Source organism: Xanthomonas arboricola (genome assembly GCF_002940665.1).
In the GTDB taxonomy this organism is placed as follows: domain Bacteria; phylum Pseudomonadota; class Gammaproteobacteria; order Xanthomonadales; family Xanthomonadaceae; genus Xanthomonas; species Xanthomonas arboricola_B.
This window is the reverse complement of record NZ_MIGY01000003.1, coordinates 1,246,365-1,300,636: the sequence shown is the minus strand read 5'-3', so window position 1 is coordinate 1,300,636 and position 54,272 is coordinate 1,246,365. Positions and strand designations below refer to the sequence as shown.

Here is a 54,272-nt window from a genome sequence, read left to right as displayed (position 1 = left end):
CGCGATAATCGCAGAGCAGACGGGCGCGCATGTCAGCCGGCGGCCACCGCGCGACGGGCGGCGGTGACGATGCGCTCCACGCTCGGCAGGTACTTCATTTCCAGCCGGAACAGCGGGATATGCGTGTCGTAACCGGTGACGCGTTCGACCGGCGCAAGCAGGTCGTACATCGATTTTTCCGCCAGCTGCGCGGCGATCTCCGCGCCGAAGCCGGCAGTACGCGGGGCTTCCTGCACGATCACGCAGCGGCCGGTCTTGGCCACCGATTCGGCAATGGTGTCGAAGTCCAGCGGGCGCAGCGTGGCCACGTCGATGACCTCGGCGCTGATGCCTTCGCCGGCGAGCTTGTCGGCCGCTTCCAGCGCTTCCTTGACTTGCGCGCCCCAGGTCACCAGGGTGACGTCGGTGCCGTCGCGCAGCACGAAGCACACGTCCAGCGGCAGCGCCTCGCCGTCGTTGGCGACCACTTCCTTGTACTGGCGGTAGATGCGCTTGGGCTCCATGTAGATCACCGGGTCCGGGTCGCGGATCGCGGCCAGCAACAGGCCATAGGCGCGCTGCGGCGAGGACGGCAACACCACGCGCAGGCCGGGCACGTTGGTGAAGATGGCCTCGTTGGCTTCGCTGTGATGTTCCGGCGCGCGGATGCCGCCGCCCCACGGCACGCGCAGCACCATCGGGCAGTGCAGGCGCCCGCGCGTGCGGTTGCGCAGGCGGGCGGCGTGGCAGATCAGGTGATCGACCATCGGGTAGACGAAGCCGTCGAACTGCGCTTCGGCCACCGGCTTCATGCCCTGCGCGGCCAGGCCGACGCTCAGGCCGGCGATGGTGGTTTCGTCCAGCGGCGTGTCCAGCACCCGCTTGCTGCCGAAACGCTGCTGCAGGCCAGCGGTGGCGCGGAACACGCCGCCGTTGACGCCGACATCCTCGCCCAGCACCAGCACCGCGGGGTCGTGTTCCAGCTCCCAGGCCAGCGCCTGGGTGATGGCTTCGATCAGGGTGATGGGCGAACTCATGGCGATCTCTCCGCGCGTGGCTGCGGCGTGGTAAGGGGCACTGGCCTGCTGTGTCGCAGCCAGGTGTGACTGGTTGAGCTCATCCATGACGGGCCTCCTGCGCCATCACCTCGGCGCGCTGGGCCAGCAACTCGGCCGGCGGGTCGCCGTAGAGGTAATCGAACATCGCTTCGACCGGCTGCACCGGCGTGTTGAGATAGGCGTTGACCTCTGCGTCCACGCGCGCGCCGCATTCGGCTTTCCAGGCGGTTTCCTGCGCCTCGTCCCACAGGCCCTGCGCGGTGAGATAGCGGCGCAGACGCAGCAGCGGCTCGCGCGCCCAGCCCTGCTTGACCTCTTCTTCGCCGCGGTAGCGCCGCGCATCGTCGGCGGTGGTGTGATCGGACAGGCGATAGGTCAAAAACTCGATCACCGTGCCGCCGTCGCCGGCCAGTGCACGCGCACGCGCCTGGCGCATCGCTTCGAGCACGGCGATCAGGTCGTTGCCGTCCACCTGCAGGCAATGCAGGCCGCCGGCCAGGCCCTTCTGCGCCAGCGTCTGCGCGCCGGTCTGGGCCGAGCGCGGCACCGAGATCGCCCAGCCGTTGTTGATCACGCACAGGATCAGCGGCAGCTTGTAGGCGCCGGCGGAATTGAGCGCGGCGTAGAAGTCGGTCTTGGAGCTGCCGCCATCGCCGCAGCAGGCCACTGCGACCTGCGGCTTGCCCTGCAGCTTGAACGACAGCGCCGAACCGGCCGCATGCAGGCACTGGGTGGAGATCGGCACGCAGATCGGGAAGTCGATTGCCGCATCGGCATCGCGCGGATAGTCGCTGCCGCGTTCGTCGCCGCCCCAGTACAGCAGCACATCGCGCGGGCGCACGCCGCGTTCGAACATGGTGCCGTACTCGCGATAGCTGGGCGCGAACACATCCCCGCTGCGCATCGATGCGCCGATGCCCACGTGGGTGGCTTCGTGGCCGAGGCAGGCCGCATAAGTGCCCAGCTTGCCGGTGCGCTGCAGCGCGACCGACTTGCTGTCGAAGGTGCGCACGAACAGCATGCGCTTGAACAGCGCGAGCAACTGTTGCGGGTTGGCGGCGTCGGCCGGCAGGTCGTCGCGGACGAACTGGCCGTCCGCGTCCATGTATTGCAGATATTCGATCTCGAACTGCGCGGCTACGCTCATTGCGGCGACACCTTCACCAAGAAGTTTCAAATGATATGAGTTGCGATGTTAAGGACCACGCAGCAAAAAGCTGTCCTGCACCGCAGCACACAATGATGCTGGCTTGCACAAAAAAAAGGGCGCGGACCAGGCCGCGCCCTTTATCGCAGTACAGAACTGCGACATGTTGCACTGCGATTAGCGGCGGCCGGCGCCTGCGCCGATCGGCGTGACGATCAGCGCCGCGTTGTCGGCCGGGTTGGCATCGGGCGAGGTCGAACTGGCACTGGCCTGCACCCGCACCGCGCGCTCGGCCGGGATCGGCTTTGCCGCGACAGTCAGCTGGAACGCGGCCTGCGCGCCCGGCTGCACTGCGGCGGCGGTGCTGCACATGAAGATCGCGCTGCGCAACGATTGCAGTTGCTTGGCGCAACGCCAGCCGCTGGGCGGCACCAGCAGTGACAGCGCCGACACCGTGTTGCCTTCGATCCGCACGCTGGCACCGGTGGCCGCTGCGTTGCCGCGGTTGTCCAGCAACACCCGGTAGGTGGCATTGAAGGCGGTGGTGGGCAGCGTGGCAGGGCCTTCCAGGCGCACTGCCAGGTCGCTGCGCAGCGCTGGCTGCACGCTCACTGCGGCGGTGTCGGTGTTGTTGTCCGGCTGCGGGTCGGGCGTTTGCGAGGCGACCGAGGCGGCCAGGGTCAGGGTGCGTCCTGCCAGTTCCGCGCCAGCGTCGACCTGCACGGCAAAGCGCTGTGCGTTGCCCGATGCCAGCGAGGCGATGGTGCAGGTGACCACCGTCTGGGTCGCTGTTTCCGGCGCTTGGCAGCTCCAGCCCGGTGCCGCGGTGACCCGTGGGCTCACCGCGGCGTCGAAGGCCAGTGCCACCGCTGCAAATGCCGCGCTGTCGGGCCCACGGTTCTCCACATCCACAGTGAAGTCGATGCGCTCGCCTTCGGTGACCTGTGCGCGTGCCGCAGTGACCGTTGCGCCCAGGTCGGCACGCAATGCGGGCGCCATGCGCAACAGCACCACGGTGGGGTCGTGGTCGGACAAGCGCGTGGGCGTATCGGCATCATTGCGCGCGGTGCCGGGGAAGTCGGCATTGATGCGCGCGTGGCCCACCGACAGCGAGGCGATGCCGGGTGCGCGCATCAGCGCCTCGTTGGCCAGGATGTGATCGAGCGACTGCACGTTGCCGTCAAAGGCGTACGAGTAGCTCTGGTCGGGCGTGTTGAACCAGGTCAGATCGGTGTAGTCCGGGGTGACCAGGTCCACGCCATCGCCGCTCACCACGGTCTGCGCATCCGGCGCCGGCCTGCCGGTGACGGTGCCCATCGCATCCACATAGCCGTCGTTGAATTCGAAGGCATTGAAGTCGCCCATCACCAGCACCTGCTCGGCCGGGTCGAGCTGCTGGCGCGTCTGCAGCAGACGCGCCAGGTACTCGGCCTGGGCCTGGCGTTTGGCGCGGATGCGGGTGCCGGCCGCATCGTCGGTCTCGGCGCCGTTGAGCGAGCGCTGATGCACCACGATGGCGGTCAGCGGCAACACGCGGCCATCGGCCTGGTGCACCCTGGCGCTGAGCACCAGCGGCGGGCGATCGTTGAGCAGGCTCACGCCACCCGCCGGCTCGGTCCAGGTGGTGGTCTTGCCTTCCTGGGCGATGGACACCACTTCCACGCGCGGCATGCCGGCCGACACCGTACCGGTCTTGACCAGGAAACCGACGTCGATGCCGCCGACGTCATTGCCTTCCTGCAGGTAGGCCACGTACTGCGGATTGGGCTGGCCGGAGGCGATGGCATCGGCGTTGACGCGCGCAGCCAACGTCTGCAGCACGCTGATGTTTTCCACCTCCACCGTGCCCAGGATGTCGGGCGTGTGCAGGTCGTTGCGGATCGCCAGCGAGGCCTTGTTGAGGCGGGCCTGAAACGCGGCCGGGGTGAGCACCGGCTCGCCGATCGCCGGGTCGTTCTGGTCGTCGAAGAAGCGCTCCATGTTGTAGGTCGCCACCGCCACGTCGTCGGCCTGCGGCAACGGTGCCGGGCGCGGTTGGTCGGCACCGTTGCAGTTCACTTGCGGGGTGCGTTCCGGATACAGCGTGTAGCGGCGGAAGCTGTAGTCCAGCGGGCCGGTGACATCCAGCACGAGGCAGCCGGAGGCCAGATCCAGCCGTTCGGCGCCCACGCCGGCACTGCCGACGGCGATCACTTCCGGGTTGGTGTTCCAGCGCGGCACGCCGGCAGGCGCGCCGGCCGGCAGCGGGTCGGGCAACTGCACGCCGGGCTCGCGAAAGGCGCGCGGCAGGCCGGTGACCACCGCATGGAACACGCCATTGCTGGTGGCGGTGGCATTGACCTCGTTGACGCTGCCGCCGGTGGGCGCGTTGACGGTGAGGCTGGCGGCGGTGACGCGCATGCCTTCCAGCGCCTCGAGCTGATCAAAGGCGCCGTTCGGGTTGGGGAAGTTCGCGCTCAACGCCACCGGCATCGGCAACGGGTTGCCGGTGGAATCCAGCAGCACGGTCAGGCTGCCGCCGATCTCGGTCAGCGGCGGCTGGGTCGGGTCGGCGGTGGGCACGTACTCGAGCACCGTGCCCTGCACGCGCACCCGGTTGCCGATGGCGGCGGCCTCCGGCGGTGCGCTGCCGGTGTAGACGTAGACGCCTTCGGAGGTGGCCGGATCGCCATCGGTTTCGGCATCCGGCGCCTGCAGGAAGAAGCCGGCGCTGCGACGGGCAGTGACGATGCCCGAGGTGGCGGCCATCTGGCCTTCCAGCGGCGAGCGTGCGCCCTTGCCCTGGATGGCGTGAATCGGCAGCAGGCTGAAGTCGTCGTTGAGGATGGTGCCGGTGGCACTCAGCGTGGCCGGCAACGCGCCGGTGAGGCCGCTGATCTGCAGCGCGAAGGTCTCGTCGGGCTCGGGCGTGGTGTCGCCCAGCACCTCCACGGCGATGCTGGCGCTGCGCTCGCCAGCGGCGATCCGGAAACTGGAGGCGGGCAGGGCGACATAGTCGCTGCCGGCCGTGGCGCTGCCATCGGCGGTGGCCGCGGTGAAGCTCACCCCGCCTGCGCCGGCCGGCTGGCTCAGGCTCAGCGTGAAAACGACACTGCGGCTGCCGCTGTTGCCTTCGGCCTGGCTGACATCGGCCAGCGTGGCGATCGGCTGGCCGCCGCCGCTGCACAGGCGTGCGGGGCTGGCGGCGTTGCGCGGGGCCGGCGCGCCGGTGGAAAAATCGGCCGAGTTGTTGTCGGTGTCGGTGCAGCCATCGCCGCCGCGCAGCACTGCCAGCGTATTGCTGGGCGCCGGTGTGGGCGCATTGCCTTCGGCGCAGCTGGCGGTACTGCCATAGCCGACCAGATCGGCATTGCCGGTGGGGCAGGCGCCGCTCAACGCGGAGGCGCTGTTGCTCAGTGCCACTTTGCCGGCGCCGCCGCCCATGGCGATGGTGCCGGTGGCGTCGGGCGTGGGCAGCGCAACGCTGCCGCCGCTGCCATCGGCCTGCTTGACCAGGTAATAGCCGCCGGCCGGCACAGTGCCTGCCAACGGGGTGACCTGCCAGCTGCTGCCGGCGGCCGAGGCGTATTGCACCGACCAGCCGTCTAGGCTGACCGGGGTGCTGCCGATGTTGTGCAGCTCGATGAAATCGCTGCGGAAGGTGGCACCGCTGTTGCCGCCACCGCCGTAGACCTGGCTGATGACGACCTGGGCATCGGCGTGGCCGGCAATCGCCAGCGCACAGAAAAGTAAGGCTGCACGACGCTGCAACACATGCATGAGATGAGAGTCCCCTGATCCATGAGACGTGAAGCGCTCCCCTGGTCCGGCCACGTCCCTGGCCGGCAGCGCCGTTCGATTCTGCATGAATTTGCAGACCTTGGTTGACGATACGGTGACACCGGCGCAGCGGCTGCGACCGCACGGTCGAAAGCGGCCGGATTTTTCAGATGTGAAGTACCGGTCGCGTACGCCACGGCACTGCCAGGCTGCCAAGTAGGCAGGCCACCCAGGCAAACCGGACGCTGCTACGGCAGCGCGACACAGCGCAACGCAGCGACATGCATCAAGGCCGCGCGCTGCAACTCCTGCCTCCCGAATCCCGAATCCCGATTCCCCAATCCCCAATCTCCGCCGCTGAGCTACCCTGACAGGCCCGATCCATCTGCACTGCCATGCCCGTCGACAAGAACCTGCGTGACCTGGAACCCGGCATCCACACCGATCTGGAGGGGCGGCTGACCTACGGCGGCTATCTGCGGCTGGACCAGTTGCTGTCGGCGCAGCAGCCTTTGTCCGAGCCGGCGCACCATGACGAGATGCTGTTCATCATCCAGCACCAGACCGCCGAGCTGTGGCTCAAGCTGCTGGCGCACGAACTGCGCGCGGCGATGGGGCACCTGCAGAACGACCAGGTCTGGCAGTGCCGCAAGGTGCTGGCGCGCAGCAAGCAGGTGCTGCGCCAGCTCACCGAGCAGTGGTCGGTGCTGGAAACGCTGACGCCGAGCGAGTACATGGGGTTTCGCGATGTGCTGGGCCCCTCGTCCGGCTTCCAGTCGCTGCAGTACCGCTATATCGAGTTCCTGCTCGGCAACAAGAACCCGCAGATGCTGCAGGTGTTCGCGTACGACCCGCAGGGGCAGGCGCGGCTGCGCGAGGTGCTGGAAGCGCCCAGCCTGTACGAGGAGTTCCTGCGCTACCTGGCGCGCTTCGGGCATGCGATTCCGCCGCAATACCAGGCGCGCGACTGGACCTGTGCGCACGTGGCCGACGACAGCCTGCACCCGATGTTCGAGCGCATCTACGAAAATACCGACCGCTACTGGCGCGAGTACGCGCTATGCGAGGACCTGGTCGATGTGGAAACCCAGTTGCAGCTCTGGCGCTTCCGCCATATGCGCACGGTGATGCGGGTGATCGGCTTCAAGCGCGGCACCGGCGGGTCCAGCGGCGTGGGCTTTCTGCAGCAGGCGTTGGCGCTGACGTTCTTCCCGGAGCTGTTCGACGTGCGCACCTCGGTGGGCGTGGAGGGTCGTGAGCCGACGGTTGGTGGTCGCGGTGAGCCTGAAAAGGGCTGAGCGGATCGGTGCGGGCTTGATCCCCGCAGACCGGCCGCCATCAGGCCGGCGAATCCTGCGAATTTGACGCGTACATGACGTCTAAGTGATCCTCGCGCGTCTCCCGGGGTACGCTCCGGGCACCCAGCCATTACTGAATACGCAAGGGACATTCCATGAGCGTTGACGCGACCGCGCCGACTTCCGCCTCCACTCCGCCGCCGCCGGCACCGCCAGAGTTCCCCACGCTGCTCGGTCATCCCCGGCCGCTGTGGATGCTGTTCATGACCGAATTCTGGGAACGCTTTGCGTTTTACGGCATTCGTTGGGCGCTGGTGCTGTACATCGTGGCGCAGTTCTTCAACGGCGATGCCACCGGCCAGGCGCCGGCCGGACGCACCTATGGCGCCTATCTGGCGCTGGTGTATGCGGCAGCGATCTTCGGTGGCTACGTGGCCGACCGCGTGCTCGGCTACCAACGCTCGATCCTGGTCGGTGCGGCCGTCATGGCCACCGGCCTGTTCCTGATCGCCATTCCCGACCACACCATGTTCGAGATCGGCCTGGCCACCGTGGTGGTGGGCAACGGACTGTTCAAGCCCAACATCTCCACCATGGTCGGCAAGCTGTACTCGGTAGCCGATCCGCGCCGCGACAGCGGCTTCACCATCTTCTACATGGGCATCAACCTCGGCGCGATGATCTCGCCGGTGCTGACCCAGCTGCTGGCTGAAAAGGTGTTCGGCACCGACGCCATGCCGTCCTACAAGATGGTGTTCGTGGCCTCCGGCGTGGGCATGCTGATCAGCCTGGTGTGGTTTTGGATTGGCCGCGCGCAGCTCAAGGGCATCGGCGTACCGGCACCGAACGCGCAAGGCATCGGCCGCGTGCTGATGGTGCTGGTCGGCTGTGTGCTGGCGATCCCGGTGGTGTACTTCCTGCTCGCCGTCGGTGCGGACGTGCTGCAGATCGTGCTGACCGTGTTGTTCGTCGGCCTGTCGGTGATGCTGCTGGTCGAAGGCATCCGCGAAGGCAAGGTGCAGCGCGACAAGGTGATCGCGATGCTGATCATCTTCGCCTTCAACGTGCTGTTCTGGATGTTCTTCGAACAGGCCGGCAGCTCGTTCACCTTCCTGGCCGACAACATCGTCGACCGTGGTTTCGGCGACTGGACCTTCCCGACCGCCTGGTTCCAGTCGGTGAACTCGATTGCCATCATCACGCTGGCGCCGATCATCGCCTGGATCTGGGTCAAGGCCGGCCGCTTGAACCCGTCGATTCCGCGCAAGTTCGGCCTGGGCCTGCTGTTCAACGGCCTGGCGTTCCTGCTGCTGATGTTTGCACTGTCGAGCCTGGTCAACGATGCTGGCAAGGTGCCGTTCTGGACCTTGTTCATGGTGTACGTGATCCAGTCGGTGGGCGAGCTGTGCCTGTCGCCGATCGGCCTGTCGATGGTGACCAAGCTGGCACCGGTGCGCCTGGTCGGTTTCGGAATGGGCGGCTGGTTCCTGTCCACCGGCATCGGCAACAACCTGTCGGGCATTTTTGCCGGGCATGTCAGCGGAAACGAAGGGATGAGCGTGTCCTCGGCCCTGAGCGGGTATACCTTCGGATTTTGGGCGCTGTTGGGCGCTGGCGCGGTGTTGTTCCTGATCGCGCCGTTGATCAACAAACTGATGCATGGTGTGAAGTGAGGAGAACAGCAATGCCGATCAAACCCACTGTCTGTGGCCTGCTGCTGGCAGGTCTGTTGAGCGCCTGCGGGCAGCCCACCGAGCAACAGGAGGCGCCACGGCCGCTGGATACCTCGATGCAGAAGCCGCCCAGCGCCGATCCCAGCCAGCCGGTGTCCTCGGGCAATACGCCCACTGCGGCGGACATCGCCGCGGCGGCGGCGCTCAATGCGCAGTACGACCCTTCGCGCGATCCGGCCGCCGATCTGGAGACCGCCAAGGTCGAGGCCAAGCGCGGCGGCAAGCGCATCGTGCTCAATGTCGGCAATGCGGCCTGCGAGCCGTGCAAGGCGCTGGACGAGCTGATGGGCGGCGATGCGGAGTTGCGCAGCTTCCGCGATGCGCACTTCGTGGTGGTCAAGGTCAATCGCGACGCGGCCAACGAAAACGCCGCGTTCCTGTCGCAGTTCGCCCAGCTCAACGACTATCCGTCGCTGCTGGTGCTGGACAACGACGGCAAGCTGCTGACCACCCAGGCCGGCCCGGACCTGCGCAAGGGCGAGGGCTTCGACCGCCGGAAGCTGTTCGATTTCCTCAAGCAGTGGGCGCCGCCGCAGGCGTAACCCGTCGTTGCCGCGTCATGCAAAAACCCCCGCACTGCGGGGGTTTTTTTATCAGTCCTTGCCGGCCATGCGCGGCAGCCCGTCCTTGGCCAGCCGGTCGATCAGCTTTTCCAGGATCTGCTGCTCGTCGGCACTGAACACCGACATCAGCCGCTGTTCCATCTCGTTGACCAGCGGGGCGACGGTCTCGTAGACCTGGCGGCCGGCCGGCGACAGTGCCAGCATCGAGCGGCGGCGGTCGTCGCCATGGGTTTCGCGCCGGATGAAGCCGCGCTCCAGCAGACGCGCCACGGCGCGGCTGACGGCAACCTTGTCCATCGCGGTGCGGTCGGAGACCTCGCTGGCCGAGGAACCCGGATACAGCGCCAGGATGGTGATCACCCGCCACTCGGGGATGGCCATGCCGTAACGATCGCCGTAGACCTTGGCGATGTTGCTGCTGATGCGGTTGGACAGCACGCTCAGGCGATACGGCAGAAACTGCTCGAGGTTGAGCAGCACAGGATGTTGCGGCGGGGTAGGGGCGTCGAGATCGCTCATGCTGCACTGTGTCTTGATTTTGGTTTCATTTGCAACTACAAACCTTGGGTGGCCTGCGCATTCTCGCGGGTCTTCTGCCACCCCGCATAGCCCTGCGGACGGCCTAGCGTGGAGAAACGACGATGAGCGCACAACCGAGCAGTACCGCGACCCGCCCGAACCTGGGCATGCAGGTCACCACCTTCGACAATCCGATGGGGATCGACGGGTTCGAATTCGTCGAATTCGCCGCGCCCGCCGACCAGGCGGCGCAGCTGCACGACTACTTTCGCAAGATGGGCTTCAGCGCGGTGCTGCGCCACCGCAGCCGTGCCATTACCGTCTATCGCCAGGGTGGGGTCAACTTCCTGCTCAACGAAGACCCGGATTCGTTTGCCGCCGATTTCGCCGCCGCGCACGGCCCGAGTGCCTGCGGCTTTGCGATCCGCTTCCGCACCCCGGCGCAGACCGTGCTGGAGACCGTGCTGGGCAACGGTGGCGAAGCGGTGCAGGACAAGGCCGACACCCGCGCCGTGCCGGCCCCGGTGGTCAAGGGCATCGGCGACTGCATGCTGTATCTGGTGGACCGCTATGGCGATGCGGGCAGCATCTACGACGCCGACTTCGAGCCGATCGAAGGCGCCGACCAGCATCCGGCCGGCTTCGGGCTGACCTTCATCGACCACCTGACCCACAACCTGTACTTCGGCAACATGCAGCGCTGGTCGGACTATTACGAGCGCCTGTTCAACTTCCGTGAGATCCGCTACTTCGACATCAAGGGCGCCAAGACCGGCCTGGTGTCCAAGGCGATGACCGCCCCGGACGGCATCGTGCGCATTCCGCTCAACGAATCCTCCGACCCCAAGAGCCAGATCAACGAGTATCTGGACGCCTACCACGGCGAAGGCATCCAGCACATCGCCTGCTTCACCGACGACATCTACAGCTCGGTGGAAAAGATGCGCGAGGCCGGCGTGACATTCCTGGACACGCCCGACACCTACTTCGACGTGGTGGACCTGCGCATCCCCGATCACGGCGAGGATGTCGAACGCCTGCGCCGCAACAAGATTCTGATCGACGCCGACGTGGACACCAAGCAGCGCAAGCTGCTGCAGATTTTCACCCAGAACTGCATCGGCCCGATCTTCTTCGAGATCATCCAGCGCAAGGGCAACGAGGGTTTCGGCGAAGGCAATTTCCAGGCGCTGTTCGAGAGCATCGAGCGCGATCAGATGAAGCGTGGGGTGCTTTGAGGGCGGGGATTGGGGATTCGGGATTCGGGATTCGGGGCAACCAAGACGCACGTTGTTAAAGCCCCTCTCCCCACGGGGCGAGAAGGCACACCTTGCGCGCCACTGGCGCGCGTGCCTTGGAGCGCCCGCGCTGCTGGCGCGGACCGGGGCGCGGAGCGGGGGTTGGGGTGAGAGTACGGTGGAGCGATGAAAATCAAACCGCCATTACCCACCGTTGCGCTCACCAACGCGCGTGCGCTACGGACAGGGATGACAGAAGCAGAGCGCGCACTTTGGCGCTGTCTCCGCAGCAATCAGCTACAAGGTTTCAAATTCAGGCGTCAGCATCCGATTCCGCCGTACATCGCAGATTTTTGTTGTATTGATGCGGCGTTGCTTGTTGAACTGGATGGATCGCAGCATCAGACATCCAGCGATCAGGCAAGAACGCGGTGGCTGCAATCGAAGGGCTGGAGAATGCTGCGGTTCTGGAACAACGATGTGTTGCTTTCGCTGGATGCGGTGGTCGAGATGATCTTCAAGGTGGTCGCTACGCCGTACCCTCACCCCAACCCCTCTCCCGCGGGGAGAGGGGCTTAATCCGCCAGGTCTTAGCTCTTCTTCGATAAGAAAGCGGCCTGATTCAACTCAATCCCAACCTTCTGCATCCGGGGAGGGAGGGCCAAGATCCGGACGCATGCCATGCATAACAACCAGCACTACATGACCGGTTTCGGCAACGCGTTCGCGACCGAGGCAGTGGTCGATACCTTGCCGCTCGGGCAGAACTCGCCGCAGCGTGTGGCGCACGGGTTGTATGCCGAGCAGTTGTCCGGCACCGCGTTCACCGCGCCGCGCAGCGAGAACCGGCGCAGCTGGCTCTATCGCATCCGCCCGGCGGCGGTGCATGGCGCGTTCTCGTTGATCGCGCAATCGGCCTTCCACAACGACTTCGGTCGCGGCCCGGTGCCGCCGGATCAATTGCGCTGGAGCCCGTTGCCGCTGCCGCCCACACCAACCGATTTCGTCGATGGTCTCTACACCATGGCCGGCAACGGCGGGCCGGAGGCGATGGCCGGTGTTGCCGTGCATCTGTATGCGGCCAACGCATCGATGCACGATCGCTTCTTCTACGATGCCGACGGCGAGCTGCTGCTGGTGCCGCAACTGGGCCGCCTGCGCATCCATAGCGAGCTCGGCGTGCTGGAGCTGGAGCCGCAGCAGATCGGGGTGATACCGCGCGGTGTACGCTTTCGTGTCGAGCTGCCCGATGGCGATGCGCGCGGCTATGTCTGCGAAAACTTCGGCGCATTGCTGCGGCTGCCCGACCTGGGGCCGATCGGTTCCAACGGGCTGGCCAATGCACGCGATTTCGAAACGCCGCAGGCGGCCTTCGAACAGCGCGAGGGCGCTTTCGAGCTGGTGGCCAAATTCCAGGGCCACCTGTGGCGTGCGGACATCGGCCATTCGCCGCTGGACGTGGTGGCCTGGCATGGCAACTACGCACCGTATCGCTACGATCTGCGCCGCTTCAACACCATCGGCTCGATCAGCTTCGATCATCCGGATCCGAGCATCTTCACCGTGCTGACCTCGCCCAGCGACACGCATGGCACGGCGAACATGGATTTTGCGATCTTCCCGCCGCGCTGGCTGGTGGCGCAGCACACCTTCCGCCCGCCGTGGTTCCATCGCAATGTGGCCAGCGAGTTCATGGGGCTGGTGCACGGAGTCTACGATGCCAAGGCCGACGGCTTCGCGCCGGGCGGTGCCTCGCTGCACAACTGCATGAGCGGGCATGGCCCGGATGCGGCGACCTTCGACAAGGCCTCGCACGCGGACCTGACGCGCCCGGATGTGATCGCCGACACCATGGCCTTCATGTTCGAAACGCGTGCGGTGTTGCGCCCCACCGAACAGGCCTTGCAGGCCGCGCACCGGCAGGGTGACTACCAGCAGTGCTGGACCGGGTTGTGCGCGGCGTTTCAGGCGCCCAGCTCCGATGGTGCGCAGTAGCTCAGGCAGCTAGCCGAATGTGCTGATCAGGCAATACGGCAGTCAGAGGTCGCAGGTGTCGGATTGGGGGTTCCGGTTGTCCGCTCAAGCCGCCTGCAGCGCATCCGGCAGCAATTCGCCGATCCGGGCACGTACGCGCTCGGCGTAGGTTGCCGAGGTGATCTGCGGTAACGCGCGCAGCGTTTCGGCAATGGCGGCGCCGATGGCGTCTTCGGCGCGTGCGGCCTGTAGTTGCCGGTGCAGCGCGGCGGCCACCGGGCCACGTTGCAGTTGCAGGATGTCGAGCAGGTACAGCCGTGCGTTGGTGGCCGCGCGACGACGCTGGCGCTGCAGGTCTTCTTCGCTCGGTGGTGCCGCTGGCTGCGTCACGTGGGTACCGGGCACGCCTGCCGGTGAGGAATCAGACGCCGGGGCAGTGCGTGTCGCACTCCCTGCCTGCGTGCCGGACTCCAGATAGCCCATCGCGCAGAGCGCATGCACCAATGCGGCGCCGTCGCCGCCCAGCAGCACGGCCAACGTTGCCAGATCGCGCTGGCCGTCGGCCAGGATCAGCGCGCGTCGCTGCAGCAGGGTGAGTGGACTGCGGTGCGATTGCAGCGCGGTGAGGGCGAGCTCGGTCTTGCGTGGGGTCATGGCGGCGGTCCTGCGAGGCGCCCAGCTTGCCCGCCGCCAATGAAGCGCCGATGACATCGGCATGAGGCAACGCATCGCGTTCTGCACACCGTCGCGATGTGGGCTGTGTAGGCTGTGGCGGACCCGTAAGGAATGCATGCATGACCACCAGATGGCTCGGTTTGATGGGCGCATTGCTGTTGCTGACCGGCTGCAACCGTGCCGAGGACGCCACCACGGCCGCGCCCGACGCGGCACCTGCGCCGGTGGCAGCCGCCAACGATCAGCCAGCCGGCGAGGTTCCGCCAGCCACTGCGCCGGCCGGCACGTTTCCGCCGCACCTGCGCCAGCAGCCGGCTGCGCTTGCGCGCCTGGATGGATACGGCGATCTGCGCCTGGGCATGGATGCAGCGCAGGCGCGGGCTGCCTGGGGCGGCGACCTGCGCGGCGAACCGGCGAGCGATGGCGGCTGCTATCTGTTACGGCCGCAGTGGGCCGACGATGCGCGCCGCTTCGGTTTCATGTTCGAAGGCGATCGCCTCGTGCGTTATCAGACCACCGAACCCAAGGAACTCGCACCGGGCGGCGGCACGGTCGGCATGACGCTGGCGCAGCTGCGCGCGCTGTATCCGGCAGGTCTGACCGAACAGCCGCACAAGTACGTCCCCGGCGCGTTCACCCTGCGCATGGCCGATGCGGCCACCGGGTCCGCGTTGGTGTTCGAAACCGATGCCGACGGCAAGGTCGCCAGCTGGCGGGTCGGGCAGCCGCCGCAGGTGGATTATGCGGAAGGCTGCGGCTGACCCGTCATGGCTGCCGCGGCGCCGAATCGGCGACACCGGCATCCGACTGCATAGCTCGCGCAATCAGATCCGGCTGGCAGCGTGTGTCGCGTAGCGCAAGGTGTCGAGATCTCCCGGCAGCGGTGTCGAAGCAGCTGCAACACCTCAGTGCGGACCCCCATCGGGCTCGGCGTGTTGCCTGGCGGTTTCGGCGTTTTCGCCCACATCGCCTTGCGTCTGCGGCGTGGGCAGGCCTTCCTTCTTCGTCTCGCCATGATTGGGTACTTCCGGGCGGTTTTCCATCATCAGCGACAGCGCGGCCTTGGCCATCAGATGGGCGCTGATCGGTGCGGTGATGAACAGGAACACGGTGATCAGCAACTCGCGCGGTTGCGGATCCACACCCAGGAACAGGTGATAGCCGACCGATGCCAGCAGCACGCAGCCCACGCCCAGCGTGCTGGCCTTGGTCGGCGCATGCAGGCGCTTGAAAAAGTCCGACAGCTTCACCAGGCCGAACGCACCGATCAGGATGAAGAAGGTGCCGACCAGCAACAGCGCGCTGAGCAGATATTCGGTCAGCGCGATCATTCGACGATGTCCCGACGCAATACGAACTTGCTCAGCACCACGGTGCTGCCGAAGCCCAGCATCGCGATCACCAGCGCGGCCTCGAAGTAGATCGGCGAATCCAGGTACATGCCCAGCAGCATCAGCTCGGCGATGGCGGTGATGGACAGGGTGTCCAGCGCCAGGATGCGATCGGGCACGCTCGGGCCGCGCAGCAGGCGCCACAGCGCCATCAGCATGGCCAGGCCCACCGCGTGCATGCAGAGGACGATGGTCGATTCGATGAACATGTGGCCGGTCATGGAAAGATCTCCATCAGGGGCTTCTCGTAGCGGGTCTTGATCTCGGCGATCAAGGCGTCCGGATCGTCCAGGTGCAGCACGTGCACCAGCAGATATTTGCGGTCGTCCGAGAGCGCCGCCGACACCGTGCCGGGGGTGAGCGTGATCATGCTGGTCAGCGCGGCAATGCCGTGGATGTTGGCGATGTCCAGCGGCACCCAGATGAAGCCGGGGTGGATGCGCGACTCCGGGCCGAGCACCTGGCCAGCCACCTTGATGTTGGAGCGCACGATGTCGCCGGCCGCCACCAGCAACATGCGCGGCACCGAACGCAGCGAACCGATGCGGGCGAACTCGCGGTCCAGGCGCGCCGCAAAGATCGGCACCACCCAGCCCAGCAACAAGCCCAGTACCCATTGTTGCGGCCCGAAGCTGTCGCTGAGCAACAGCCAGAAAATGAAGACCGTCACGCTCAGCGACGGCGAGGGCAGCAGCCGGCTGCGCAGCGGCAAGCGCGTGCTCATGGCTGCCTCCGTTGCGGCGTGGTGGCGCGTACCTGCTCGACGTAGGCGCCGGGATCGCGCAGCTGCACGCCGGCCGCGTCGGTGTAGCGCATCAACGGGCCGGCACCGGCCGTCATCGCCACCAGCCCGCCCAGCAACAGCAGCGTGGCGGCAGTCTCCACCGGGCGCATGCGCGCACGCCGTTGCGGCTGCAGCTCGGGGACGTCCTGCACTGCTTCGGGCACGCGCCAGAACAGGCGCACGCCGGCACGGGTCAGGCCGATCACCACCAGCAGGCTGCTGCCCAGGATGGCGAACCACACCGGCCCGACCAGGCCCTCGGGCACGTGCTGCAGCAACGCGGCCTTGGCCAGGAAGCCGGACAACGGCGGCAGTCCGGCGACCGCCACCGCGGCGACCATGAACATCGCGCCGGGGATCCCACGCCGCGGCAGCGGCGCGACCACTTCCTTGCGGTCGCTGGCGCTGCCGCGGCGACGCCGGATCAGGTCCGACACCATGAACAACGCCGCGGCCACGAAGCTGCTGTGCGGCAGGTAGTACAGCCCCGCACCCAATGCGCCGGCATCGTCCAGCGAAAAGGCGATGAACAACGTCGCCGCCGAGAACACCACCAGATACGACACCATCACCCGCAGCCGCGATGCGGCCATCACCCCGAAGGCGGCCATCAGCAGCGTGGCGATGCCCAGCCACAGCAATGCGTGGCGGCCGAAGCCCTGCAGCGCGCCGGCACCGGCGCCGAACCACAGCGCCGACACCCGCAGCGTCGCGTACAGCCCGACCTTGGTCATGATCGCAAACAACGCCGCCACCGCCGCCGGTGCGCGCGAATAGGTCTCCGGCAACCACAGGTACAGCGGCAGCAACGCGGCCTTGCTGCAGAACACCAGCAGCAACAGGCCCAGGCTGGCCTTGGCCAGCGGCAGGTCCTGCGCCGGCAGCGCGGCGATACGTTGCGACAGCTCGGCCATGTTCAAGGTGCCGAACACGCCGAACAGCAGGCCCAGCGCGATCAGGAACAGGGTCGACGCGCATACGTTGAACACCACGTAATGCAGGCCCACACGCATCTGCAGCCCGCGCCCGCCGCTGAGCAGCAGGCCATAGGAGGCGATCAGCATCACTTCGAAGAACACGAACAGGTTGAAGATGTCGCCGGTCAGGAATGCGCCGTTCAAGCCCATCAGCTGGAACTGGAACAGGGCATGGAAATGCGGCGCGCGCCGGTCCCAGCCGGCGCAGGCATGCAGCAGGCAGGCCGCGCCCAGGATCAATGTGGTCAACAGCATCCATGCCGACAGGCGGTCGCCCATCAGCACGATGCCGATGCGCGCCGGCCAGTCGCCGAGCAGGTACACCAGCACCTGGCCTTCGGCGGCGCGCGCCAACAAGGCGATGACCGACACGGCCAGCAGGGCCATGCTGGCCCATGCCACCGTGCGCTGCACCCGCGGCCCATAGCGCCGATGTTCGACGAACAGCGACGCCGACGCGCCCAGCATCGGGATCAGGATCGGCAGGATCAGCAGATGGCTCATCGCCGGGCCTCGCGCGTGTCCACGCCGGTGGTGGCGTCTTCATGCGCATCCACATGATCGCTGCCGTTGTCGCTGCGGCTGCGGATCGCCAGCACCAGGCTCACCGCGGTCATCGCGAAGGCGATCACGATCGCGGTCAGCACCAGCGCCTGCGGCAACGGGTCGGTGTAGTGCAGCAGGTCGGCTGGCACGCCCTCGCGCAGCACCGGCGCCTGGCCGCTGCGCAACCGCCCACCGGCGAAGATCAGCAGGTTGGTCGCGTACGACAGGAAGGTCATCCCCAGGATCACGTCGAAGCTGCGCGCGCGCAGCAACAGGTAGATCGCCAATGCGGTGAGGACGCCGATCGCGCTTGCCACTGCCAATTCCATCAATGCTGCTCCGCGGTGCGTGTCGAACGCTGGGTGGGGTCGATCTCGCCGCGCTGCGAGCTGCGCGTGCGCGAGGGTTTGATCGTGCCCATCATCGACAGCATCAACATCGCCGCACCGAACACCACCAGATACACGCCGATGTCGAAGCCCAGCGCGCTGGCCAGCTCCAGATCGCCCAGCAGCGGCAACGGAATCTCCAGATGCCCGCTGCTCAGGAACGGCATGCCGAACACCAGCGCACCGGCGCCACTGACCAGCGCGCACAGCAGGCCGATGCCGATCAGGCGGATGTAGTCGAAGCCGAAGCGCGATTCCACCGACGCGGTGCCCTGGATCACGTACTGCATCAGCAACGGTACCGCCAGCACCAGCCCGGCGATGAAGCCGCCACCGGGTGCGTTATGGCCGCGCAGGAACAGGAACAGGGACACCGTCAGCGTCAGCGGGAACATGATCTGCGCCAGATCGGCCGGCACCGGCAACTTGATCGGCGGGCCGGGCATGCTGCGCTCCGGCGCCATCCGCGAGCGCCGCAGCAGCGCATGCACCACCAGCCCGGCGATCGCGAAGACGGTGATCTCGCCGAAGGTATCGAAGCCGCGGAAATCCACCAGGATCACGTTGACCACGTTGCGCCCGTAGGCTTCCGGCAGCGCACGCTGCAGCAGCTCGCCGGCGACCGTGTGGCTGGGCTGGGTCATCAAGGTGTAGGCCAATGCGGCGAGCCCGGCACCACCAACGACGGCGATGCCGGCATCGCGCAGCTTGCGCAGGCGCGCGGGCTCGGGCAACGAGCGCTCGGGCAGGTAATTCATCGCCAGCAGCATCAGCACCAGCGTCACCATCTCCACCAGCAGCTGGGTCAACGCAAGATCCGGCGCCGACAGGAACACGAAGGTCATGCTGACGGCCAGGCCGGTACCACCCAGCACCAGCACTGCGAGCAGGCGCTGCTTGTACAGGAACAGGCTGCCCAGGGCGCAGGCGATCATCAGCAGCCAGATCGTCCAGCCCAGCAGCGGCAGCGGGGTGGGCGCCGGCCAGGCCGGCAATGCGCCGCCCTGCAGGAACGGCACCAGCGCCACCACGACAGCGCTCAGCACCAGCAGCATCAGCATGCGCTGCAGGTTGCCGTTGGTGACCGCATCGGTCATGCGCACGGTGCCGGCGAACAACGCGCGCAGGTTCCAGTTGAACAGCGCCTTGCCGGGCGAGCGGTTCTGGATCGCGTACATGTCCAGCGTGCGGCGCAGCGCCATGTACAACAGGGTGCCGCCCACCATGCCGGCGATGCTCATCGCCAGCGGCCAGTTCCAGCCATGCCACAGCGCCAGGCTGTAGTCGGGCAGGCGCTCGCCAAGGATGGCGGCGGCACCGGCGCGCAGCACCGGCGCGATGGTCCAGGCCGGCACGATGCCCACGGCCACGCAGATCAGCACCAGCACCTCCACCGGAATCCGCATCCAGCGTGGCGGCTCGTGCGGGGTTGTGTCCAGGTCGCGCGGGCCCTGGCCGAAGAAGGTGTCGTGCACGAAGCGCAGGCTGTAGGCCACCCCGAGCAGGCCGGCCAGCAGTGCGGCGATGCCGGCCAACACCCGCATCGTCTGTGGCGCATCGGTTTCCAGCGCCACGGCAAAGAACATTTCCTTGGACAGGAAGCCGTTGAGCAACGGAACGCCGGCCATCGCCAGCGAGGCGGTGATCGCCAGTAGGCTGGTGACCGGCATCAGGCGGCGCAGATTGCCCAGCTTGCGCATGTCGCGCGTGCCGGTCTCGTGGTCGATGATGCCGGCGGCCATGAACAACGAGGCCTTGAACACCGCATGGTTGAGGATGTGGAACACGCCGGCCACCACCGCCATCGGCGTGGACAGGCCGAACAGCATGGTGATCAGGCCCAGATGCGAGATGGTCGAATACGCCAGCACGCCCTTGAGATCGTGCTGGAAGATTGCATGCCATGCGCCGAGCAACAGCGTGATCGCACCGATGCTGGTGACCGTGTAGAAGAACAGATCGGTGCCGGCCAGGGCAGGATGCAGGCGCGCCAGCAGGAACACGCCGGCCTTCACCATCGTGGCCGAATGCAGATATGCCGATACCGGCGTCGGCGCCGCCATCGCGTGCGGCAGCCAGAAGTGGAACGGGAACTGCGCGCTCTTGGTGAAGATGCCCAGCAGTACCAGCCCCAGTGCATACGGATACAGCGCACTGGCGCGAATCAGATCGCCGCCCGCCAGCACCGCATCCAGCTGGAAACTGCCGACGATGCGGCCGATCATCAGGATGCCGCCGAGCAGGGCCAGGCCGCCACCGGCAGTCAGCACGAAGGCCATGCGCGCGCCTTCGCGCGCATCCTTGCGGTGCGACCAGAAGCCGATCAACAGGAACGAGCTGATGCTGGTGAGTTCCCAGAACACCATCAGCAACAGCAGGTTGCCCGACAGCACCATGCCGAGCATCGCACCCATGAACAGCATGAGATACGCGAAGAAGCGCGATGCGCTGTCGCGTGCACTCAGGTAGTAATGCGCATACAGCACCACCAGCGCACCGATGCCCAGCACCAGTAACGCGAACATCCACGCCAGGCCATCAAGCCGCAACGAAAAGATCAAGCCGATCTGCGGCAACCACGCGTACTGGCTGCCGATCACCTCGCCGCGCAGCACGGCCGGTGTGAGTGTTGCCAGGATGACCAGCCCGCCCAACGGCGCGGCCGCAGCCAACCACGCAGTGATCGAACGGGCGGTGCGCCAGAGCAGCGCAGTGGCGGCGGCCATCACAAATGGCAGCGCAAGCAGGATTTCCAGCGAGAAAGGCATGCAGGGAACACAAGATTCGCGAGCAGGCCAGAGAGCTTAACAAACCGTTGACTGACGTCCGCGTCAACGCCGTGGCTGCACGCATGCGCAAATCGCCGCCGGCTTGGCGTCGCGCCACTGCGTGTCACTCGCTATGCTGGGATCACCCAGACTGCATCCGAGCCCCGTGACCGCTGCCGATCCCGCTCCGTCCACTGCCGTTTCTGCGCCGCGCGCCCTGGTGTTCGGCGGCAGCGGCCAGATCGGCGAACGCCTGCTGACGCGGCTGCTCGGCCGCGGCTGGCAGGTGACGGCATGGTCGCGCCAGCCGCGCGCCGCGCGTTCCGGGCTGATCTGGCGGCAAGGCGATCTGGCCGTGCCGGCTGCCGCGGGCGAGGCATTCGAGGTGATCTTCAGCTGCGGTCCGCTCGATCATTTCGCACGCTGGTACGCCGAAAATCCGGTGCGGGCTCCGCGCATTGTGGCGTTCGGTTCCACCAGTCTGCAGGTCAAGGAACACTCGATCGACGCGGCCGAGCGCGATGTCGCGCAGCGCCTGGCAAATGCCGAGCAGGCGCTGTTTTCCGCAGCCCAGGCGCGTGGCGCCGCGGCCACGGTGCTGCGCCCGACGCTGGTCTATGGTGCCGGGCGCGACCGCACCCTCACCCAGATCGCCGGGCTGGCGCAGCGCACCGGCGCCTTCGTGCTGCCGGCCAACGCGACCGGGTTGCGCCAGCCGGTGCATGTGGACGATCTGGCCAGCGCCGCGCTGGCGGTGGTCGCCCAGCCGGCGACACAGCAGCGCAGCTATGCCGTGGGCGGCGGCGAAGTGCTGGCCTATACGCAGATGGTGGAGCGCGTGCTGGCGGCGCTGCCGCGACCGGCGCGGCTGTATCAGGTGCCGCCCGGCCTGTTCGGCCTTGCGCTGACCGCTGCGCAGCGGCTGGGGCGCCTGCGTGGCATGAATACGGCGGCATTGCAGCGCATGCGCGATGACCTGGTGTTCGACCTGGAACCGGCGCGTCGCGACTTCGGTTATGCGCCGCGCGCCTTCCGTCCCCTGCCCGAAGAGCTCGGTATCGGCGAGTGAGGCCCGTCCGGGCCTATGTGCTTGGAAGACCCGCATGGCGCACGGTCCGCCGCAGGGCGATGCGCCCTGAGTGTCAGCCACGGCAGCGCGACGCCGCTTTCAAATCATGATCAAGCCGACGATGGCGGCATTCTGCAGTCGCTCGCGCTCAGTACCGCCAGCCCAATTGACGATAGAGCTTGGCCAGTACCCAGATCGGCCCGATCAGCAGATAGGTCAGATCGGTCAGGAAGCTCGGTTTGCGGCCTTCGATCCGGTGACCGACGAACTGCGCGATCCAGGCCAGCACGAACACCGTCAGCGCCGTGGCGAACAGACCGGTGAGTCCGACTCTGCCTTCGATCAACCGGCACAGGCAGCCGAAGAAAAAGAAGATCCCCAGCATGCCCAGCCCGAGCGGACGCGATAGGCGGTTGTAGTACGACCAGGCCGCGAACATCGCCAACGCCGCCCACACGCCGCTGCTGAACCAGGTGCCGCCGACCGGGATGCACCACAGCAGGGCCACCACCGACCACAGGATCGCCGGCACCGCCAGCACGTGGATCTGCTGATTGGTCGTGTTGCGGTGATCGTCGGCGTAGCTGGCGAAATAGCGGTCGATCGGTCGCGCGGTCTTGGTGCGTTCGGTCATGTTCCCTCCCAGGAATGACCCAAGCATACGCGCGCGAATGGCACTGTGGCAGCCGCGCTCCCTGCCACGCACCGTGCGCGTGGCAGGGGCCGGCATGCATCAGTTGACCGATACGGCGCTCCACGCTGCGGCAACCGCGCGGTACTGCGTGGAGGTGCTGCCGTACAGATCGGTGGCCGCGCTCAGCGTCGCCCGGCGTGCGGCCGCATAGTTGGTCGAGGAGGTCATGTAGACCGTCAACGCGCGGTACCAGATGCGGCTCGCCGCCGACCGGCCGATCGCCGTCAATGCCGTGTTGCCGTTGCAGACCAGCCCGGCCGGTGTCACGTTCCAGCTGGTGCCCGATCCGAAGCCGCTTGGCACCACCGCGCCTTCGGCCAGCAGATAGTAGAAATGGTTGGCCACGCCCGAGCTGTAATGCACGTTGAGCGAGCCCAGGCTGCTGCTGTAGCAATCGGGCGAATCGCCATCCAGGCTGGGCTTGAACATGTAGCGCAGGGCCAGCGTCCCGCTGCTGTTGCCCGGGACGATCTTCTCGCCGATCAGGTAATTGCCCGGCTGCGCGCTGTTGTTGGCGGAGTACTCCACCATCGCGCCCATGATGTCGGACGTGGCTTCGTTCAAGCCGCCCGACTCGCCCGAATACACCAGGCGCGCGGTGCGGCTGGTCACGCCATGGGTCATTTCGTGGCCGGCTACGTCCACCGACACCAACGGCGTGAATGTGCTGCCGTCGCCATCGCCGAAGGTCATGCAGAAGCAGCTGTCCTGCCAGAACGCGTTGTTGTAGCGGCTACCGTAATGCACGCGGCTGCGCGCACCGACACCGTCGTTGGCAATGCCGTTGCGCGCATGGGTGGTGCGGAAATAGTCCCAGGTCAACGCCACGCCGTAGTGTGCATCCACCGCTGCGGTCACCGTGTCGCTGTTGGCGCCGCTGCCCCAGGCATTGTCGGCATCGGTGACCAGCGTGCCGTTGCCGGAGGTGCTGTTGCGCATGTTGTAGGTGGCGCCGCTGCCGCGGCCCAGATCGGTCAACTCGTAACCGCTGCTGCAACGCGTGGTTGCCAATGCCACGCTGCCGGCATACAGCGAACGCCCGGTGCCGGCCGCACTGGTGCCACCCGCGCAGGCGGTGTGCACCGTGTCCCAGGATTCGAGAATGCGTTGATTGACTGCGTCGACGATGTAATGCATTTCGGTCGGCGTCTGATCGGGCTTGATGCCGCTGTAGATCACTTCATAGACCAGCCGCGGTGCGCCCTGGCGCGCATACAAGGCCAGGCTTGCGTGCGGCGCGGCATCGGGTGCCAGATCGAACTGCGCACCGGCCGCGCGCACTGCCGTGTCCGCATCGATGCCCGGCACGATGCTCGGGCGCACGCTGGTGTCCATGCTCTGGCTCAGCTGATCCATCACCCCGCGTCGCGAATGCACCACCACATCGCCGCCGATCACCGGCAGGCCCCGATACGTGCGATCGAAGCGCACATGCTCGCTGCCATCGGCATCGACAATGCTGTCGCGCGGCACGAACGCATCGGCCGTTGCACGGTTGGCCAGCGCCGCAGCGCGATTGCCCAACAAGGATTGCGCGCGCGTCACCGCGGCATCCGCGGAAAGATCCGCAGCAGTGGCGATGTTAGAAAACGATAGCGCGCAGCAGATCGCCGCGCCCAGGACATGAACTTGCATGACGACTCTCTCCCAGAAAACGTGCAATGCAAAGATCGGCGGCGATACGCATCACGGCCGATCGCGACTGGCAACAGGTGCCGGCAGATAAACTTGCACAGTCCCTGACAGCACAGTAGTAAAAGTTACAGCTGTGTTGCGTTCTGTGCGCCGCGCCACTTTGCGGTGTGGAGGGCATCGCAGAGCAGCAGGAGTATCGCTGCGTGTGCGACATCGCCAGCGCTTCATGCATGTCGTCCTGTCGCGGTCTGCAGGGTGCACCAACCTCCAGCGACGCACAATCCGCTGGCAACGACAGGCAATCCGCGCAGGCGTGTGCAGTCGGGCGCGGCCGCAGCGCCGCTCTCGGCGCTACTGTCGAGAGCAGACAGGCACAAAAAAACCGGCCACTGGCCGGTTTTTCGTGCTGCGGCGTCGAACCGTCAGCGGCCGCCGATCGCGACCCGCTGCTGCTCATCCTGCGCGCGCTGCTGCGAAGCCTGGCCAGCCAGCAATTGCGCACTGGTCTGCTCCAGCGTGGGAGCCGGCTGGTTCAGATCCACCGCCGCACGGAAGCCCGGCGTGGTGCCCATGACGAATGCCTTGCCATCCTGCACGGTGACGTTCTGCAGCTTGTCCGCGGAATCGATACCGTTCTGCTTGGCCTGCAGGGTGACATGGGCCGCGGTCTCGTTGGAGATCATGCTGGGCAGCTTGCTGCGGATCGCGTTGTGCAAGGCATGGTCCGGATGCGCGGCATCGTCGAGCGACGGGCCCTTGGGCGCAGCGGCCGGCGCCTGTCCTGCCTGTGCCTGAGCCGGTTGTGCGGACAACGCGGCCTGCGTGTTTCGCCCCACCACGCCATCGGGCTGCAACCCGTGCTGCTTCTGGAACGCAATCACCGCCTCACGCGTGTTGTCGCCAAAGCGGCCATCCTCGGCAAGCCGGTTGCCCTGCGCATCGCGCACGCCGAGACGGTTGAGGTCCTGCTGCAGCTTGCCGACATCGCCGCCTTGCTCGCCATGCCGCAGCGTGTCGTTGCCGGCCGCTGTCGCCGGCTGGGAGTGGCGCGCGCCGGACTCCTGCTGATGGCCCTGATTCCAGAACGTCTCCGGACTGGTCAGCTTGCCGTTGGCATCGCGCAGCTGGTAATGCACATGCTGCGCGTACTGGCTGTTACCGTTCGGGCCGCGTCCGCCCATCGTGCCGATGGCATCGCCGGCGGACAGTGTCTGACCCTCTTTCACCTTGAGTGCGTCCAGATGCAGGATCTCGTGCGAGTTGCCCTGTGCATCGCGAATCTTGACAGTGCCGTAGTTGCCGCCGGCGAAGGTGACGGTTCCGGCGACCGGCGAATGCACCGTCGGGTGCTGCATGTTGCGGCCTGTCTGGCCACCCTGGTAGTTGAAGTCGGTACCGCCGTGCGGCCCGTGGCTGCCGCGGTGCTCGCCGTAATGACCGGTGATATGCGGATCGGTACTGCCTTGACCGGGCAGCATGCGTTCCATCGTTTGCTGGAAATTGCTGCGAGCGCCATGGCTGGGTTCGGCCGGGTGCATCGCTGGTGCCGGCCGGTCCACGGCATTGCCCTGCGTCTGGGAAAGACGCTGTTCGACAAACTGGGTGTAGTTGTCCAGATGAGGGGCAATCTCGCGCCGCGATAGCGCAAGGCCGCCATAATCCTTGCTGGGGCCATCGTGGTGATATTTGTAGATGTAGTCCTCGCCCTCACCGCGGCTGCGCGCAAGATCACGGTTATCGATGAAATGTTGCACCAATGCCTGCGACTGCGTTTGCACGTCGAAGCGGTTGGATGCGTTGACGCCGTAATGCGTGCCGGTGCGGTCGATGAACTGACCCAGGCCCGAGGCAGACGTCGTGCCCGCAGCAGCATCAGGATTGAAGCCTGATTCAACTCGGGCGATGGCAAGGACGTAAGCGGTCTCGCGCGATGAAAGCCCGGCATCCCGCGAGGCGTCGATAAGACTGTCGATTACCCGTGATTGGGTTTGTGGACTGGCATCGCCCCAGCGACGCGATTCGCCATGCAATCGGCCATCTCCGCTGTCGATGGGCTCGCGATAATGGCTCCAGGGCTTGATTCGGTCACTGCTGTATGCAGCGCCGCGTGGCTGAAGCATTTCGGTATAGATCGTGGTGTCGGTCATGTCGTGCGTTCCTTTCTATGAGACAGATTCTTCCTTGTAACGGGTGCTGCTCCATGTACTGCGTACTGCGTTGGCCATGCACCGCCATCGGTGCACGGGCATCCTTTGCTCAGGGTTGGAAAGGCACCAGTTCCGGGTGCTTCAGTCCCAACTCTTCGAGTTTGTGTTCGTACTCATCGTTATTCGGGCTCTGCTGGCCGTCCTGCGTATGCAGCGGTGGTGTTGCGTGATTCAGCAACTGACCCTTGATGTCATACAGGAAGAACCATTCGCAAAATTCGCAGCCGTAAGGAAGCTCGCCGTACTGAACGACAAAATACGTGCTTCCTTTTGCGTCTTCCGCGCAACCCAGGCCCACTGCGGTGTAGTCCGCCATCTCTGGAGGCGCTGCCACTTCCTGGCGCTGGCCATCACGCTCCATTTTCAGGTGGGTTTTGGTGGAGCCGCCGCTCCCGGATGGCAACGCGCTCAGGTGCAGGCGCACGCCGGAGCATTCCTTGATCATGTCGTTCCGTCCTTGTGTATCTGCTTCTGTCGAAGCCGGGGATGGGGTAGTGGCAGGTGGCGTACCGGGCGCGCTGGTGGTGGCAGCTGCGGGCCCTGGCTTGTCACCGCATGCGGCAAGCACCAGGCTCAGGCCGAGCGCAGGTAGGACAGAGATGAAGCGTCGCATCAGGTCGCCTCTTTGACGGTTTTAAGGGGTAGGTGAGGGTATCAAGCCGGCAGAAACTGCTTCCAGCGCTCACAGACGTTTTTACAAAGACTGATCGTCCACCTTGACCAGCATCCAGCAAGGGCGCTGGGCGAAGTGGTACACCTGCTGATCGCCGGTGTCCGGTGTGCGGACCAGTACTTGGCGGCCATCGGCTTCTTCGGAAATCGTCACCTCGCGGCCGCCGTTGCGGGCTGCCTCCAGGTTGGGGATGACGGGCCATTCGACCTTGGCCAGCGGCACCGTGCGGGTTACCGGGGCGGGCTCGGGCTGTGCGTCCGGGTCGAGCTGGATCATCGTCAGTGGATCGGCCGTGGCCTTTTCCTGTACCGCAATGTCTGCACTGAAGCTTTTCAGAAACGCAGAGAAGTCGGCAGTGGGGCAGGTTGATGCCTGAGCAGGCGTTGCCGAAGCGGTGGCAGGTGCCGAGGCCGGGGGTGCGGCCGTTGCAGCAGGCATCGCAGTGACGGCTGGCTCTGCTGGCGGTTTGCAGGCAACCAGCGCAAGGCTCAGTGCGAGGGCGTGCAGGGACGTTCGGAAAAGGGCCAAGGGATCCTCCTGATCATGGCGGGCAACTGGAGTGCGGGCGGGATGCTATACGCGCGCCGCTTGCAGCTATGTGAAGGCTTGCGGGGTCCAGGATCGCCCAAACTGGCCGGCATGTGACAGGTGGACGCCCTTGCCGCAAATGCAGCCCTGGCAGCAATGCGTTGCCGAACGCGGGCAATCTGCGGAACGCCAAATAACAAGAGAGCCATTGCGACTTCCTTGGGCAACAGACCGCGTCGGGTGCGTCTTTCAGCGCTCGATAAAGAGCGCTGCCCGCCATCGTTGCTTTAATACAGCCTCAAAGCCCCGGGAGCGGGGCCTTGGAGATCAATCGACCGAAATACCCGCCAACCGCTGCAATGCTTCGGCATATTTTGCGCGAGTGCGTTCGATCACTTCTGCCGGCAGGCTGGGGCCGGGTGCGGTCTTGCCCCAGTCCAGGGTTTCCAGATAGTCGCGGACGAATTGCTTGTCGTAGCTGGGCGGGCTGGTGCCGAGTTCGTACTGGTCGGCCGGCCAGTAACGCGACGAGTCCGGGGTCAGCATCTCGTCCATGATGTACAGCCGGCCATCGGCATCGGTGCCGAATTCGAACTTGGTGTCGGCCAGCAGAATGCCGCGCTCGGCGGCAAAGTCGGCGGCAAAACGGTAGATGCGCAAGGTGGCATCGCGGACGCGTTCGGCAAGCTCGGCGCCGACGGTCATGACCATCGCATCGAAGTCGATGTTCTCGTCATGGTCGCCGACCGCGGCCTTGGTCGACGGTGTAAAGATCGGCTCGGGCAGTTTCTCGGCCTGGCGCAGGCCGTCGGGGAGTTCGATGCCGCTGATCTTGCCGGTGCGCTGATAATCCTTCCAGCCGCTGCCGATCAGGTAGCCGCGTGCGATCGCTTCCACCGGCACCGGCTTGAGCTTGCGCGTGACCACGGCGCGCTTTGCATACAGCGCCGGGTCCACGCCTTCGGGCAACACCTGCTCCACGGTGATGTCGACCAGGTGGTTGGGCATCAGGTGTTCGGTCTTGTGGAACCAGAAGTTGGAGACCTGGCACAGCATCTCGCCCTTGCCGGGGATCGGGTCGGGCAGCACGACGTCGAACGCGGACAGGCGGTCTGTCGCCACCATCAACAGATAATCGCCCGGGGGCGCATCGGCGGGCAGGCGCTCGCGGGGAATGTCGAAGACATCGCGGACCTTGCCACGGTGACGCAACGGCAGGCCGGGCAGATCGGATTGCAACAGCGTGGTCGACACAGGCACTCCTAAGGACGTCGCAATGACGCTGTCCCCGGGACCCGGCGGGCCCGCGGGTGGGCAGCGGGCCGCGTAGTGTACGGCGCTTCGGCGTGCGCCGCTGTATTTATTGGGCCCGGCCTGGGCGGCCGCGTGCAGGCCGCGTCAGCCAGGCCGGGCGGGCGTTCGGGTAAGATCGCCAGCCCCGCCTCCTGCCCCCGATCGCCCATGTCCTGGTACGGAAAATTGCTCGGCGCCCTGGCCGGCGCCCTGCTGTTCCGCGGCGCGCCGGTGGTCGGATTGATGATCGGCCTGGCGATCGGGCATGCGGTGGATGCCGGCTGGTTCAAGCGCCGCGCCGAGAACCCGTACGAAGCGCTGGGACTGGAGCCGGACGCCACCACTGCCGAGATCGATCTGGCCTACCGCCGGCTGATGTCGCGCTACCACCCCGACAAGGTGGCCAACGCCGAGCCGGAAGCACGCCGCCAGGCGGAGAGGAAGGCCAGCCAGATCAATGCGGCCTACGATCGGATCCAGCGCCTGCGCAAACGCTGATCCAGCCCTGCGCCCAGATCTCGGCGCCAGGCGATATGGCGGCCTGCACCAGGATCTGCATTGGCGCCACCAATAAAAGACGCCCGACCCGTTGCAGGTCAGGCGTGGTCACGCAGGCGCCAGGACTCAGAAGCGATAGGTCGCCGTCAGGCGCACCGCATTCGACGACAAGTCGGTATCGCTGCGGCGCAGATCGGTGCCGGCCGGATTGACGCGCAGGAACGGACTGGTCGCCGGCGCGGTGCCCGGCCCGACCCGCACGCGGGTGTCTTCGTCCTGCAGGCGGGTGAACAGGTACTCCACACCGACCGAGACGTTGTCGCTCAAGCGGCGCTGCAGGCCCAGGCCGGCTTGGTAACCGTCGGCGCTATCGCCGCCGCTGCTGGTGAAGCTGTTGGCGGTGTTGCTGCTGGAGAAACTGTGGTCGAACTCGCCGCGTGCCACGCCGGCGGTGAAATAGGCCAGAACGTCGCCCTGCGCGCCGAAGGCATAACCGATACGGCCGCGCAGTGCGGCGGTGCGGTTGAGCTGGCGGGTGAAGGTGTAGAACGCCGGGGTGGTGCTGAAGGCGCTGACGCTGTCGCGCAGATCGTTGCGGGTGTACTCGGCGACCACGCCGTAGACCCAGTTGCCGGCCTGCCAGTCGTAGCCCAGCCGCGCACCGTATTCGGCGCCGCCCTTGTCCTTGCTGCAGCCGCTGGCCGGGGTGCGCCCGGCCGCCGCGCCGCCGCAGAACCCGGGCGAGAAGGCATCGGCACCGGTCGGGGTGCTGACCTGGTCGCCGTCGCGGCCGTCCAGGTTGGTGTCGAAGCCGAAGCGGCCGCCGGACACGCCGCTGACGTCGGCACCGCCGACAGTGGCGCCGATCGAGAAACCCGACCAGTCGGCCGGGCCGGTCTGTGCCCAGGCGGACGGGGCGAGGGCCATCAAAACAAGCGCAGCGGAGGCGAGCGCGGTGGTCTTCATGCGGTGTCCTTGGCGAAAGGGCGCGGTGCGCCGGTCAGGTGCATACGCAGGCTGGCCCGTTGCGGATGCACTGGCTGTGCGCGCCTGCGACAATGCGTTCCCCGTTCTTTGACGAGCTGCCCATGCAACCGACGGCGATTGCCCCGTCCATCCTGTCCGCCGATTTCGCCCGTCTGGGCGAGGAAGTGAACAACGTTCTGAAGGCCGGCGCCGACTGGGTGCACTTCGACGTGATGGACAACCATTACGTGCCCAACCTCACCATCGGCCCGATGGTGTGCCAGGCGCTGCGCAAGCACGGCATCACTGCGCCGATCGACGTGCATCTGATGGTCGAGCCGGTGGACCGCATCGTGCCGGACTTCGCCGAGGCCGGCGCCACCATCATCAGCTTCCATCCCGAAGCCAGCCGCCATGTGCACCGCACGATCCAGCTGATCAAGTCGCACGGCTGCCAGGCCGGCCTGGTGCTCAACCCGGCCACCCCGGTGGATATCTTGGATTGGGTGCTGCCCGAGCTGGACCTGGTGCTGGTGATGTCGGTCAATCCCGGCTTCGGCGGGCAGGCCTTCATTCCCTCGGCGCTGGAGAAAGTGCGTGCCATCCGCAACAGGATCGATGCCCTGGGCAAGCCGATCCGGCTGGAGATCGATGGCGGGGTCAAGGCCGACAACATCGGCGCGATCGCTGCCGCCGGTGCCGACACCTTCGTCGCCGGCTCGGCCATCTTCAATGCGCCCGACTATGCGCAGGTGATCGCGCAGATGCATGCGGCGGTGGATGCGGTGCGATGAGCGAGCCCGCGCTGCAGATCCGCGCCGCCACGCCCGACGATGTGGCGCTGCTGCACGAGCTGATTACCGCACTGGCGGTGTACGAGCGCGAGCCCGATGCGGTCAAGGCCAGCCCGGCGGACTTGCGCGTCAGCCTGTTCGGCGACGGCGCCACCGCGCATGCGCTGATCTGCGAGCAAAACGGCCAGGCGCTGGGATTTGCGGTGTATTTCTTCAATTACTCGACTTGGCTCGGCCGCAATGGCCTGTATCTGGAAGACCTGTTCGTGCGTCCGCAGGCGCGCGGGCAGGGGGCCGGCCTGGCGTTGTTGCGGCATCTGGCCCGGTTGGCCGTGCAGCGTGGCTGCGGGCGTTTCGAATGGTCGGTACTGGACTGGAACCAGCCGGCCATCGCGTTCTATCAGGCAGCCGGTGCGCAGCCGATGGACGGCTGGACGGTCTACCGGCTCGACGGCGAGCGCCTGGCTGCCTTCGCCGCTGGCGCCTGAGCGCGGCCTGCCGCGCAGCCGTTGCACGCAAGAAGAAGGCCGCTCCCACGGGAGCGGCCTTCAGGAAAATTGGAGGCTGATCCTGCCTCCGCCCGTCGTCCCTGCTATGGCCTTCCACTCTCCGGGTCATCGATGACATGCCGATGACAGCCCTGCGACGTCGCGTATTCACGATGCACGCAGCAGGCCGCTGCTAGCCTGCGTCCACCACCCTCACAGCATTGGCAGCGTGCATGGCCGCGTCCCACTGGCGTCTGATCCTCAACGGCAAGTCCACCGACAATCCGGACCTGCGTGAGGCGGTGGGAACGCTGCGCACGCGTGGCATACGGCTCGACGTTCGGGTCACGTGGGAAGACGGCGATGCCGAGCGCTATGTCGGCGAAGCGGTTGCCGACGGCGTGCACACCGTGATCGCGGCCGGGGGCGACGGCACCTTGAGCGAAGTGGCCGCCGCGCTGGCGCATCACACGGCCGATGCCGCTACGCTGCCATCGCTGGGCCTGGTGCCGTTGGGCACCGCCAACGACTTCGCCACCGCTGCCAATCTGCCGATCGAGCCGCTCGGCGCGTTGACCCTGATCGCCGAGCGCGCCGCCGAACCGATCGACCTGCTGCGCATCGACGCCGAGCACGGCCCGCACTGGTGCGCCAACGTCGCCAGCGGCGGGTTCGGTACCCAGGTCACTGTCGAAACCGACGAGGGCCTGAAGAAGATGCTGGGCGGCCTGGCGTATCTGATCACCGGCATGTCGCGCCTGGGCCGGATCGACCCGATCAGCGCCCGCTTCAGCGGCCCGGATTTCAGTTGGGAAGGCGAGTTCATCGCACTTGGCCTTGGCAACGGACGTCAGGCCGGCGGCGGCCAGGCGCTGTGTCCGGAGGCCTTGATCGATGATGGGCTGCTCGACGTCACCATCGTGCCCGCGCTCAATGGCGAGGTGGCCGCCACTCTCGGCACACTGGTCACCGGGGGCAAACAAGCCGCGCTGGAACGTGTGGCCGTGCGCGCGCGGCTGCCGTGGCTGGAAATCGTCTCGCATCAGCCGCTGACCTTGAACCTGGATGGCGAGCCGGAAACCTCGCTGCATTTCCGTACCGAATGCGTGCCGGCGCGGTTGCGGATGCATTTGCCGCTGGAGTGCCCGTTGCGGAGCGCTTGAGGGCGGGGAATCGGGAATCGGGATTGGGGAATCGGTAGAGCGTGGGCTGGTTGTACGGCGGCCAGGCTGGCCAGCCGGCTTCGCAATTTGCTTGGCTTTCGCCTTGCGCCTGCTGCCCTGGCGCGGCAGTTGCGCTACAGTAGCCGTGTGTCCCGCCTGACGACTCCACGCTCCTTCTCTTCCGCTCGCCGCTGGTGGCGATGGTGGCCCGTTGCCGTCGTCCGCCCCGCCACAGAGTCCCGGAAGGAAAGTCGTCTTGATCACTGCAGAGCAGTTCCAGCGCCAGGCCGCTGAAGGTCACACCCGTATCCCCGTCGTCCGCGAAGTGCTGTCCGACCTGGACACGCCGCTGTCGGTCTATCTGAAGCTCGCCGACGGCGCCTACACCTATCTGTTCGAATCGGTCGAAGGCGGCGAACGCTTCGGGCGCTATTCCATCATCGGCCTGCCGGCGCGGCGCGTGTACAGCTTCCGCGGGCATACGCTGGAAATCAGCGAGCATGGTGACGTGCTGGAAACCCGCGAGGTCGCCGACCCGCTGGCCGAAGTGGACGCCTTGCGCGCCGAACATTCGGTGCCGCAGCTCGACGGCCTGCCCGGTTTCACCGGCGGGCTGGTCGGCTGGTTCGGTTTCGAGTGCATCCAGTACATCGAACCGCGCCTGGGTAGTGGCGACAAACCCGACGAGCTGGGCACCCCGGACATCCTGCTGATGCTGTCCGAAGAGCTGGCGGTGTTCGACAACCTCAAGGACCGCCTGTACCTGATCGTGCACGCCGACCCGCGCCAGCCGCAGGCCTATGTGCGCGCCAACCGGCGTCTGGACGAACTGGCGCACCGCCTGCGTCAGGGCGGTGCCGGGTATCCGCAGGCGCAGATTTCCGATGCGATCGACGAGTCGGACTTCCACTCTTCGTTCACCCGCGAGGAATATCACGCGGTGGTGCGCAAGGCGCAGGAATACGTGCGCGCCGGCGACATCTTCCAGGTGGTGCCGTCGCAGCGGTTGCGCGTGCCGTTCCGTGCGCGTCCGGTGGATGTGTATCGCGCCCTGCGCGCGCTCAATCCCTCGCCGTACATGTATTTTCTCGACGTCGGTGGCACCCAGGTGGTCGGCTCCTCGCCGGAAATCCTGGCGCGCCTGCGCGATGGCGTGGTCACCGTGCGGCCGATCGCCGGCACCCGTCCGCGCGGTGCCACGCCCGAACAGGACAAGGCGCTGGAAGCCGAGCTGCTGGCCGATCCGAAAGAGCGCGCCGAGCACGTGATGCTGATCGATCTCGGTCGTAACGATGTCGGCCGCGTTGCCGAACCGGGCACGGTCAAGGTCGGCGAGCAGTTCGTGATCGAACGCTATAGCCACGTGATGCACATCGTCAGCGAGGTCACCGGCACGCTCAAGGCCGGCCTGAACTACAGCGACGTGCTGCGTGCGACGTTTCCGGCCGGCACCGTCAGCGGCGCGCCGAAGATCCGCGCGTTGGAGATCATCCGCGAGCTGGAGCCGGTCAAGCGCAACGTCTATTCCGGCGCGGTCGGCTACATCGGCTGGCACGGCGATGCCGATACCGCCATCGCGATCCGCACTGCCGTGATCCAGGACGGTTATCTGTACGTGCAAGCCGGCGGCGGCGTGGTCTATGACTCCGACCCGGATCTGGAATGGCAGGAGACCATGAACAAGGGCCGCGCGCTGTTCCGTGCGGTTGCGCAGGCGGCCAAGGGGCTGTGATGGTCGGGCAGGGCAGCGCTGCGCGCATCAGCTTCCGCAACGACTACAGCGAGGGCGCGCATCCGCGCCTGCTGCAGGCGCTGGCGCAGGCCAGCGCCGAGCAGAACGCCGGCTACGGCACCGATCGCCACACCGCGCGTGCGGTTGCGTTGATCCGCAGCGCAGTCGCGCAGGCGCAGGCCGATGTGCATCTGCTGGTCGGCGGCACCCAGGTCAACCTGACCGCGATCGCGGCGTTCCTGCGCCCGCATCAGGCGGTGATCGCGGTGGAGGCAGGGCACATCGCCACGCACGAAACCGGCGCCATCGAAGCGACCGGCCACAAGGTGCTGACAGTGCCCGCGCCGCACGACAAGCTGACGCCGGCGCTGATCCAGCCAGTGCTGGATGTGCACGCCAACGAGCACATGGTGCAACCGCGCCTGGTCTACATCTCCAACAGCACCGAGAGCGGCACCATCTACAGCCGTGCCGAACTTGATGCGCTGTCGCGTTTCTGCCACGCGCGCGACCTGCTGCTGTATCTGGATGGCGCACGCCTGGGCGCCGCGCTGACCGCCGATGGCAACGATCTGGATCTGCCCGCCATTGCCGCGCTGACCGATGCGTTCTATATCGGCGGCACCAAGAATGGCGCCTTGCTCGGCGAAGCGCTGGTCATCGTTAATCCCGACTTGCAGGCCGACTTCCGCTATCTGATCAAGCAACGCGGTGCGCTGCTGGCCAAGGGCATGCTGTTGGGGGTGCAGTTTGCCACCTTGTTCGAAGATGGCCTGTTCTTCGAGCTGGCTGCGCATGCCAACGCGATGGCGCAGCGACTGCGCGCAGGATTGCTGGCCGCTGGCGCGCAGTTCACCAGCGACTCGCCGACCAACCAGCAGTTCATCGCCGTCAGTGCGCAGCAGGCCGCACAACTTGCGCATCGCTACGACTTCGAGCGCTGGGAAGTGCGCACCGATGGCAGTCATGTGATCCGCTTCGTGACCTCGTGGGCGACCACGGCCGCGTCGGTCGACCGGCTCTGCGCGGATGTTGCCGCGCTTCATCGCGGCGTGCCGTAAGCATGCGCACCAGAGGGAGCGAAACAGATGAAGCAACTCGAACGCCGAAATTTTGCCTATCCCGGTTCGCTCGATGCTGGTCAGGTGCGTGGTAGTCATGCCGCGCCATCGCCGATCGCAGAGTCACCTGAAGCCGGCAGCCTGACCTTCACCCAAAACATCTATGCGGTCTTCCTGATCGCGCAATGAGTCCCCTGCCATGCTGCTGATGCTCGACAACTACGACAGCTTCACCTACAACCTCGTGCAGTACCTGCAGGCCCTGGGTGCCGAGGTCACGGTGGTGCGCAACGATGCGATGAGCGTCGATCAGGTCGCCGCACTCAGGCCCGAGCGCATCGTGATCTCGCCTGGCCCGTGCACCCCGAACGAGGCCGGTATCTCGCTGCAGCTGATCGAGCAGCTGGGCCCGACCACGCCGATCCTGGGCGTGTGTCTGGGGCATCAAAGCATCGGGCAGGTCTACGGCGGCGATGTGATTCGCGCCGGCAACATCATGCATGGCAAGACCTCGCCGATCCGCCACCAGGGCAAGGGCGTGTTCGCCGGCCTGCCGGACAGCTACGAGGCCACCCGCTACCACTCGTTGGTAGTGGACAAGACCACCTTGCCCGAGGCGCTGGAAGTCACTGCCTGGACCGAGAATCCGGATGGCTCGATCGAAGAGATCATGGGCCTGCGCCATCGCCAGTTTCCGGTCGAAGGCGTGCAGTTCCATCCCGAATCGATCCTGACCCAGCACGGTCAAGCCTTGCTGAAAAACTTCCTGCAGCGTTGATCGAAATGCGCACCGCGCACGTCGCCAGTGTCGCTGCAACCTTCGTCAGTCTCGATGCAGTCGTCAGCACCATCGCTGCACCGGCGGCCCACGCGCGCAGTACCCGCAGTCACCCGCGCGTCGCCGTGCGGCGGGTTTCCCACCTCGCTTCGTTCATGCCTGCACCCGGATCACGATGAGCACCGCCAGCGACAGCTTCCACTTCTACGAACCAGGCCAGGGCCACGGTCTGCCGCACGATCCGTTCAACGCCATCGTCGGTCCGCGGCCGATCGGCTGGATCGGCTCGCGCAGCGCCGAGGGCGTCGCCAATCTGGCGCCTTACAGCTTCTTCAATGCGTTCAACTACGTGCCGCCGATCGTCGGCTTCGCCAGCATCGGCCGCAAGGACAGCTTGCGCAATATCGAAGCCACCGGCGAGTTCACCTGGAACCTGGCCACGCGCCCATTGGCCGAGGCGATGAATGCCAGTGCGGCGATGGTGCCGGCGGAGGTCGACGAGTTCGCATTGGCCGGCTTGCAGATGGCGCCGTCGCGGCTGATCGGTGCCCCGCGTGTGGCGGCCAGCCCGGTCAGTTTCGAATGCCGGCTCAGCCAGCTGTTGCCGCTGCAGAGCGCAGGCGGGCAGGCCATCGAAACCTGGCTGGTCCTGGGCGAAGTGGTCGGCGTGCATCTGGCGCACGCGGCGCTGCAGGACGGTATCTACGATCCCGCAGCCGTGCAGACGATTCTGCGCGCGGGCGGTGCCGCCGATTATTTCGAGGTGCAGGCGCAGGCGCGCTTCCGCATGCGGCGTCCGGGCCAGTGAGCGCCGCGCGCCGCATCGCTGCATGGCATTGCCGCCGTTTGCGCCTGCATCGCCAGGATTGATCGATCAACCTCGCTCCCGCACATCCTTCTCACGTTTTGTCACGGTCCTCGTCCATGCCCATCACCCCGCAAGAAGCCCTGCAACGCACCATCGAACACCGCGAAATCTTCCACGACGAAATGGTCGAGTTGATGCGTCAGATCATGCGTGGCGAGGTCTCCGACATGATGGTCGCCGCCATCCTCACCGGGTTGCGGGTCAAGAAGGAAACCATCGGCGAGATCGCCGGCGCAGCCACGGTGATGCGCGAGTTCTCGCGTCGCGTGGAAGTGGGTGATCGCCGGCACATGGTCGATATCGTCGGCACCGGCGGCGACGGCTCGCATACCTTCAACATCTCCACCTGCGCGATGTTCGTGGCCGCCGCCGGCGGTGCCAAGGTCGCCAAGCACGGCAACCGCAGCGTGTCTTCCAAGTCCGGCAGTGCCGATGCGCTGGAGGCGCTGGGCGCGGCGATCGAGTTGCAGCCCGAGCAGGTCGCCGCCGCGCTGGCGCAGACCGGTATCGGCTTCATGTATGCGCCGGTGCATCACCCGGCCATGAAGGTGGTGGCGCCGGTGCGTCGCGAAATGGGCGTGCGCACCATCTTCAACATCCTCGGCCCGCTGACCAACCCGGCCGGCTCGCCGAACATCCTGATGGGCGTGTTCCATCCGGATCTGGTCGGCATCCAGGCGCGCGTGCTGCAGGAACTCGGCGCCGAGCGCGCGCTGGTGGTGTGGGGGCGCGATGGCATGGACGAACTCTCGCTGGGCGCCGGCACCCTGGTCGGCGAGCTGCGCGATGGCCAGGTGCGCGAGTACGAAGTGCATCCGGAGGATTTCGGCATCGCCATGTCGGCCAGCCGCAACCTCAAGGTGGCCGATGCCGCGCAGTCGCGCACGATGCTGCTGCAGGTGCTGGACAATGTACCCGGCCCGGCGCTGGACATCGTCGCCCTCAATGCCGGTGCGGCCCTTTACGTGGCAGGGGTGTCCGACAGCATCGCCGACGGCGTCGTGCGTGCGCGTGCGGTCCTGGCCGATGGGTCGGCGCGTGCAAGATTGGACGCCTACGTCGCCTTCACCCGACAGGCCGCCCTGCAGTCCTGATCGCTGTCCACCGCCATGCGCCGGCAAGCACGCGTCGGCATCCCACAATACCGCTGGCATGCTGATCGCTGGCGCGTGGCGGTCAGTTGCGGCCGTCTTGACCGATAATGCCCGCCCGCCAGGACCCGATACGATGAGCGACATCCTCAACACCATCCTCGCCCGCAAGGCCGAAGAAATCGCCGAGCGCAGTGCGCGCGTGCCGCTGGCCGAGCTGATTGCGCGCAGCGCCGACCTGCCGCTCACGCGCGGTTTTGCCGCCGCCATGCAGGCCAGCATCGCCGCCGGCGAGCCGGCAGTGATCGCCGAAGTAAAGAAGGCCAGCCCGTCCAAGGGCGTGATCCGCCCCGACTTCCACCCGGCCGACATCGCGGTCAGCTATGAGTTCGGCGGCGCCAGTTGCCTGTCGGTGCTGACCGATGTGGACTTCTTCCATGGCGCCGATGCCTATCTGCGCCAGGCGCGCGAGGCCTGCACGCTGCCGGTGCTGCGCAAGGACTTCACCGTCGACCCCTACCAGGTCTACGAAGCGCGCGTGCTCGGCGCCGATTGCATCCTGCTGATCGTCTCGGCACTGGACGATGCGCAGCTGGCCGAGCTCTCCGGCCTGGCCATGGAACTGGGCCTGGACGTCCTGGTGGAAGTGCACGACATCGACGAGCTCGAGCGCGCGGTGCAGGTACCGGTGCCGCTTGTGGGCATCAACAACCGCAACCTGCGCACCTTCGAGGTGTCGCTGCAGACCACCCTGGACATGCGCGCCGCCGTGCCGCGCGACCGCATCCTGGTCACCGAAAGCGGCATCGTCACTCCGGCCGATGTGCAATTGATGCGCGGCCACGGTGTGAACGCGTTTCTGGTCGGCGAGACCTTCATGCGCGCGCCCGAACCCGGCGAGGCGCTGCGTCAGCTATTCTTCGCGCATGACTGAGGCGTATCCCATTCCGCGCGACGACGCACCGCTGGTGGTCTTCGATTTCGACCACACGCTGTATGACGGCGACTCCGGCAGCCATCTGTTCGCCTGGTTGATCAAGCGCAACCCGTTGCGTCTGCTGGTGGCGCTGTTGGCGTCACCGATCCTCGGCCCGATGGTGGCGATGCTGCCGACCCGCCGCCGCGGCGTGTCCGGTTATGTGTGGATCGCGACCTTCGGTCTGCACCGCACGCGCGAGTTCAACCGCTTCATCGATGCATACGTGCTCAAGCATGAAGCGCAGATCCGGCAGCGCTTGTTGCCGCACGCCTTGAAGGTGTTCACCGATCACCGCGCTGCCGGCGACCGTGTGGTGGTGGCCACCGGCGCGCCGCCGGAACTGGCACGCGCGATTCTCGGCTTTGTCGCGCATCAGGACGTGCCGGTGATCGGCAGCCTGGTCGGCCCTCGCCTGGGTGCTGTCACTGCGCGACGGCACTGCCACAACGAAGAGAAGATGCGCATGCTGCGCGAGCGCGGCTATGCCGACATCGCCATTGCCTATTCGGACAGCACTGCGGATCTGCCGTTGCTGAAGGCGGCGCGTGCGCCGGTGGTGGTCAATCCGAAGGTCAATCGCGAAGCGCTGTTCCGGCAAGTGTTGCCTGCGGGCACGCCGATCCTCAACTGGGGATGTCGCGATCGCGGTGGCAAGGCGCTGTAGCGCTTGGCGCCGGTAGCGGCGCGCTTCGTGCGCAGCTCCAGCCAGGCACGGCTGCAACAAGCTGCGTGATTCCCGTTAGCTCCGATGCCTGGCGGCAGCAATGGATGCCGGGCCGTCGACATGCCCGGCAGTCGGTGGCCGAGCGTGCCGGACTGCATCAGCCCGCATGCCGTGCGACATGCGGTTCAACCTGCGGCTGGTGCAGTGCTGCACCAGCCGCGACCGCCACCGCTTAGCGGGTCCCGTAGAGCACGACGGTTTTGCCGCGTGCATGCAGCAGGCCGTCGGCCTGCAGCTTCTTGAGTACGCGCCCGGCCATTTCGCGCGAGCAGCCCACCAGCCGTGCCAATTCCTGCCGCGACACGCGCAGCTGGGTGCCCTGCGGGTGACTCATCGCTTCCGGCTCCTTGGACAGATCGTGCAGGGTGCGCACGATGCGGTCGGTCACGTCCAGGAACGCCAGGCGGCTGGCTTTCCTTGTGGTGTCGAGCAACCGCTTGGACAGCTGAACGCCAATCGCGTACAGGATGCGGGGCGCATCCGGCGACAGACTGGTCTGGAACAGCTGCTGCAGCCGCTCGTAGCTGATCTCGGCCAGCTCGCATTGGGTGCGGGTGCGCAAGATCACCTCGCGGGTATCGGATTCGATGAACAACCCCATCTCGCCGACGAACTCGCCGCTACCGAAGTAGCCCAGCACCAACTCACGATCGTCATCTTCCTCGGCAATGATGCTCACCGAGCCGCTGATCACGTAGTAGAGGGTGCCAGCCGGGTCTCCTGGCCGGAACACATCGGTCCGGGTCGGATAGCGCCTGCGATGGCTGTGCGCCAGAAAACGCTCGATCGTGCCCGCGTCCAGCGCCAGAGAAGGGGTAGCGTTACGTACCGTCGTAGTGACAACCGTCGTGTTTCCTGGGCTCATGGCAGTTCCGCGTGTAGTTCTTGAAGCTTAACGGCATGAGTCATGCAAGGTAAACCATTCTTAACATCGGCATTTCGTTGCTGGGATCTTTGGCTCATAATTGTTTCCTTTCCCGCCTTCCATAAGGACAGACCGACGTGGTCAAGCCGTTGCCTCGCCTGAGGCTACAGGGGTTCAACAACCTCACCAAGGCGTTGAGCTTCAACATCTACGACGTCTGTTACGCGCGTACCGAAGAGGAGCGTCAGCGCTACATCGAATACATCGATGAGCAGTACGACGCCGATCGTCTGACGCAGATCCTGACCGATGTTGCCGAGATCATTGGCGCCAACATCCTCAATATCGCACGTCAGGACTACGATCCGCAGGGCGCGTCGGTCACGATCCTGATCTCGGAAGAGCCCGTCATCGACAAGAAGCAGGCCGGCAAGGAGCTGATCTCCGATGCCGTGGTCGCTCATATGGACAAGAGCCACATCACTGTCCATACATATCCCGAGACGCATCCGCAGGAAGGCATCGCCACGTTCCGCGCCGACATCGACGTCGCCACCTGCGGTGTGATCTCGCCGTTGAAGGCGCTGAACTACCTGATCGAGAGTCTGGAGTCGGACATCGTGATCATGGATTACCGCGTCCGTGGCTTCACCCGCGATGTGAAGGGCAAGAAGCATTACATCGACCACAAGATCAACTCGATCCAGCACTTCCTCGCCAAGAACGTGAAGTCGCGCTACGAGATGTTCGATGTGAACGTCTACCAGGAAAACATCTTCCACACCAAGATGCACCTGAAGGACTTCGACCTGGACCAGTACCTGTTCGAGGAGCGCGCCAAGAACCTCTCGTTCAAGGAGCGCATGAAGATCGAAACGCTGCTCAAGCGCGAGATCGAAGAACTGTTCCACGGGCGTAACCTGAGCGAATAAGCGCAGCGAGCGAGCTGTTGTGCGACCTGCCTGCAGGCGCGCGAAGAATCAAGGCGGGACGGCCCGCCACGCGATGACCTCGCGTTCCACAGCCGACGGCGGCCCAGTGTGCAGACACTGGGCCGCTTTTTTTTTGTGCGTTTTTCAAGTTGAGGAGTGATGCGATGCCCTGGATCTATCTGCTGCTGGCCGGCCTGTTCGAAATCGGCTTTGCCATGGGCCTGAAGTACAGCGACGGCTTCACCCGCCTGTGGCCGACCGTGCTGACGATCGGTCTGGCGGGTATCAGCCTGTGGTTTCTGACGCAGGCGCTGAAGACGATTCCGGTAGGCACCGGTTATGCGATCTGGACCGGGATCGGTGCGCTGGGCGTGACAATCGCCGGCATCGCCCTGTTCGGCGACAGCGCGTCGTGGTCGCGTCTGGCCTGCATCGGCCTGATCGTGGCCGGGGTGATCGGATTGAAGTTGGTTGGGTAGTGGTTGTCAGGCCCGCGTGTGGTCAGTCCCATTGCGTGGGCCTGCCCCTCGTAGTCAGTCCCACTACGTGGGCCTGACCCCCAAGATTTGCTACGCAAATCTTGGGCCCCACTTCGTAGCATCCTATCCCCGCGCGCTTGGCGCGCCCCCTTAACAAAGGGGGCTCTGCTCCAGTTGAGTGTTGCGAGGTGTGGGGCTTGGTTTGCTAAGGCGCCGCCAGCCGCCAGCCAATCCCCAATCCCCAATCCCCAATCCCACCGGCTACAGCCGGTACGCCACCGCTTTCATCAGCCTGGAGGCCAGGGCCATGGCGCCGGGTATCGGGGGCGGGAGGATGCGCGCGCCGGCCTGTTCGGCCTGATCGGCGTGGCGCGCCTCGTCGATCTTCATCACGCGCAGGATCGCGCGGCTGCGCTGGTCGACCTCCGGCAGGGTTTCCAGGTGTTCGTCCAGATGGGCTTCTACCTGGCGCTCGGTCTCGACCACGAAGCCCAGGCTCCAGTCGTCGCCGCGCAACCCGGCCAGGGCGCCGAGGGCGTAGCTGCCGGCGTACCAGAGCAGGTTGAACAGGCTGGGGCGGCTATCCAGCTCGTGCAGGCGGTCCGCGCACCAGGCCAGATGGTCGGTTTCCTCCTGCGCGGCCTCCAGCAGATGGTGCTGGGTGTGGGCGTCGCGGGCGACGGCGGCCTGGCCGAAGTACAGGCCTTGTGCGCAGACCTCGCCGACGTGGTTGATCCGCATCAACCCGGCAGCGTGGCGACGTTGGTCCGGTTCCAGCGCGACGTCGGGAGTGTCGGCGGCCGGATTGGGCCGCTCGGCGGGCGGATTGCCGAATACCGTGTCCAGCGCGCGCTGGGCTTCGACCAGCAGCCGGTCGAGCGGGCTATGCAGTCGGAAAGAGGAGATCTGGGTCATGTGCCGATTCTGGCCCCGGACCGAGCCGCTGCCAACCGCCAGAGCGCCGGCCGGCCGGCGACTTGCGTGGCCTTGTGCCGTCCCGTACAATCCCGCCTCTTCTGTTTCGCCTTCACAACGCGTGGCAAAGTTCCAGCGGTCATTGCCGCTGCAATCCGCCCGACCACTCAAGAGTTTTCTCATGACTACGTTCACCGCCAAGTCCGAGACCGTCCAGCGCGACTGGTATCTCGTTGACGCCGCCGGCAAGACGCTCGGCCGTCTGTCCACCGAACTGGCTCGCCGTCTGCGCGGCAAGCACAAGCCGGTTTATACCCCGCACGTCGATACCGGCGATTACCTCGTGGTGATCAATGCCGAAAAGATCGTGGTCACGGGCAACAAGCTGAAAGACAAGAAGTATCACCGCTTCACCGGCTACATCGGTAACCTGAAGACCGAGAGCCTGGAGCAGGCGCTGCAGCGCCATCCGGAGCGCGTGATCGAAATCGCCGTCAAGGGCATGCTGCCGAAGGGCCCCCTGGGCCGCACCATGTACCGCAAGCTCAAGGTCTATTCGGGTGCCGAGCATCCGCACGCCGCCCAGCAGCCGCAAGTTCTGGATATCTAATCATGGCTATCACGCAAAACTACGGCACTGGCCGCCGCAAGTCCTCCACCGCTCGCGTGTTCCTGCGCAAGGGTACCGGCAACATCACCGTCAACGACCGTCCGCTGGACGAGTTCTTTGGCCGTGAGACTGCGCGCATGATCGTGCGTCAGCCGCTGGAACTCACCAAGAACACCGAAAGCTTCGACATCCTGGTCACCGCCTCCGGCGGCGGCACCACCGGTCAGGCCGGTGCGATCCGTCTGGGCATCGCCCGTGCGCTGGTCGAGTACGACGAAACCCTGAAGTCCGAGCTGCGCAAGGCTGGCTTCATGACCCGTGACGCCCGCGAAGTCGAGCGTAAGAAGGTCGGTCTGCACAAGGCCCGTCGCGCGACCCAGTTCTCCAAGCGCTGATCCATCGCGTTTGCTGCGTTCCGGTTCGCCGGGGCGCCTGCTTCAAAAGCCCGGCCATGCCGGGCTTTTGTCGTTTTTAGGGTCGGTGCATCGGGAGCCTGCAAGCGGCGGTCTGCGACGTGCTGTGTGGCGAGGGCTACGCGAATCCCAATGGGCGTGATCGGGCAACAAAAAAGGCCCGATCGTCAGATCGGGCCTTTTGTGTATGGCTGCCCCGGATGGATTCGAACCACCGATGCCTGAGTCAGAGTCAGGTGCCTTACCGCTTGGCGACGGGGCAATAAAACGTATTGGGCCGAGATTATTGCATGCCTGCACGCGCATGAACACCTTGGTGGCTATGGGTGGACTCGAACCACCGACCCCAGCATTATGAGTGCTGTGCTCTAACCGGCTGAGCTACATAGCCTAGGGAGCCGGTAATTCTTACCAAGCGCCCGCGTGTTGTCAAGCATTTCGTTTTCAGCTTGTGAGCCGGCCCTCGCCGTGGCAGAGTCGGTGACAGTAGATTTTCAGGAGTCCGCATCGTGATCGATCCGGACGGTTTCCGGCCAAACGTCGGCATCGTGCTGATGCGAGAGGATGGTCAGGTGTTCTGGGCACGACGTGTGCGCAGGGACGGCTGGCAGTTCCCGCAAGGTGGCATGAATACCGATGAGACACCCGTAGAAGCCATGTACCGCGAGTTGCGCGAAGAAACCGGGTTGTTGCCCGAGCATGTCGAATTGCTCGGTGCCACTCCCGGATGGCTGCGCTATCGCCTGCCCAGCCGGGCTGTACGGCGCAACGAGCGTCAGGTCTGCATTGGCCAGAAGCAAGTGTGGTTCCTGCTGCAGTTCACCGGCCACGAATCCCATCTCAAGCTCGACCACACCGACACGCCGGAGTTCGATCATTGGCGCTGGGTGGATTTCTGGTATCCGGTCGAGCATGTGGTGATGTTCAAGCGCGGGGTCTATGCGCGCGCGCTGCGTCATCTGGCTCCACTGGCACAGACCATCGCTGGCTCGGCGGCGGTCGGGGTGATGCCCGAGCGTGCGCTGGAGGCCTGGTTGCCGGGCAGCAGTGCGGCCGGGCACGACAGCCCACGCAAGCGTCCACGCAAGCGGGGCGGGGCTCGTGTGGTGCGGATTAATAATGATTAACGTTTGGAATTGACACCTATTCTCGTTTGCGGTGCAATCAGTGCCGGTCCTTTCCGGATCGTCAGCACCCGACCGATACCGTGTACGTCTGCATCTGCAATGGGGTCACCGACCACCAGATCCGCGAAGCGGCCGAGAATGGCTGCGCCAGCCTGGCCGAGCTGACCATGCGCACCGGCTGTGGTTCGAACTGTGGCTCGTGCCTGGAAATGGCGGGCGACGTGCTGAGCCAGGCCCATGCAAGCCGCGCCCTGCCGCTGCCCATGCTGGGACTTGCCAGCGCTGCCTGAGCGTCCTCCGGCGCGCTGTCATGGCGGATTGCCGGGGCTGCTGGCTCCTGCTGAAGCTTTCCCTTCCTCGCGCTACCGAAGCGCTGTCGACAGGTCGTCTTCGTGGCTGCCGGCCACGCAGTCGGTTCGGGACCGAATGCAGTGCGATCGGCAGTCTGCAGCGGGTGCTCGGCGAACGATCGAGGCACGCTCCGCTCTTGCGGCAGGCCGCATGACGGCGGTCGGGGATCGGGCAGGCGTCGCGCAACTGATCACGATTCGCGTTCCTTCATGCGCCGCGGCAACGCGTTACAGTGCGGCCGGCTCACTGTCTCGGAGACATCGCATGAAGGGCGATACCAAGGTCATCGAGTACCTCAACAAGGTGCTCTACAACGAACTCACTGCGATCAACCAGTACTTTCTGCACGCCAAGATGCTGAAGAACTGGGGCCTGAAAGAACTGGCCGAGCATGAGTACAAGGAATCCATCGACGAGATGAAGCATGCGGACAAGCTGTCCGACCGCATCCTGTTTCTCGAAGGACTGCCGAATTTTCAGGCGCTGGGCAAGCTGCGTATCGGCGAGAACCCCACCGAGATGTTCCGCTGCGATCTGGCGCTGGAGCGCGAGGCGGTTGCCGTGCTGCGCGAGGCCGTGGCCTATGCGGAGACCGTCAACGACTACGTGAGCCGTCAGCTGCTGGTGGACATCCTGGAGTCGGAAGAAGAGCACATCGACTGGCTGGAAACGCAGCTGGATCTGGTAGCGCGCATCGGCGAGCCGAATTACCTGTTGACCAAGCTGGACGATTGAGGGCCGCCGATCGAACTGCTGCGCAGCCGTCAGGCGGGCGCGTTCGGTGCTGGAATCGGCATGTACCACTCGCACGCTTCGGCGCTTGCGTGTCGTCCGCACCCGCCTGACGGCCGCTCGCTACGTCTTGTCAGCTGCTCCTAGCGGGCGGCGCGGGTCTTGGTCTGCAGGCGCGCGACCTGGCCGAGCAGTGCCAGGCGGGCGCGTGCGTATTCGGCGATGACCAACGCCACCATCACCGAGGGGCGTTCGATGGTGCCGGTACGCGCGGCCAGTTCGATCCGGCGCGCGGCATTGGCCAGCGCCTGGGCGCCGACGTTGGCGCTAGAGGATTTGAGCGTATGCGCCAGATCGCGCAGCTGCATGCTGTCGCGGTTGGCGGCAGCGGTTTCCAGTTGTTCGATGATGCCTGGCGCATCTTCCAGGAACAGCTGCAGGATGGTGATGGTGTCCGTGCCCGCCACCTCGTACAGCTCATCGAGCACGCTGTTGTCCAGGATCGGCAGGGCGCGCGCATGCGCGGTGCTGCTGGTGCTTTCGGGGTCGACTGCGGCTGGGCTGCCAGTGGTCGGACCAGGCAGCAGCGGCTGGCGCGGCAGCCAGCGTTGCAAGCAGGCGTCGAGCTGCTCGCGGGCGACCGGTTTGGACAGGTAGTCGTCCATGCCGGCGGCCAGGCAGCGTTCGCGATCGCCGGCCATGGCGTTGGCGGTCATCGCAACGATCGGGATCGGGCGGCCGCCGCTTTCGGTTTCCATCGCGCGCCAGCGGCGGGTGGCGGCATAGCCGTCCAGCACCGGCATCTGGCAATCCATGAAGACCATGTCGTAGCGGGTGGACTCCATGCTGCTCAGCGCGGATTCGCCATCGGTGGCAGTGTCGGCGTCGAAGCCGAGCACGGCCAACAGCTTCTGCGCGACCAGCAGGTTCACCGGGTTGTCTTCCACCAGCAGGATGCGCACTTCGCGCGGATTGGCCTGCGCCGGCGCCATCGGCTCGGGAATCATCGCCGCAGCCAGCGTGGCCGCGTGGGCCGGCTTGGGATCGGGTGGCAGCACCAGCGAGCGCAGGGTTTCGTCCGGGCTCTGGCGTGATACCAGGGTGGCGTTGTCCTGCAGCTCGGCAGGCACCGGCTCGTCGCCATACAGCCAGATCAGGTGCGAGCCGCTGAGGTCGTCCGGGCGGGCAAGCGCGCGATGCACGGCGCGCGCGCTGTAGCGCAGCGTGTCGTGGTCGGCGATGACGCAGCGGAAGCCTTCGCTGTCGCTGTGGCGACGCACCCGCTCCAGCGCTTCCTGGGTGGTTTCCATCAGCACGTGCGACACGCCCCAGCTGTCGAGCAGGCGCTTGAGGCGTTGCGACAGGCGTATGTCGGAACTGATCACCAGCACCCGGGCGGTATCTGCGCCGGTGTTGTGCTGCAGGTCGCCGATGACCTTGAGCAGCGGAATCTCGAACCAGAACGTGGCGCCGCGCCCGGGCTCGGACTCCACGCCGATGCGGCCGCCCATCAGATCGATGATGCGTTTGCAGATCGCCAGTCCCAGCCCGGTGCCGCCGTACAGGCGCGTGGTGGAGGCGTCGGCCTGTGCGAAGGAGCGGAACAGGCGCGCCTGCTGATCCGGGGCGATGCCGATGCCGGTGTCGCGCACCTGGAAGCGCAGCAGATGCTGGGCGCGGGTCTCGCCCAGGCGACGCAGCTGGATGTCGACGCTGCCGCGTTCGGTGAACTTGATCGCATTGCCGATCAGGTTGCCCAGCACCTGGCGCAGGCGGATCGGGTCGCCGCGCACCAGCAGGCGCACCGACGGCTCGATATCCAGCCCCAGGCGCAGTTGCTTGCCTTCGGCGGTGCGCTGCAACAGCTGCACGACGCCGCCGAGCAACTCGCGCAGATTGAAGGTGGTGATCTCCAGTTCGAGCTTGTTGGCTTCGAGTTTGGAGTAGTCGAGGATGTCGTCGACGATACGCAGCAGCTGCAGTGAGCTACCGGTGGCGGTCTGCAGCATGTCGCGCTGGTCCAGGCTGAGCTGACCGCGCGAGATCAGGTCCAGCATCGGAATGATGCCGTTGAGCGGGGTGCGGATCTCGTGGCTCATGGTAGCCAGGAATTCACCCTTGGCCAGCGTGGCGGCCTCCGCGGCCTGCTTGGCGCGCACCAGTTCCTGCTCGAGCTCGCCGTGGCGCTGCAGTTCCTGCTGCAGGCGCTCACAGGCGACGTCGGCGTCCTCCAGACGTCGCGACAGGGCGTGCTGCGCGCGCGCACTGCGGTAGGCCCCAGCCGCGGTGCATAGACCGAACACCACTGCCAGCGCTGCAGAGACCGCCGTCACTGCGCGCCACGGTCCGTCGATGGCCCACCACTGCAGGCCCGCTCCCAGCGCTGCAACCAGCGCGGTCAGCGTGGCCAGACTGCTGCAGGCGCGAAGGCCTCCTGCCTGCGCTGTCACTCAGAGCACCGCGTTTGTGAAGTCGAAGTCCAGCTCCTTGCCCACCGTCTGCACCAGGTTGCCCTGGATGAAGTCCACGCCGCTCATCCACATCGCCGCGGCCGCCTGCGGATCTTCGATGCGTTGGCCAATGATCAACAGGCCGCGCTGATGGGCGATATCGATCACGCCGCGCAGTTCATCGCGGACTGCAGCGTTGCCATGGGCATCGGCGAAACGGTTGGCCATGCGCACGAAGCTCAGCGGCAACTGGCTCAGCAGCGCATTGGCCTCGTCGCCGGGCTCGAACTGGCTCAGGCAGAACTGCACGCCGGCCGGCATCAATTTGGCGCAGAACTGCTGCACGGTGACTGCGTGGATCAGGGCATCGTCCAGGCGCAGGTCGACGATCAGCGATTGTCCGGCCACGCCGCGTTCGACCAGCGCCTTGAGCAACCAGTCGGCGAAGGCATCGCGCGCCAGCGTGCGCGGCGACTGCGACACGAACAGGCGCAGCGGCGGATGGGCATGCTGGTGCAGATGCAGCAGGCCGAGCGCGTGGTCCATGACCTGCTGGTCGAGATCGGCGATGCGTCCGGCCGCTTCGGCGGCAGGAATCACCTGGCCGGCCGACAGCAGCGTGCCGTCGGCCTGGCGCAACCGCAGCAGCACCTGGTACTGCGCAGTGTCGCCGCCGGCCACCGCCACGATCGGTTGATACGCCAGTTCCAGCTGGCCTTCGACCAGGCGCAGTTGCTCCTGTTGTTCGGCCTGGCTGGGGGCCAGATAGGCCTGCACACCGTCGCTGCGCAGGCGGGCCTGCAGCGCGGTGCGCTCGACCGCTTCCAGCGCGCTGCCGGTGTCGTCGAAGCCGAGGCTCAACGGTGCCACGCCGATGGCGCAGCGCACGTGGACCGATTCTTCTTCGCGCACCGGGAAGGCGTTGGCTGACAGCCGCTGGCGGATTTCCAGCGCGTGCTGTTCCAGGCTGGATTCGGGCATGTCCGCGCCCAGCAGCAGGAAGCTGTTGTCGTTCAGGCGCGCCAGCGGATACGGGTGCCCGGCACTGGCCAGGCGATGCCCGGCCTGGGTCATCAGGCGCTCGTAGGCGGCATAGCCGTAGCGCTCCCGCAGGCCGAGCGCGCTGGCGATTTCGATGAAGAACAGGCCACCGGCCTGCTTGCGCGCCAGCGCATCGGCCAGCAGTTCCATCACATGACCGCGCGTCGGCAAGCCGGTCTCCGGATTGCTGCGCACGCTGACCTGTTCGCCGGCCTGCTGCAGCGCCTGTTGGCGTGCGCGACGGATGCGGTTGGACACCGCGGCGATCAGGTGACGTGGGCGGATCGGCTTGGTCAGGAAATCGTCGGCGCCGCTGTCGAGCACTTCGAATTGACGTTCCGGATCCGGGTCGCCGGTCAAGAACACGATCGGCAGCAACTGCTGGCCCGGTTGCTGGCGGATCAGGGTGGTCAGGCGGATGCCGTCCAACTCGGGCATATGCAGGTCCATCAGGATCAGATCCGGGTGGTAGTCCTGGATCGCCTGCGGCACGCTGGCGGCGGTCATTTCCACCTGCGCATGCATGCCGGCGCCGTGCAGCACGCTCTGCGCAAACAGCGCCTGCGAGCGATCGTCCTCGACGATCAGCACGCGGTACGGCGCATCGGCGGCGACGTTGTCACCGCCGTCGCGTGCCGCCGCGCCAGTCGAGTGGGCGGTGCTGCCTGTTGCGACGGCCTGCGCTGCCAGCGGAACGATCGATGCGTGGGCGACAGCCAACGCAGGTGCCGGAATGATGGCCGCGCTCACCGGCTCGGCATCGTTGGACGTCACCGCGGCCTCGTCGGCCCAGCGGCGCCAGTAGTCCGCCGGCGGCGTCTCGGCGCGCAATGGACGATTACGCGTGGCAGTGTCGTCACGGGTGAAAGGAACCGGATCTCGGGCGGCCATCGATACTCCCTGCAGTCGCGATGATTATGCGATGAACTTCACGATAGCGGGGAGCGACGTGCAGCCGGCGTGGTGGTAGAGCGCATCGGTGCGACCAGCCGGCGCATGCCCCGCCATAGCCATCGCCACACCCACCACACCACCAGCGTGGCCAGCACGCTGGAACCCACCGCAACACCGAGTGCCAGCCACGGGTGCGCCAATGCCAGCGCCAGCGCGGCGGTGGCGATGGTGTCTTCTGCCAACGAGGCGACCCAGTTGCTGGCCGGTTCCGGCGAGGTGTTGAGCAAGGCGCGGGTGCCGGCTTTGAGGGTATGGCTGGTCAGCGCCACACCGGCGCCGGCGGCCAGCACGCCCGTGCTTAGGTCACCGTCCGGCGACAGCGTGGCCGCGGCCAGGAAGGCGCCGGCCGGGACGCGTGCCAGGGTCTGCAGCAGATCCCAGCCCGAATCCACGCCGGGGATCTTGTCGGCGAAGAATTCGGCCACCGCCAGTGCACCGGACGTGCCCAGCACCCACCACGACTGTGCCGGGTGCAAGGCGGGGGGCAGCTCGATCCAGCCGAGCAGGCCGGCCAGGCCGACACCGAACACGGTCAGATAGACACGGATGCCGGCCAGCCAAGCCAGCAGGATGCCGATCACGAACAGATGTGCTTCGCTCATGGCGTTGCTTCCTGCGAACAATACGGAACTATCGGATAACCGCCGGTCCAGCGCCAGCGCGACGGTTGCCGACGCTCTGGCACACTACGCCGCCCATGACTGCGCCGGCCCGTCCGGACCCGATGCCCATGCGACCAGCAGCACGCGTTCAGATCGTCCAACGTGACGCCGGGGGGGGGCGTTTCAGCGGCCGCTGGCTGTGGCTGGTGATCGCGCTGGCGTGGCTGGCATCGTTGGGCGGGGCGTGGTGGATGGCCAGCCGCACTGCGGCGCCGCGTCTGGTCGAGGCCGAGGCTGCGCTGCAGCGGGCGCAGCGCAGCCAGGCCCAGCAGCGTCGGCAGATCGCGCAGTTGCAGCAGCGCCAGGTCAACCTGGCGATGTCCGACAAGATCAGCCGCGCCGCCAATACCGAGGTGCAGGCTTCGCTGGCCGAGCGCGACGAGCAGATCGCCGCGCTGCGCGCGGATGTGGCGTTCTACGAGCGCCTGGTGGGCTCCACCGCGCAACGCAAGGGACTCAACGCGCACTCGGTGCAATTCACCGCCGAGGCCGGCGGCACCTGGAATTACAGCGTGGTGCTGACCCAGAACCTCAACCGCGGTGCGATCAGCCAGGGCCAGCTGCGCTTTGTGGTGGAGGGCGTGCGTGCCGGCAAACTGGTCACGGTGAGCTGGAACGAGCTGCACCAGAGGCCTGACGCGGCCGGGCAGCCGTACTCGTTCCGCTATTTCCAGCAATTGGACGGCAGTGTGATCCTGCCGAAGGAATTCACTCCGCAACGTGTCAAAATCCTCCTGAGCGGCGATGGGGCGCCGGTCACTCAGACATTCGACTGGAAAGTCGCCGGGAATGGCGCGGGGGAGTAGCTCATGTTCGGAAACAAATCCAACCGTGGTGCGCAGACCGTGGTCGACACCTTGATCGGGCCGCAGGTGGTCATCCGCGGCGACCTGATGTTCAGCGGCGGGCTGTATGTGGAAGGCCGCGTGATGGGCAAGGTGATTGCCGAAGACGGCGCCAGCGCCACCTTGACGGTGGCCGAGCAGGGCAGCATCGAGGGCGAGGTGCGCGCGCCGGTGGTGATCATCAACGGTCAGCTGACCGGCGATGTGCATGCTGCCGAGCGGGTCGAACTGGCCGCCAACGCGCGGGTGCAGGGCAATGTGCATTACCAGGTGGTGGAGATGAGCGCCGGCGCGCAGCTCACCGGCCGCCTGATCCATGCCGCCACCGCTGGCGCGACCGCCGCATTGCCGGCGCCGGAGGCCGGCTGTGCCGAGCCGGTCAAGGCCTTGCGGGCCGAAACTGCCGACGCCTAGGGCGTGGCCCCGGCTAAAGCGGGGCGCCGGATTTGGCAAGCAGCGCTTGAAGTGGGGTCGCCTGGCCCCCATGCTGACGCCATGAGTACGCTCGTTTCGCTCCCTACCGCCGCCCCGGCTCCGGACTATCAGTCCATCGACCGGCCGCTGAACTTTTCCGTGGCTGCCGCCAGCAAGGTGCGCGAGCTGATCCAGGAAGAAGGCAATGCCGAGCTGGCCTTGCGTGTGTACATCCAGGGGGGAGGCTGTTCCGGCTTCCAGTACGGCTTCGAGTTCGACGAGAACCGTGCCGAGGACGACCTGGCCGTGGCCACCGACGGGGTGACGCTGCTGGTCGACCCGCTGAGCCTGCAGTACCTGATGGGCGCAGAAGTGGACTACACCGAAAGCCTGACCGGCGCGCAGTTCGTGATCCGCAATCCGAACGCCAAGACCACCTGTGGGTGCGGTAGCAGCTTCAGCGTCTGAATCGGTGCGTTTGCTGGCGCCTGGGTGTTCGTGTCTGATGGTGCAGTTGAGTCGCGGGCGAACTGCTGCCTTCTGCCGCGCAAAAGATCTCGCCCCGTCGTCACGCGAGTCGCCGCGCCCACTGCAGTCATCCACGAGAGAACGTCTCATCATGTCGCAGACCAGATCCGGACCGGTGTCGGGTCTGCCAGCCTTGCTTGGCATCGCCAGCGCAGTGCTTGCGCCAGCGCACAGGCCTCGCCTGCACGCGGCAGTTTGCTCGGCAGCCATTTTCTGACCAGTAGCCGCCGGGATGCGATGGCCGCATTGCTCATCTCCGAGCTGCAGGCCGGGCAGCCAGATGCAGCGCGCGTAGCGGAGTCACCTTTGCAATCATCGGCGTCGATGGCGAGCCGGCCCCTGCGTGCCGGCGAGGGCAGGGCTGTGCCGACGTCTGAACGCGTGCCGCCAGCCACGCCCGCATCCGCGGTGCGCTGCTTGCGGGCAATGCCGATTATCGGCAGGCTTGCGCCGATGTCAGAGTCTTCTTTTTCAACCTCCGGTTTTGCCTTCACCCATGCGCCGCTGGATCGTGGCGATCTGTTGCGTGACGATCCCGATGCGCTGGCGCGCCTGTGGTCGCAAGGCCGCGTGCTGCTGCTCGATGCCAAGGGCACTGCGCTGGCCGACGCGGATGGCCAACCGCTGCTGATGGACGGTGCCGCGCTTGGCGACGGGCCGGACGGGGCGATCTTTCTTGGGCTGCGCGATGACGTGGGCTGGTTCTGCCTGCCAGCCGATGTGCTGGGTGTGGAAGCGCCACAGCGCATCGACCTGCGTCAGGCCGCCGCCGACTGGCCGGCAGACATATCCACCGCGTTCGCCTACGCGCGCGCGATGCTGCACTGGCAGTCGCGCACGCGTTTCTGCGGCGTCTGCGGCGGGGCGATCGCGTTCGGCCGGGCCGGCTTCATCGCCCATTGCACGCACTGCCAG

Annotated in this window: 55 protein-coding genes, 2 tRNA genes, 1 other RNA gene and 1 pseudogene (2 of these 59 cut by a window edge); 33 read left to right on the top strand and 26 right to left on the bottom strand. The window is 66.1% G+C overall.

All coding sequences use genetic code 11. The features are described from left to right. The 4 genes from XarjCFBP7645_RS19410 to XarjCFBP7645_RS19395 form a co-directional block, all read right to left on the bottom strand. Positions 1 to 31: the 5' portion of an SH3 domain-containing protein gene (locus XarjCFBP7645_RS19410; protein ID WP_047124579.1), read on the bottom strand. 353 nt of this gene lie to the left of the window's left edge; only the first 31 of its 384 coding nucleotides appear in the window; its start codon is at positions 29 to 31; its stop codon lies off the left edge, out of view. Position 32: 1 nt separating this feature from the next. Next, positions 33 to 1,103, bottom strand: coding sequence for an alpha-ketoacid dehydrogenase subunit beta (locus XarjCFBP7645_RS19405; RefSeq protein WP_047126216.1), 1,071 nt, complete (start codon positions 1,101 to 1,103; stop codon positions 33 to 35). Further along, positions 1,096 to 2,184 carry a pyruvate dehydrogenase (acetyl-transferring) E1 component subunit alpha gene (pdhA, locus tag XarjCFBP7645_RS19400; RefSeq protein WP_047126215.1) on the bottom strand — a complete coding sequence of 363 codons (1,089 nt, stop codon included), beginning with the start codon at positions 2,182 to 2,184 and terminating at the stop codon, positions 1,096 to 1,098. Before pdhA ends, XarjCFBP7645_RS19405 begins: the two co-directional genes overlap by 8 nt. A 177-nt stretch (positions 2,185 to 2,361) precedes the next feature. After that, positions 2,362 to 5,943: a lamin tail domain-containing protein gene (locus XarjCFBP7645_RS19395; RefSeq protein WP_104538733.1), complete on the bottom strand. Its 3,582-nt coding sequence runs from the start codon at positions 5,941 to 5,943 to the stop codon at positions 2,362 to 2,364. Between the two features lie 395 nt (positions 5,944 to 6,338). Between XarjCFBP7645_RS19395 and XarjCFBP7645_RS19390 the strand changes: the two genes are divergently transcribed. From XarjCFBP7645_RS19390 to XarjCFBP7645_RS19380, 3 genes are all read left to right on the top strand, one after another. Further along, complete coding sequence (locus XarjCFBP7645_RS19390; protein ID WP_104538732.1) at positions 6,339 to 7,241, top strand: tryptophan 2,3-dioxygenase; 903 nt, start codon at positions 6,339 to 6,341, stop codon at positions 7,239 to 7,241. 155 nt (positions 7,242 to 7,396) lie between these two features. After that, entirely contained in the window at positions 7,397 to 8,914 is a 1,518-nt protein-coding gene (locus XarjCFBP7645_RS19385) for a peptide MFS transporter (protein WP_104538731.1), read from the top strand. A gap of 11 nt (positions 8,915 to 8,925) precedes the next feature. Continuing rightward, complete coding sequence (locus XarjCFBP7645_RS19380) at positions 8,926 to 9,516, top strand: thioredoxin family protein (protein WP_104538730.1); 591 nt, start codon at positions 8,926 to 8,928, stop codon at positions 9,514 to 9,516. Between the two features lie 51 nt (positions 9,517 to 9,567). Here XarjCFBP7645_RS19380 and XarjCFBP7645_RS19375 read toward each other — a convergent pair whose 3' ends face one another. Beyond that, positions 9,568 to 10,056, bottom strand: a complete 489-nt coding sequence (locus XarjCFBP7645_RS19375) for a MarR family winged helix-turn-helix transcriptional regulator (RefSeq protein ID WP_104538729.1) — start codon at positions 10,054 to 10,056, stop codon at positions 9,568 to 9,570. A gap of 122 nt (positions 10,057 to 10,178) precedes the next feature. Here XarjCFBP7645_RS19375 and hppD point away from each other — a divergent pair, with 122 nt between their 5' ends. The 3 genes from hppD to hmgA all read left to right on the top strand — a co-directional run bounded on the left by hppD (position 10,179) and on the right by hmgA (position 13,289). Beyond that, positions 10,179 to 11,294, top strand: coding sequence for a 4-hydroxyphenylpyruvate dioxygenase (gene hppD / locus XarjCFBP7645_RS19370; RefSeq protein WP_166775148.1), 1,116 nt, complete (start codon positions 10,179 to 10,181; stop codon positions 11,292 to 11,294). 186 nt (positions 11,295 to 11,480) lie between these two features. Next, positions 11,481 to 11,873 (top strand): endonuclease domain-containing protein, encoded by a 393-nt coding sequence (locus tag XarjCFBP7645_RS19365; RefSeq protein ID WP_104538728.1) that lies wholly within the window; start codon positions 11,481 to 11,483, stop codon positions 11,871 to 11,873. Positions 11,874 to 11,975: 102 nt separating this feature from the next. Beyond that, positions 11,976 to 13,289 (top strand): homogentisate 1,2-dioxygenase, encoded by a 1,314-nt coding sequence (gene hmgA / locus XarjCFBP7645_RS19360; protein WP_104538727.1) that lies wholly within the window; start codon positions 11,976 to 11,978, stop codon positions 13,287 to 13,289. An 84-nt stretch (positions 13,290 to 13,373) separates the two neighbouring features. Here hmgA and XarjCFBP7645_RS19355 read toward each other — a convergent pair whose 3' ends face one another. Next, entirely contained in the window at positions 13,374 to 13,922 is a 549-nt protein-coding gene (locus XarjCFBP7645_RS19355) for a hypothetical protein (protein ID WP_104538726.1), read from the bottom strand. Positions 13,923 to 14,086: 164 nt separating this feature from the next. On the opposite strand from XarjCFBP7645_RS19355, the gene XarjCFBP7645_RS19350 reads away from it, so the two are divergent. Next, complete coding sequence (locus XarjCFBP7645_RS19350; RefSeq protein ID WP_104538725.1) at positions 14,087 to 14,704, top strand: lectin; 618 nt, start codon at positions 14,087 to 14,089, stop codon at positions 14,702 to 14,704. A gap of 144 nt (positions 14,705 to 14,848) precedes the next feature. On the opposite strand, the gene XarjCFBP7645_RS19345 is transcribed toward XarjCFBP7645_RS19350, so the two are convergent. Genes XarjCFBP7645_RS19345 through XarjCFBP7645_RS19320 form a run of 6 tightly spaced genes read right to left on the bottom strand, consistent with a single transcriptional unit; the run spans position 14,849 to position 20,798 of the window. Beyond that, the gene (locus XarjCFBP7645_RS19345) at positions 14,849 to 15,274 is read right to left on the bottom strand and encodes a Na+/H+ antiporter subunit G (RefSeq protein WP_104538724.1); all 426 of its coding nucleotides are present in this window, start codon (positions 15,272 to 15,274) and stop codon (positions 14,849 to 14,851) included. Continuing rightward, the gene (locus tag XarjCFBP7645_RS19340; protein ID WP_104538723.1) at positions 15,271 to 15,555 is read right to left on the bottom strand and encodes a K+/H+ antiporter subunit F; all 285 of its coding nucleotides are present in this window, start codon (positions 15,553 to 15,555) and stop codon (positions 15,271 to 15,273) included. The genes XarjCFBP7645_RS19345 and XarjCFBP7645_RS19340 overlap by 4 nt, the downstream gene beginning before the upstream one ends. After that, positions 15,552 to 16,058 carry a Na+/H+ antiporter subunit E gene (locus XarjCFBP7645_RS19335; protein ID WP_047127937.1) on the bottom strand — a complete coding sequence of 169 codons (507 nt, stop codon included), beginning with the start codon at positions 16,056 to 16,058 and terminating at the stop codon, positions 15,552 to 15,554. The genes XarjCFBP7645_RS19340 and XarjCFBP7645_RS19335 overlap by 4 nt, the downstream gene beginning before the upstream one ends. Then, complete coding sequence (locus tag XarjCFBP7645_RS19330; protein ID WP_104538722.1) at positions 16,055 to 17,599, bottom strand: monovalent cation/H+ antiporter subunit D; 1,545 nt, start codon at positions 17,597 to 17,599, stop codon at positions 16,055 to 16,057. The genes XarjCFBP7645_RS19335 and XarjCFBP7645_RS19330 overlap by 4 nt, the downstream gene beginning before the upstream one ends. Next, entirely contained in the window at positions 17,596 to 17,970 is a 375-nt protein-coding gene (locus tag XarjCFBP7645_RS19325; protein WP_104538721.1) for a Na+/H+ antiporter subunit C, read from the bottom strand. The genes XarjCFBP7645_RS19330 and XarjCFBP7645_RS19325 overlap by 4 nt, the downstream gene beginning before the upstream one ends. Beyond that, positions 17,970 to 20,798 (bottom strand): monovalent cation/H+ antiporter subunit A, encoded by a 2,829-nt coding sequence (locus XarjCFBP7645_RS19320; RefSeq protein WP_104538720.1) that lies wholly within the window; start codon positions 20,796 to 20,798, stop codon positions 17,970 to 17,972. Before XarjCFBP7645_RS19320 ends, XarjCFBP7645_RS19325 begins: the two co-directional genes overlap by 1 nt. Positions 20,799 to 20,964: 166 nt before the next feature. Here XarjCFBP7645_RS19320 and XarjCFBP7645_RS19315 point away from each other — a divergent pair, with 166 nt between their 5' ends. After that, positions 20,965 to 21,867, top strand: a complete 903-nt coding sequence (locus tag XarjCFBP7645_RS19315) for an NAD-dependent epimerase/dehydratase family protein (RefSeq protein WP_166775146.1) — start codon at positions 20,965 to 20,967, stop codon at positions 21,865 to 21,867. A 148-nt stretch (positions 21,868 to 22,015) separates the two neighbouring features. Here the strand turns inward: XarjCFBP7645_RS19315 and XarjCFBP7645_RS19310 are convergent, their stop codons facing one another. From XarjCFBP7645_RS19310 to XarjCFBP7645_RS19285, 6 genes are all read right to left on the bottom strand, one after another. Further along, a complete protein-coding gene (locus tag XarjCFBP7645_RS19310) occupies positions 22,016 to 22,501 on the bottom strand; it encodes a DUF962 domain-containing protein (RefSeq protein ID WP_047126206.1) in 486 nt (161 codons plus the stop codon). Positions 22,502 to 22,600: 99 nt separating this feature from the next. Then, on the bottom strand, positions 22,601 to 24,196 hold the full coding sequence (locus tag XarjCFBP7645_RS19305; protein ID WP_047126205.1) for a M4 family metallopeptidase: 1,596 nt from the start codon (positions 24,194 to 24,196) through the stop codon (positions 22,601 to 22,603). Between the two features lie 422 nt (positions 24,197 to 24,618). Next, complete coding sequence (locus XarjCFBP7645_RS19300) at positions 24,619 to 26,343, bottom strand: peptidoglycan-binding protein (RefSeq protein WP_104538718.1); 1,725 nt, start codon at positions 26,341 to 26,343, stop codon at positions 24,619 to 24,621. A gap of 109 nt (positions 26,344 to 26,452) precedes the next feature. Then, complete coding sequence (locus tag XarjCFBP7645_RS19295; protein ID WP_181126391.1) at positions 26,453 to 26,848, bottom strand: hypothetical protein; 396 nt, start codon at positions 26,846 to 26,848, stop codon at positions 26,453 to 26,455. A 249-nt stretch (positions 26,849 to 27,097) separates the two neighbouring features. After that, positions 27,098 to 27,352 (bottom strand): hypothetical protein, encoded by a 255-nt coding sequence (locus XarjCFBP7645_RS22020; protein WP_024938205.1) that lies wholly within the window; start codon positions 27,350 to 27,352, stop codon positions 27,098 to 27,100. A gap of 579 nt (positions 27,353 to 27,931) precedes the next feature. Next, positions 27,932 to 28,858, bottom strand: coding sequence for a phosphoribosylaminoimidazolesuccinocarboxamide synthase (locus tag XarjCFBP7645_RS19285; RefSeq protein WP_046345459.1), 927 nt, complete (start codon positions 28,856 to 28,858; stop codon positions 27,932 to 27,934). A 207-nt stretch (positions 28,859 to 29,065) separates the two neighbouring features. Here XarjCFBP7645_RS19285 and XarjCFBP7645_RS19280 point away from each other — a divergent pair, with 207 nt between their 5' ends. Next, on the top strand, positions 29,066 to 29,395 hold the full coding sequence (locus XarjCFBP7645_RS19280) for a J domain-containing protein (RefSeq protein WP_047126203.1): 330 nt from the start codon (positions 29,066 to 29,068) through the stop codon (positions 29,393 to 29,395). A gap of 126 nt (positions 29,396 to 29,521) precedes the next feature. On the opposite strand, the gene XarjCFBP7645_RS19275 is transcribed toward XarjCFBP7645_RS19280, so the two are convergent. Then, entirely contained in the window at positions 29,522 to 30,361 is an 840-nt protein-coding gene (locus XarjCFBP7645_RS19275; RefSeq protein ID WP_047126202.1) for an outer membrane protein, read from the bottom strand. A gap of 122 nt (positions 30,362 to 30,483) precedes the next feature. On the opposite strand from XarjCFBP7645_RS19275, the gene rpe reads away from it, so the two are divergent. The 11 genes from rpe to XarjCFBP7645_RS19225 all read left to right on the top strand — a co-directional run bounded on the left by rpe (position 30,484) and on the right by XarjCFBP7645_RS19225 (position 39,979). Next, a complete protein-coding gene (gene rpe / locus XarjCFBP7645_RS19270) occupies positions 30,484 to 31,155 on the top strand; it encodes a ribulose-phosphate 3-epimerase (protein ID WP_047126702.1) in 672 nt (223 codons plus the stop codon). Next, on the top strand, positions 31,152 to 31,643 hold the full coding sequence (locus XarjCFBP7645_RS19265; RefSeq protein ID WP_047126201.1) for a GNAT family N-acetyltransferase: 492 nt from the start codon (positions 31,152 to 31,154) through the stop codon (positions 31,641 to 31,643). Before rpe ends, XarjCFBP7645_RS19265 begins: the two co-directional genes overlap by 4 nt. Positions 31,644 to 31,876: 233 nt before the next feature. Continuing rightward, positions 31,877 to 32,806: a lipid kinase YegS gene (yegS, locus tag XarjCFBP7645_RS19260; RefSeq protein ID WP_047126200.1), complete on the top strand. Its 930-nt coding sequence runs from the start codon at positions 31,877 to 31,879 to the stop codon at positions 32,804 to 32,806. 256 nt (positions 32,807 to 33,062) lie between these two features. Continuing rightward, positions 33,063 to 34,538 (top strand): anthranilate synthase component I, encoded by a 1,476-nt coding sequence (gene trpE / locus XarjCFBP7645_RS19255; protein ID WP_104538715.1) that lies wholly within the window; start codon positions 33,063 to 33,065, stop codon positions 34,536 to 34,538. Beyond that, entirely contained in the window at positions 34,538 to 35,599 is a 1,062-nt protein-coding gene (locus XarjCFBP7645_RS19250) for a threonine aldolase family protein (RefSeq protein ID WP_104538714.1), read from the top strand. Before trpE ends, XarjCFBP7645_RS19250 begins: the two co-directional genes overlap by 1 nt. Positions 35,600 to 35,626: 27 nt before the next feature. Beyond that, positions 35,627 to 35,788, top strand: coding sequence for a hypothetical protein (locus XarjCFBP7645_RS21765; RefSeq protein ID WP_181126390.1), 162 nt, complete (start codon positions 35,627 to 35,629; stop codon positions 35,786 to 35,788). Positions 35,789 to 35,798: 10 nt separating this feature from the next. After that, the gene (locus XarjCFBP7645_RS19245) at positions 35,799 to 36,377 is read left to right on the top strand and encodes an anthranilate synthase component II (RefSeq protein WP_104538713.1); all 579 of its coding nucleotides are present in this window, start codon (positions 35,799 to 35,801) and stop codon (positions 36,375 to 36,377) included. 175 nt (positions 36,378 to 36,552) lie between these two features. Beyond that, entirely contained in the window at positions 36,553 to 37,185 is a 633-nt protein-coding gene (locus XarjCFBP7645_RS19240; RefSeq protein ID WP_104538712.1) for a flavin reductase family protein, read from the top strand. Positions 37,186 to 37,301: 116 nt separating this feature from the next. Continuing rightward, the gene (gene trpD, locus XarjCFBP7645_RS19235) at positions 37,302 to 38,339 is read left to right on the top strand and encodes an anthranilate phosphoribosyltransferase (protein ID WP_047126190.1); all 1,038 of its coding nucleotides are present in this window, start codon (positions 37,302 to 37,304) and stop codon (positions 38,337 to 38,339) included. A gap of 58 nt (positions 38,340 to 38,397) precedes the next feature. Beyond that, the gene (gene trpC, locus XarjCFBP7645_RS19230; protein WP_429001474.1) at positions 38,398 to 39,270 is read left to right on the top strand and encodes an indole-3-glycerol phosphate synthase TrpC; all 873 of its coding nucleotides are present in this window, start codon (positions 38,398 to 38,400) and stop codon (positions 39,268 to 39,270) included. Continuing rightward, positions 39,263 to 39,979 (top strand): haloacid dehalogenase-like hydrolase, encoded by a 717-nt coding sequence (locus XarjCFBP7645_RS19225; protein ID WP_047126188.1) that lies wholly within the window; start codon positions 39,263 to 39,265, stop codon positions 39,977 to 39,979. Before trpC ends, XarjCFBP7645_RS19225 begins: the two co-directional genes overlap by 8 nt. A gap of 232 nt (positions 39,980 to 40,211) precedes the next feature. Here XarjCFBP7645_RS19225 and crp read toward each other — a convergent pair whose 3' ends face one another. Continuing rightward, positions 40,212 to 40,904 (bottom strand): cAMP-activated global transcriptional regulator CRP, encoded by a 693-nt coding sequence (gene crp / locus XarjCFBP7645_RS19220; RefSeq protein ID WP_024938194.1) that lies wholly within the window; start codon positions 40,902 to 40,904, stop codon positions 40,212 to 40,214. 137 nt (positions 40,905 to 41,041) lie between these two features. Here crp and speD point away from each other — a divergent pair, with 137 nt between their 5' ends. Together speD and XarjCFBP7645_RS19210 are read left to right on the top strand one after the other, a co-directional pair. Next, entirely contained in the window at positions 41,042 to 41,836 is a 795-nt protein-coding gene (gene speD, locus XarjCFBP7645_RS19215) for an adenosylmethionine decarboxylase (protein ID WP_005990692.1), read from the top strand. Between the two features lie 164 nt (positions 41,837 to 42,000). Beyond that, on the top strand, positions 42,001 to 42,315 hold the full coding sequence (locus XarjCFBP7645_RS19210; protein WP_003483069.1) for a DMT family transporter: 315 nt from the start codon (positions 42,001 to 42,003) through the stop codon (positions 42,313 to 42,315). 261 nt (positions 42,316 to 42,576) lie between these two features. Here XarjCFBP7645_RS19210 and coq7 read toward each other — a convergent pair whose 3' ends face one another. Then, complete coding sequence (gene coq7, locus XarjCFBP7645_RS19205; protein ID WP_104538711.1) at positions 42,577 to 43,230, bottom strand: 2-polyprenyl-3-methyl-6-methoxy-1,4-benzoquinone monooxygenase; 654 nt, start codon at positions 43,228 to 43,230, stop codon at positions 42,577 to 42,579. A gap of 181 nt (positions 43,231 to 43,411) precedes the next feature. Here coq7 and rplM point away from each other — a divergent pair, with 181 nt between their 5' ends. Both rplM and rpsI read left to right on the top strand, forming a co-directional pair. Next, complete coding sequence (rplM, locus tag XarjCFBP7645_RS19200) at positions 43,412 to 43,840, top strand: 50S ribosomal protein L13 (RefSeq protein WP_003483082.1); 429 nt, start codon at positions 43,412 to 43,414, stop codon at positions 43,838 to 43,840. 2 nt (positions 43,841 to 43,842) lie between these two features. Further along, the gene (gene rpsI, locus XarjCFBP7645_RS19195; protein WP_016902423.1) at positions 43,843 to 44,235 is read left to right on the top strand and encodes a 30S ribosomal protein S9; all 393 of its coding nucleotides are present in this window, start codon (positions 43,843 to 43,845) and stop codon (positions 44,233 to 44,235) included. Positions 44,236 to 44,441: 206 nt separating this feature from the next. On the opposite strand, the gene XarjCFBP7645_RS19190 is transcribed toward rpsI, so the two are convergent. Both XarjCFBP7645_RS19190 and XarjCFBP7645_RS19185 read right to left on the bottom strand, forming a co-directional pair. Next, positions 44,442 to 44,515 (bottom strand) — tRNA-Gln (locus XarjCFBP7645_RS19190). Positions 44,516 to 44,567: 52 nt separating this feature from the next. Further along, a tRNA-Met gene (locus tag XarjCFBP7645_RS19185) sits at positions 44,568 to 44,644 on the bottom strand. 118 nt (positions 44,645 to 44,762) lie between these two features. Here XarjCFBP7645_RS19185 and XarjCFBP7645_RS19180 point away from each other — a divergent pair. The 4 genes from XarjCFBP7645_RS19180 to XarjCFBP7645_RS19165 all read left to right on the top strand — a co-directional run bounded on the left by XarjCFBP7645_RS19180 (position 44,763) and on the right by XarjCFBP7645_RS19165 (position 46,602). After that, positions 44,763 to 45,380, top strand: a complete 618-nt coding sequence (locus tag XarjCFBP7645_RS19180) for an RNA pyrophosphohydrolase (protein WP_104538710.1) — start codon at positions 44,763 to 44,765, stop codon at positions 45,378 to 45,380. Between the two features lie 80 nt (positions 45,381 to 45,460). Continuing rightward, on the top strand, positions 45,461 to 45,670 hold the full coding sequence (locus XarjCFBP7645_RS19175) for a (2Fe-2S)-binding protein (RefSeq protein ID WP_024938191.1): 210 nt from the start codon (positions 45,461 to 45,463) through the stop codon (positions 45,668 to 45,670). Positions 45,671 to 45,995: 325 nt separating this feature from the next. Next, positions 45,996 to 46,466 (top strand): bacterioferritin, encoded by a 471-nt coding sequence (bfr, locus tag XarjCFBP7645_RS19170; protein WP_005990707.1) that lies wholly within the window; start codon positions 45,996 to 45,998, stop codon positions 46,464 to 46,466. Between the two features lie 60 nt (positions 46,467 to 46,526). After that, positions 46,527 to 46,602: non-coding RNA, sX9 sRNA (locus XarjCFBP7645_RS19165), on the top strand. 4 nt (positions 46,603 to 46,606) lie between these two features. Here the strand turns inward: XarjCFBP7645_RS19165 and XarjCFBP7645_RS19160 are convergent. Genes XarjCFBP7645_RS19160 through XarjCFBP7645_RS19150 form a run of 3 tightly spaced genes read right to left on the bottom strand, consistent with a single transcriptional unit; the run spans position 46,607 to position 51,510 of the window. Further along, positions 46,607 to 48,874: an ATP-binding protein gene (locus tag XarjCFBP7645_RS19160; RefSeq protein ID WP_104538878.1), complete on the bottom strand. Its 2,268-nt coding sequence runs from the start codon at positions 48,872 to 48,874 to the stop codon at positions 46,607 to 46,609. 39 nt (positions 48,875 to 48,913) lie between these two features. Next, positions 48,914 to 50,845, bottom strand: a complete 1,932-nt coding sequence (locus tag XarjCFBP7645_RS19155; RefSeq protein WP_181126389.1) for an EAL domain-containing protein — start codon at positions 50,843 to 50,845, stop codon at positions 48,914 to 48,916. A gap of 38 nt (positions 50,846 to 50,883) precedes the next feature. Further along, positions 50,884 to 51,510, bottom strand: coding sequence for a DUF4126 domain-containing protein (locus tag XarjCFBP7645_RS19150; protein WP_047126184.1), 627 nt, complete (start codon positions 51,508 to 51,510; stop codon positions 50,884 to 50,886). 128 nt (positions 51,511 to 51,638) lie between these two features. Between XarjCFBP7645_RS19150 and XarjCFBP7645_RS19145 the strand changes: the two genes are divergently transcribed. From XarjCFBP7645_RS19145 to nudC, 5 genes and pseudogenes are all read left to right on the top strand, one after another. After that, complete coding sequence (locus XarjCFBP7645_RS19145) at positions 51,639 to 52,376, top strand: DUF6776 family protein (RefSeq protein ID WP_104538709.1); 738 nt, start codon at positions 51,639 to 51,641, stop codon at positions 52,374 to 52,376. Positions 52,377 to 52,379: 3 nt separating this feature from the next. Continuing rightward, positions 52,380 to 52,829 carry a bactofilin family protein gene (locus XarjCFBP7645_RS19140; protein WP_104538708.1) on the top strand — a complete coding sequence of 150 codons (450 nt, stop codon included), beginning with the start codon at positions 52,380 to 52,382 and terminating at the stop codon, positions 52,827 to 52,829. Positions 52,830 to 52,910: 81 nt separating this feature from the next. Further along, the gene (erpA, locus tag XarjCFBP7645_RS19135) at positions 52,911 to 53,297 is read left to right on the top strand and encodes an iron-sulfur cluster insertion protein ErpA (protein ID WP_024938186.1); all 387 of its coding nucleotides are present in this window, start codon (positions 52,911 to 52,913) and stop codon (positions 53,295 to 53,297) included. 151 nt (positions 53,298 to 53,448) lie between these two features. Then, a pseudogene (locus XarjCFBP7645_RS22015) lies at positions 53,449 to 53,701 on the top strand (alpha/beta hydrolase); the annotation flags it as partial. A gap of 109 nt (positions 53,702 to 53,810) precedes the next feature. Further along, positions 53,811 to 54,272, top strand: the 5' portion of a protein-coding gene (nudC, locus tag XarjCFBP7645_RS19130; RefSeq protein ID WP_104538876.1) for an NAD(+) diphosphatase. The gene runs 429 nt beyond the window's last position; the window shows 462 of its 891 coding nt (coding positions 1-462); it begins with the start codon at positions 53,811 to 53,813; its stop codon lies beyond the right edge, outside the window.

Excerpts from the sequence above, each read along its gene's own strand:
- XarjCFBP7645_RS19405 (WP_047126216.1), bottom strand. The coding sequence starts at position 1,103 with ATGGATGAGCTCAACCAGTCACACCTGGCTGCGACACAGCAGGCCAGT.
- pdhA (WP_047126215.1), bottom strand. The coding sequence starts at position 2,184 with ATGAGCGTAGCCGCGCAGTTCGAGATCGAATATCTGCAATACATGGAC.
- XarjCFBP7645_RS19395 (WP_104538733.1), bottom strand. The coding sequence starts at position 5,943 with ATGCATGTGTTGCAGCGTCGTGCAGCCTTACTTTTCTGTGCGCTGGCG.
- XarjCFBP7645_RS19390 (WP_104538732.1), top strand. The coding sequence starts at position 6,339 with ATGCCCGTCGACAAGAACCTGCGTGACCTGGAACCCGGCATCCACACC.
- XarjCFBP7645_RS19385 (WP_104538731.1), top strand. The coding sequence starts at position 7,397 with ATGAGCGTTGACGCGACCGCGCCGACTTCCGCCTCCACTCCGCCGCCG.
- XarjCFBP7645_RS19380 (WP_104538730.1), top strand. The coding sequence starts at position 8,926 with ATGCCGATCAAACCCACTGTCTGTGGCCTGCTGCTGGCAGGTCTGTTG.
- XarjCFBP7645_RS19375 (WP_104538729.1), bottom strand. The coding sequence starts at position 10,056 with ATGAGCGATCTCGACGCCCCTACCCCGCCGCAACATCCTGTGCTGCTC.
- hppD (WP_166775148.1), top strand. The coding sequence starts at position 10,179 with ATGAGCGCACAACCGAGCAGTACCGCGACCCGCCCGAACCTGGGCATG.
- XarjCFBP7645_RS19365 (WP_104538728.1), top strand. The coding sequence starts at position 11,481 with ATGAAAATCAAACCGCCATTACCCACCGTTGCGCTCACCAACGCGCGT.
- hmgA (WP_104538727.1), top strand. The coding sequence starts at position 11,976 with ATGCATAACAACCAGCACTACATGACCGGTTTCGGCAACGCGTTCGCG.
- XarjCFBP7645_RS19355 (WP_104538726.1), bottom strand. The coding sequence starts at position 13,922 with ATGACCCCACGCAAGACCGAGCTCGCCCTCACCGCGCTGCAATCGCAC.
- XarjCFBP7645_RS19350 (WP_104538725.1), top strand. The coding sequence starts at position 14,087 with ATGGGCGCATTGCTGTTGCTGACCGGCTGCAACCGTGCCGAGGACGCC.
- XarjCFBP7645_RS19345 (WP_104538724.1), bottom strand. The coding sequence starts at position 15,274 with ATGATCGCGCTGACCGAATATCTGCTCAGCGCGCTGTTGCTGGTCGGC.
- XarjCFBP7645_RS19340 (WP_104538723.1), bottom strand. The coding sequence starts at position 15,555 with ATGACCGGCCACATGTTCATCGAATCGACCATCGTCCTCTGCATGCAC.
- XarjCFBP7645_RS19335 (WP_047127937.1), bottom strand. The coding sequence starts at position 16,058 with ATGAGCACGCGCTTGCCGCTGCGCAGCCGGCTGCTGCCCTCGCCGTCG.
- XarjCFBP7645_RS19330 (WP_104538722.1), bottom strand. The coding sequence starts at position 17,599 with ATGAGCCATCTGCTGATCCTGCCGATCCTGATCCCGATGCTGGGCGCG.
- XarjCFBP7645_RS19325 (WP_104538721.1), bottom strand. The coding sequence starts at position 17,970 with ATGGAATTGGCAGTGGCAAGCGCGATCGGCGTCCTCACCGCATTGGCG.
- XarjCFBP7645_RS19320 (WP_104538720.1), bottom strand. The coding sequence starts at position 20,798 with ATGCCTTTCTCGCTGGAAATCCTGCTTGCGCTGCCATTTGTGATGGCC.
- XarjCFBP7645_RS19310 (WP_047126206.1), bottom strand. The coding sequence starts at position 22,501 with ATGACCGAACGCACCAAGACCGCGCGACCGATCGACCGCTATTTCGCC.
- XarjCFBP7645_RS19305 (WP_047126205.1), bottom strand. The coding sequence starts at position 24,196 with ATGCAAGTTCATGTCCTGGGCGCGGCGATCTGCTGCGCGCTATCGTTT.
- XarjCFBP7645_RS19300 (WP_104538718.1), bottom strand. The coding sequence starts at position 26,343 with ATGACCGACACCACGATCTATACCGAAATGCTTCAGCCACGCGGCGCT.
- XarjCFBP7645_RS19295 (WP_181126391.1), bottom strand. The coding sequence starts at position 26,848 with ATGATCAAGGAATGCTCCGGCGTGCGCCTGCACCTGAGCGCGTTGCCA.
- XarjCFBP7645_RS22020 (WP_024938205.1), bottom strand. The coding sequence starts at position 27,352 with ATGATCCAGCTCGACCCGGACGCACAGCCCGAGCCCGCCCCGGTAACC.
- XarjCFBP7645_RS19280 (WP_047126203.1), top strand. The coding sequence starts at position 29,066 with ATGTCCTGGTACGGAAAATTGCTCGGCGCCCTGGCCGGCGCCCTGCTG.
- XarjCFBP7645_RS19275 (WP_047126202.1), bottom strand. The coding sequence starts at position 30,361 with ATGAAGACCACCGCGCTCGCCTCCGCTGCGCTTGTTTTGATGGCCCTC.
- rpe (WP_047126702.1), top strand. The coding sequence starts at position 30,484 with ATGCAACCGACGGCGATTGCCCCGTCCATCCTGTCCGCCGATTTCGCC.
- XarjCFBP7645_RS19265 (WP_047126201.1), top strand. The coding sequence starts at position 31,152 with ATGAGCGAGCCCGCGCTGCAGATCCGCGCCGCCACGCCCGACGATGTG.
- yegS (WP_047126200.1), top strand. The coding sequence starts at position 31,877 with ATGGCCGCGTCCCACTGGCGTCTGATCCTCAACGGCAAGTCCACCGAC.
- XarjCFBP7645_RS19250 (WP_104538714.1), top strand. The coding sequence starts at position 34,538 with ATGGTCGGGCAGGGCAGCGCTGCGCGCATCAGCTTCCGCAACGACTAC.
- XarjCFBP7645_RS21765 (WP_181126390.1), top strand. The coding sequence starts at position 35,627 with ATGAAGCAACTCGAACGCCGAAATTTTGCCTATCCCGGTTCGCTCGAT.
- XarjCFBP7645_RS19245 (WP_104538713.1), top strand. The coding sequence starts at position 35,799 with ATGCTGCTGATGCTCGACAACTACGACAGCTTCACCTACAACCTCGTG.
- XarjCFBP7645_RS19240 (WP_104538712.1), top strand. The coding sequence starts at position 36,553 with ATGAGCACCGCCAGCGACAGCTTCCACTTCTACGAACCAGGCCAGGGC.
- trpD (WP_047126190.1), top strand. The coding sequence starts at position 37,302 with ATGCCCATCACCCCGCAAGAAGCCCTGCAACGCACCATCGAACACCGC.
- trpC (WP_429001474.1), top strand. The coding sequence starts at position 38,398 with ATGCTGATCGCTGGCGCGTGGCGGTCAGTTGCGGCCGTCTTGACCGAT.
- XarjCFBP7645_RS19225 (WP_047126188.1), top strand. The coding sequence starts at position 39,263 with ATGACTGAGGCGTATCCCATTCCGCGCGACGACGCACCGCTGGTGGTC.
- crp (WP_024938194.1), bottom strand. The coding sequence starts at position 40,904 with ATGAGCCCAGGAAACACGACGGTTGTCACTACGACGGTACGTAACGCT.
- XarjCFBP7645_RS19210 (WP_003483069.1), top strand. The coding sequence starts at position 42,001 with ATGCCCTGGATCTATCTGCTGCTGGCCGGCCTGTTCGAAATCGGCTTT.
- coq7 (WP_104538711.1), bottom strand. The coding sequence starts at position 43,230 with ATGACCCAGATCTCCTCTTTCCGACTGCATAGCCCGCTCGACCGGCTG.
- rplM (WP_003483082.1), top strand. The coding sequence starts at position 43,412 with ATGACTACGTTCACCGCCAAGTCCGAGACCGTCCAGCGCGACTGGTAT.
- rpsI (WP_016902423.1), top strand. The coding sequence starts at position 43,843 with ATGGCTATCACGCAAAACTACGGCACTGGCCGCCGCAAGTCCTCCACC.
- bfr (WP_005990707.1), top strand. The coding sequence starts at position 45,996 with ATGAAGGGCGATACCAAGGTCATCGAGTACCTCAACAAGGTGCTCTAC.
- XarjCFBP7645_RS19155 (WP_181126389.1), bottom strand. The coding sequence starts at position 50,845 with ATGGCCGCCCGAGATCCGGTTCCTTTCACCCGTGACGACACTGCCACG.
- XarjCFBP7645_RS19150 (WP_047126184.1), bottom strand. The coding sequence starts at position 51,510 with ATGAGCGAAGCACATCTGTTCGTGATCGGCATCCTGCTGGCTTGGCTG.
- XarjCFBP7645_RS19145 (WP_104538709.1), top strand. The coding sequence starts at position 51,639 with ATGCGACCAGCAGCACGCGTTCAGATCGTCCAACGTGACGCCGGGGGG.
- XarjCFBP7645_RS19140 (WP_104538708.1), top strand. The coding sequence starts at position 52,380 with ATGTTCGGAAACAAATCCAACCGTGGTGCGCAGACCGTGGTCGACACC.
- erpA (WP_024938186.1), top strand. The coding sequence starts at position 52,911 with ATGAGTACGCTCGTTTCGCTCCCTACCGCCGCCCCGGCTCCGGACTAT.